This is a genomic window from Pseudoalteromonas sp. Z1A8, from assembly GCF_011378855.1.
Lineage (GTDB): Bacteria > Pseudomonadota > Gammaproteobacteria > Enterobacterales > Alteromonadaceae > Pseudoalteromonas.
The window spans coordinates 1-57,359 of sequence record NZ_WTLB01000029.1; the positions used below are offsets into that span (position 1 = coordinate 1).

A 57,359-nucleotide genomic window follows, 5' to 3' on the forward strand; every position below is an offset into this window, starting at 1 on the left:
AATCAAAAGATGATAAGGGTATTGTGAAGCAACCAAAAGATCGGTCAACCGATCAAAAATACCTTAACTGATCGGTGTTAGCTTAATTGCGGTTTTTTTGTTTTTAATCTAATCGATAATTTATACCAATTCGCTTAATTAAGTGATCTATTTTGAGGCCGGAAAAACGTGTTGATAGCTAGGCAAAAAATTCGCTATTTAGTTGTTCTAAATGAGAATTTTTTAACGCAGGTAGCGACACGTTTAGCCCCGCAGAATGATTAAGTATTATTGCGGATTGGTATTAGTACTTACGTCGCTCTAAGTCAGTCTCTGTCAGGATTTTTGCAGATATCTCTTCTACCGAATGATGCGTAGAGTTAAAGTAAGCAATTTTATGGCGCTTATAAAGCATTTCTACTTCACGCACTTCAATACGACATTGTTTAATAGATGCATATTTAGAATTAGCCATACGTCTATGCCTTATAGCTGCAAGTCTTTCAGGGTCAATCGTAAGCCCAAATAACTTATGTTTATAAGGAACTAAGCACTTAGGTAAACCTTCGTTATCTAAGTCTTCTTCTGTAATAGGATAGTTAGCCGCTTTAATTCCATATTGCAGTGCTAGGTATAAGCTGGTTGGTGTTTTACCACTTCGGCTAACACCAATTAAAATAATGTCAGCCTCAGAAAAGTTTTTAATATTGCCGCCATCATCATTCATAAGTGCATAGTTAACAGCATCGATTCTAAAGTCATAACTTTTTTCATGAATAGAATGCGTACGGTGCATTTTTGGAACTGGGGCTACATTGAGTTCTTTTTCTATTTTTTCGCTGTATGTAGTTAAAAAATCATAGGTAACCGCATCAGCCGATTTTATAATTTCACTCAAACTATGATTTACAAAAGTAAAAAACACGAATGGTTTTTCGCCTGTTCTGGCAGCAGTTGCATTAATTAATGCTTTAATTTCGTGCGCTTTTTCTTCAGTTTCTACAAATGGAATTGTTTTATGATTAAAATCGATAGGAAACAACGACAAAGTTGCATGCCCAAACACCTCTGAAGTTATAGCTGTTCCGTCTGATATATAAAAAGCAGTTCTCATAATTAACCTTTTTATTGCGTTTAAATCCCTAAAATGGGTTTCTCACGGTTTACGTGAGGACTGTTGCCAGTGTAGAATGATGGTGACCTTTATAAAAGGTTTTCTTTCTTAACTCTCACAGTTAGACCTACAATTAGTTTTTTTTGGAGAAAGATCCGTGCAAGAATACGTTCTCTGGTATCAAGAGCTTGGTATGCAAGATGTTCCTCGAGTTGGCGGTAAAAACGCATCACTTGGCGAAATGATTTCAAACCTAGCAAACGCTGGTGTACAAGTACCGGGTGGTTTCGCAACTACCGCAGATGCTTTTAATGAGTTTTTAGATCAATCAGGACTCACAGCAAAAATTCACGACATTCTAGATACACTTGATGTTGATGATGTAAATACACTCGCTAAAGTCGGTGCAGACATCCGCCAATGGATAATCGACACACCATTCCAACCAAACCTAGATCAAGCCATTCGCGACGCATATAGCCAACTCCACGGCGACACTACAGCAGATGTTTCATTCGCAGTACGTTCATCAGCTACCGCTGAAGATATGCCAGATGCATCATTCGCAGGCCAGCAAGAAACTTTCCTAAACGTAGTTGGTATCGATTCAGTAATGGTCGCTATTAAACACGTATTTGCTTCATTATTTAACGACCGTGCAATCTCGTATCGTGTTCACCAAGGTTACGATCACCGTGGTGTAGCGTTATCAGCGGGTATTCAGCGCATGGTACGTTCAGATAAATCAGCATCTGGCGTAATGTTTAGTATTGATACAGAGTCTGGTTTTGAAGACGTTGTATTTATTACATCAAGCTACGGCTTAGGTGAAATGGTTGTACAGGGCGCAGTTAACCCTGATGAGTTTTATGTTCATAAACCAACACTCCTAAAAAACAAACCTTCAGTAGTACGTCGTAACATTGGCTCTAAAGCCATTCAAATGATTTACTCAGAAGACAAAGCACACGGTAAGCAAGTGGACATCGTTGATGTTGCCCCTGAGCTTTCAAATAAATTTTCGATTACAGATGAAGAAGTGCAAGAACTTGCCAAGCAAGCTGTAATCATTGAAAAACATTACGGTCGTCCAATGGACATCGAATGGGCAAAAGACGGTAACGACGGCAAACTATATATAGTTCAAGCTCGTCCAGAAACTGTACGCTCAAACGAAGACTCTAACGTAATGGAACGTTTTCAATTAAATGGTACAAGCAACGTTGTTGTTGAAGGCCGTGCAATTGGTCATAAAATTGGTAGTGGTGTTGTACGTGTTCTTGATTCAATCAAAGAAATGGATCAAGTACAAGTTGGCGACATTTTAGTTACCGATATGACCGACCCTGATTGGGAACCAATCATGAAACGAGCTGCAGCGATTGTTACAAATCGTGGTGGCCGTACATGTCATGCTGCAATCATTGCGCGTGAATTAGGTATTCCAGCAGTAGTTGGTTGTGGTAATGCAACTGATTTAATTAAAGCGGGCCAAGAAGTAACCGTATCGTGCGCCGAAGGCGATACCGGCTTTATTTACGAAGGTATTTTAGGTTTTGAAATACTAACGTCACGCGTTGATAAAATGCCAGAACTACCAATGAAAGTTATGATGAACGTGGGTAACCCCGATCGTGCATTTGACTTTGCACGCTTACCACATGCAGGTGTTGGCCTTGCACGCGTTGAATTTATTATCAACCGTATGATTGGCGTTCATCCAAAAGCGTTATTAAATTTTGATGCTCAAACAGATGCATTAAAAGCTGAAATCACAGACATGATTGCCGGTTACGAATCACCAGTAGAGTTTTACATAACAAAACTGGTTGAAGGTATTTCTACTCTAGGTTGTGCATTTTCACCAGAGCGTGTAATTGTTCGTATGTCTGATTTTAAATCAAACGAATACGCAAACCTAGTTGGCGGGCAGCAATACGAGCCAGAAGAAGAAAACCCAATGATTGGTTTTCGTGGTGCCGCACGTTATATCTCTGAAGACTTCCGCGATTGTTTTGCACTAGAATGTGAAGCTATAAAACGCGTAAGAAACGACATGGATATGGCTAACATAGAAATCATGATCCCATTCGTACGTACCCTTGAAGAAGGCAAACGCGTAATTGAATTACTAGAAGAGCATGGCCTTAAACGCGGCGATAATGGTCTTAAAGTAATCATGATGTGTGAGCTACCTTCAAATGCATTACTTGCAGATGAATTTTTAGAAATGTTTGATGGTTTTTCTATCGGCTCTAACGATTTAACACAGTTAACGCTTGGTCTTGACCGTGATTCTGGTTTAATCGCACATTTATTCGATGAGCGTGACCCTGCAATTAAAAAGCTACTTTCTATGGCAATTAAAACAGCTAAAGCAAAAGGAAAGTACGTAGGTATTTGTGGACAAGGTCCTTCTGATCACGAAGACTTTGCAGCATGGTTAGTAGAGCAGGGTATTGACTCTGTTTCACTAAATCCAGATACAGTAATAGAAACATGGTTATACCTAGCTAAAAAATTAGCGAAGTAATAAATAAGTAAGCTATAAAAATGCCAGCAATGTATTGCTGGCATTTTTTTATACTCAATTAAAAGTAAATTAACGGGCTAATTTTTTATCTAAATAGGCACATGATTTAGTTAACGCCTTTTGACAAAATGATAAGTAATGTCGCGCTTTTGGGTAGTAAAACGAAAAACACAATAAACCCGCTATAAAAAAAATCAACGAAGGGCCAGGTATAACCGCAAAAAATAACCCTAACAAAATAAATAACACACCGATGATCTGTAATAGTAATTTTTTCATATAACACGCCTCGCTAATGGTTAACTTGAGTATAATTTAAGCTGCATTAAAATCGACTAAAAGAGTGTTACAAACTGTAAAATCTTCAATTTCTATTCGCCATCACCATGATATAATTAGTCAAATGCCCTAAAATATCGCCGTCATGATAGCAACAATTACACAGCAAGATGCCGCGACAGAACTTGTCGCAAACTACCTAAATACCATTGCAAACCAAGGTTTTACCGGAGATACCGACGCAAGTTATGCAACGCGTATTACTGCTTCAACCGATAACAGTGTGTATCAGGAAATACCGCAAGGTGTTATTTTTCCAAAAAATGAAAAAGATATTCAGCTCGCATTGCAAACTGCATCTCGCGACCCGTTTTTATCATTAACTTTTGGTCCTCGTGGCGGTGGAACAGGCACTAACGGTCAGTCGTTAACACCTGGTATTGTTGTAGATTTGTCTCGCTATATGCGCGAAATCCTCGAAATAGATGTAGAAGAAGGCTGGGTACGCGTTCAAACCGGCGTAATAAAAGATCAACTTAATGACTTTTTAAAACCTTATGGTTTTTTCTTCTCACCCGATTTATCTACCAGTAACAGGGCAACTATTGGTGGCATGATAAGTACTGACGCTTCAGGGCAAGGTTCGTTAGTTTACGGCAAAACAAGCGACCATGTTTTAGGGTTAACAACTTATTTAGTTGACGGCACACCTATGTGCACTTCACCAATCGACATCGACAAAGCAAAAATTATAGCTGACCAAAACTCACTCATTGGCAATTTATATAAAACAGTTTTAGATATTTCACTTAATGAACGTGAAGCTATTTTAGCTAAGTTTCCACGGTTAAACCGTTTTTTAACTGGGTATGACTTAGAGCATGTGCTAAGTGATGACTTACTTACTTTTGACATGAGCCGACTAATAACGGGTTCTGAAGGGTCATTAGGTATAGTAACTGAAGCTAAATTGAACCTAACGCCTATTGCCGAATTTAAAACACTTATTAATATTAAATACGATAGTTTTGACTCAGCACTTCGCCATTCACCATTTTTAGTAGATGCACGTGCAACATCGGTAGAAACCGTTGATAGCAAAGTTTTAAACTTAGCGCGTGAAGATATCATTTGGAATTTAGTATCGGACTTAATAACCGACGTACCAAATAAAGATATGCAAGGCCTTAACATGGTCGAGTTTAATGCAGTATCAAACGATGATATAAAAGACAAAGTAGACACACTTTGTAAGCTTCTAGATGAATGCGTAGCAAATCAAACTAATGGCGTTATTGGTTATCAGTTAACCAGTGATAAAAGCGATATACTAAAAATTTACGCAATGCGTAAAAAGTCAGTGGGTTTATTAGGTAATGTAAAAGGGAGTCAAAAACCACTCGCTTTTGCGGAAGACACCGCAGTACCACCTGAAAATTTAGCGGATTATATTGTCGAATTTAGAGCATTACTCGACAGCCACAATTTACAATATGGTATGTTTGGTCATGTTGATGCAGGCGTTTTACATGTCCGTCCTGCGCTTGATATGTGCGACCCAGAACAAGAAAAACTACTACGCACAATTTCAGATCAAGTCGTAAAACTAACCGCTAAGTACGGCGGTTTAATGTGGGGCGAACACGGTAAAGGTTATCGAAGTGAATATAGCCCTGAGTTTTTTGGTGAGCATTTATATACTCAACTTCGTAAAATAAAAACTGCTTTCGATCCTAGCAACCGTATTAACCCAGGTAAAATATGCACACCTATTGATAGTGAAGACTCACTAGTGAGTGTGGACGGACAAAAGAGATCGCACTTCGATAAGCAAATATCAATAGACGTTAAAACTAGTTTTAACAATGCAATGACCTGTAATGGTAATGGCATATGTTTTAATTACGACGAAAACTCACCCATGTGCCCATCGTATAAAGTGACTGGCGATCGCCGTAATTCACCAAAAGGGCGAGCAAGTTTAATGCGTGAATGGTTACGCCTGCAAGAGTCAAAAGATGTAGATTTACTCGAAGTAGAAAAGCAGCTTAACAAAGGTGAAGTCATTACCTGGTGGGAACGATTTGTTCATAGCCGCGAAAAACGAAAAGGTATCTACGACTTTTCACACGAAGTAAAAGCATCAATGGATGAATGTTTAGCGTGTAAAGCATGTACAACTGCCTGCCCAATAAAAGTAGATGTGCCTACTTTTCGTTCACGCTTTTTAAATTATTATCATAGTTATTATGCACGCCCACTAAAAGATTACCTTGTTGGCAATATAGAAAATAGCGCGCCATTAATGGCAAAGTTTGCAAAAGTAATAAACCCAATAGTTAAAACATCGCTAGTCAGCAACGTTATTAAAAAAACAGTTGGTTATGTTGATACACCACAGTTAAGTATTCCTGCACTTTCAAAACGTGTTAATAAAGCACAAAAATTTGATTTTGATTTATTAAATAAATTAAATGCAGAACAACAAAGCGAATACGTATTAATAGTACAAGACCCATTTACGAGTTTTTACGAAGCCGAACTAGTAGAAAGTTTTATTACGTTAATAACCCAGCTTGGTAAAAAACCAATGCTATTACCTTTTAAACCAAATGGTAAACCTCAGCACGTAAAAGGTTTTTTGCATGAGTTTAAAGTTACAGCAAAAAATGCCGCAGAGTTTTTAAATAAATTAAATGATATTAATGCGCCATTAGTTGGTTTAGATGCCTCACTGGTTATGTGTTATCGCGATGAATACAATACAATTTTAGAAAATAACCGTGGTAAATTTAATGTGCAACTTGCCCATGAATGGTTAGAGTCGCAATCGTTTACAGGGTTAACTGCGAACCAAAATACAGATACCGAATTTACATTATTAAGTCACTGTACCGAAACAACTGCATTACCGAAAGCTGCAAATGTATGGCAAACAATTTTTAATGATATTGGGTTAACATTAAAAACAACAAATACAGGTTGTTGTGGAATGGCGGGAACTTATGGCCACGAAGCACAAAATCAAGATAACTCACGTGCACTTTACGAAATGAGCTGGAAACCAATTGTAGATAAAAATAAACCAGAGCAACTTTTATCTACTGGCTTTTCGTGTCGTAGCCAAGTTAAACGTTTTGAGAAGTTTAAACCAAAACACCCAATTGAATTACTAGCACACGTTCTTAAATAACTTATTAAATTAGTTCTTAAGAAAAAAAGGCGTAACGATTAACTTCATCTATGATGAAATAATCGTTACGCCTTTTTTAAATCTTTTATTTTAATTATCTAATTTAAATAGCCACTTTAAATAACTATTTTTTAGCAAAGCTGTCAGCAATAGGTTTAGTACTAATGCCATGTATAAATACACTAAATAGAATAGTCGTCATTGCTATAGTCGCAATTTGATATTTATTTTCTATTTGTGTATCTATCACCATCAATGTAAAAACAATAGATGCTAATCCTCTTGGTCCAAACCACGCAAATGTAAAACGCTCTTTAATATTCAACGCTGTAAACTGTAGTGACAACATAACCGGAATTATTCTAATTAATGTTGTGCTCAATAAAGCGTAAATTATTATTTCAGTATTTAATTTAGGAATAACTAAGTAAGCGCAAACAAACCCGAACAAGCACCAAATCATTAGCGATGTAAAGTCGGCAATGTGTTCTGAGTCCTCAATTAATTCTGTTCTTACTTCATCAGTCGAAAATTTATCAAACAATAAACCTGCAACAAACACTGCAATAAAACCACTACCGTGAAAATACTGAGTGATCGAAAAAACAGCCATCGCAAATCCCAGTAATAAAAACGGGCTGGTGTTTTGTGCAAAGTAATGACGTTTCATTGCAAAATTTAAACACGGTATAAAAATAGCGATACTTGTAATTGCTATTAATAAAGCAAGCCCAAGCTCTCGGCCAAATACACTTAATGTTTGCGTAGCTGTAATAGCTGAATCAGGATTTTTAGCGAGTAATATAAATATTAAAAATACAGGTACACATAAACCATCATTCAAACCACTTTCAGTATTTATTCCTTCACGAATTTTTTCGGGCACTTGTGTACTTGCTAATAGCCCTTTGCTTAATGCGGCATCGGTAGGTGTTAAAATAATAGCGAGCAATGCCGCTTGAATAAGTGAAAGCTCAGCAAATAAAAATAAAGCTATGGCAATACCTAGCAATAAAGTTAAGGGCAGGGCAACAAACAATAATAAACTAGGATACTGAAAACTATGCCTTAAAACACTTAACTTTGATTTGGCTGCATCTGAAAATAAAAATATACTCAGCGTGAGTTCTATAAAAGGGAGTAAGAGATCAACGTCTTCTTTTATTTTATGCCCTTCATTGGGTAGCAACATTGCTAAGCATATTCCGCCAATAACAAAAAACATTGGCCCCGTTACTTCTGTTTTTTCTAATTGGCGAAGTGTTAAAGAATAAATTAAAAATAATCCGCCTATAAATGCAATTACTAAGTACTCCATTAAATTTTCCTCTTTAATCCTGATTTAGCTCGCTCTTTTATATTTGTTTGGATATAAATTTGGTCGGTAGTCGCAATTTTAGAATGCCCTAAATCTTCTGATAAATGTTTAAGCGGTCTAGTTTGCGCATCATGTGTGGCACCAGTATGACGAAGCCAATGGGCAGTTGCAGCACCGAGTTGTTCAGCGTCATCTTTAAAACCATCATCAAGTAATGACTGCTGTGCATAATCAAAACTTTGTTGAACTAAACGCCTAATTTGCCTTACGGTCATACCACCTTGCCCGCGAATTTTATGAACCAAAGGATCTGATTCATCAACACGGGGAAGGGCAGGTAAACCTCTGTATAGTCTATAACGTTTTAAATATTCAACAAAATCATCGCTTAAGGTTACATCTCGTAATTTATTTCCCTTACCCATAATACGTAAAAACCAAAAACCATCGTTATCTTGCCAAAAATGAGACATTACTGGTGACCATTGCGGGCGCTCAGATAATTCAGATATTCGTAAATATAAACCTTTTAAACACGCGAGCGTAAATAGATTTCGCTCTAGCTCTGGGTTCTGTTCGCATAAATCGCGCGTTACACCAAAAACATATTCCCACTGTATATCGCTTAACGTATCAGGAATTTGAATTTGAGATTGCACTACTAAGTACGGGCTATTTTTTTTAACTACAGGCACAAAGTTAGCAAAGGTTTTTTCTTCGAGTAGGGCAAACTTATAAAATACATTTAAAGCAGTAAACATAGACGATAAAGTTTGTTGGCTAGCAATAGATTCTTTGAGCATAAAAGGGCGCCAATTTTGGTTTAATCGGCGAATACCTTGCTCATCTTTATATCGCCATTGCACTGAAGTGGCAGCCCAAGTTTTATCGGGTTCGACCATAAAATCAACATAGGCTTCAATATCTTCGCGTTTTAAATCAAATACTGATTTTTTTGCGATTAACCAAGACCATAAATAAAAGCGTTCAAGCTCATTTCGAAAACGACTATAAGTGGCTTCTGATTTTCGGCCATAAACATACAAAAACTGATATAAGAATATCAGATCGGCCTTTGATTCAGTTACAGTCAAGCCAACTTCCTGTATAAAGGATGCAAGTTCTGGGTATTCTGAATTTAGAGTACAGTCATCTAGATGGGCAATTTGATATCTTAATTGTTTTAACGTATCAACCAAAGCAACAAGCATAATGTATAAATATTCAATTAAATAATAGACTTACAGAATAACGTTAAAGTCCGATACTGTCTAGTATTGGACATAGTGAAACTCTAATTATTTTAATATCGTGATTATTCTATGGTTGTTGGTTGCTATATCTTATTAAGGAAAAGTTATGAAAAAACTAATTATACTAAGCGTGCTTGCTTTCACTGTAGCATTAACAGGTTGTGCGACTACAGGCAGTGCATCACCAAGTGAAAAACGTTCTTTGGTTCAAAGTATGAAATCAAATACACTTGATAAATTATACGCAAAAAAGCCTGATGTTAAACAGCAAATTGCTAATTCAGCTGGTTTTGCTGTTTTTGATAACGCTAATGTAAATGTAGTTTTAGCCAGTTTTGGCGGCGGGTACGGTGTTGTTAAAAATAACCTTACTGGTAAATCGACTTACATGAATATGGGTGAAGCCGGTTTAGGCCTTGGTTTAGGCGTTAAAGATTTTAACGTTGTTATGGTTTTTCATACCCAAGCCGCGTTAAATAGATTTATTGAACATGGTTGGGCATTTGGCGGAAATGCAGATGCTGCAGCTAAATATGGTGATAAAGGTGGCGCTGTAGTTGCCGAAGATATTGCAGATCAAGTTACTGTATATTCTGTAACCGAAAATGGCCTTGCGCTACAAGCAGTATTAAAAGGTACTAAGTTTTGGGTAGATTCAGAGCTTAATTAACCCCTAAATTACTCTCCTAAAAGCGAGCTGGTTTGTATAATCACGCTCGCTTTATTAAAACCCAGCCAATTTAACATAACGTAATTTATGGGTTGTTATATCGCTTTATTTTCCATGTCATCCGTATCAATTGTATTTTAAACAAAATATAAAATGTTATTTTATATTTTCGATAATTCGATTTACAAATATTCCATGGCTGCTACTTAAGTCGTTCAAGTGATCTGTAATATCTTTGACCTCGAAATGAGATAAACCTACATCTATTTTTGTTATTTTATTAATAATATCTAGGCATTTAGTTATTAGCCAATCATTGTTATTACTAGTATTTAACTTATTATCCTCATTGCATAATTTAGAGAGCTTAATCGCTTGTGCTATAGTATTACGTTTAACGTCTAAGATTTCACTAATTTTGAGATTGATAAATTCGATATCTATTTTTGCGGATCGAACTTTATTGTTAGTATACTCTTCAAGTTTGTCACTTTCAGTTTTGATACTTTCATTATTGACTAATATCTTTTTATTCAATTCTTCATACTTAGCTTTGGTTGAGTCATTAACCTCCAATAGCCTTTCAGTAATTAATTTATTAAATTCATTATTCTTATTTTTTATCTCATGTATTTCATTTTTAATTATTTCAATATTTTGCAAATGATGTTCTTCAATTATTTTATTTATTGTTAAGATCTCGTTTTCTATTTTATTGTTTAACATTGTTTCAAAGTTGTTCTTTTCATCATCAAATCTTCTATTTGCAGAATAAAGATTTATCCCTAGGAAGACTAATAAAAATGTTGCTGAAAACCCTAATGCCCAGTAGTAAGAATTCCTAAGGTCGCTGGAAGAACTTTTTAGTATTTTATTTTGTTCTTCTAATTTGATTATTTTTATCTTTAAATCACTACTTATATTTTCACTAACTTTTTCATCAATATTTCTACTATGAATGCTAGGAGCTTTATACTCTTTCTCTCTCTGTTCAGCTCCTATAGAAGTGAAAGATAAAAAAATACAAATAATTACAGTCAATCGTTTCATTTATTTTCCTTTTTATAAATAATTTTTCGTTTAAGTATTTACTTTAAATAGTTATCAAATGCCTCTGCTAATTTCTCAGTTTCACTAAAAACGGTATTCCAATATTTAATTCGCGTATCGGCATCGAGATCGGTAAAGTCGGTTCTGTCTGGAATTTTTCCGTAAGGTAGGCTTGCTACAAATTCTTTTGATGGGGTGATCATCACTACATTATCGTAATTGAGAGGTGACACTTTGCGTTTTAAATTTTTATCGAACCACCCTGCTTTTGGCTCTGAATTAAAATGAGGATATAAAATAAGTCCTGGGTTATTAATTTTTAAATCAAAGTGGTAATCAATAATTCCGCCGTCGCGATATATTCCAGGTGGTGAGCCTGCAATATTTTTTATGCCTTGCATAACAAGTGGTATAGAACCCGATGCAAGTAATGCATCTTTTAAGTTTGTTTGTGTGAGTGCTATGTTTTGTGTTTTAAAATTGTAGCTGTCGGTAATTAATAAGTCACTTGTTGCTGGGCCAAATATAAAACGCTCATATTGCGAGCCTAATAATTTTCGGTTAACGCGGTTGAGCATGTAACTTTTTGATAAACCCAGTAGCTGTATTAATTTATTTTCGCTGGCAATAAATCCATTTGATTTAGCCACTATAAAATGCGCTTTAAATACGGGGTTATTTATAATTTCGTTTACGCCGTTATCGCCAAAAACATCTTCAAGTAATGCGCGCGCTTTTATTGTGATTTCACTTGGTGTTGGTTTGTTGCTTGAGTATCGGGTTTGCGAATACGATTTTGCTAAGCGCTCAATGGCAGCAACGGGATCGTTTTGTGCAAAACATGCAGAGCGAAAAGCGCCAGCAGATGAGCCAATTAAATTAAGTGGCTTAATTCTGTTTTTAAAAAACTCACCAAAAATGTATTTATCTAAACCAAATAACGTAAACCATTTAGGCCCACCACTTGCGCCTAAAAATGAGGTGAAAAGCTCTGGTTTAAAACCCTGTTCGTTTATTATTTTTGCTGCGGTTTTACCTGCGTGAATCTCGATCATCTAAAAAATTGTGCCTTTAGTATTGGTTATTTTAGGTATTTACCTAAAACTAAAAGTGAATAATTATTCAAAACAAAAGCGGCTTTATGTTGCCATAAAACCGCTTTTTATCGTTAAAAGTGCTTATAGTACGTTAATCAGTCCCAAATACCGTCTTCGCATTTGCCCTGTACTTTTACATCTTTTACTTTAAATTCTGGCTCTAAACCTTTGTCTCTTTGTGCGTGGTAATCACTGGTAACAGACAAAATAGTCGGCGTTAACAGTATAATAGCTATAACGTTAACCACTGTCATTAGCCCTAAGGCAATATCGGCTAAATCCCACACTTCTTTTAACGTGGCTGATGCGCCCCACAGCATCATTGATAAATAAAGCAAAGTGTAAATGCCGCGCCCTACTTTGTTATCGAGCTTAAAGAGGTGCAAGTTACTCTCTGCATAGGCGTAATTTGCAACCACTGATGTAAAAGCAAATAGTGTAATAGCAGCTGCTACAAAGTAAACACCACCTTGTGCTAAATGAGCAGTCATCGCGCTTTGTGTTAAACGAATACCTTCCATTTCGCCGCTAATGTCTATATCGGCTAATAAAATGATCACTGCGGTACAGCTACATAGCACTATTGTATCGAAAAATACACCTAGCATTTGTATGTAACCTTGCGTTACAGGGTGATTAGGAATTGGGCTGGCACTTGCTGATGCGTGCGGCACACTACCCGCGCCCGCCTCATTAGAATATAAACCACGTTGAATACCGTTTTTAATAGCTGCGCCCATTGCACCGGCGCCTGCTTCTTGTAAACCAAACGCTGATAAAAATATATCTTTAAGCATGGCAGGTACTTGCGTGAAATTTATAATCGTAATAATAACGGCGGCAAGTACAAACACAACGCCCATTATTGGCACAACACGCTCGGCGAATCGGGCAATTGCTTTAAAGCCGCCCAATATAATTGAGCCCGCAAGTACTGTAATAACCAAGCCTGAGTAAAAGGTTGGTACTTCAAACGCGTAGTTTAGCGCGTCTGTAATTGTGTTGGTTTGCATGGCGCTAAAGGTAAAGCCGTAACCTAAAAACAAACATGCAGCGAACACAATGGCAAATGCGCGACTGCCTAAACCTTGTTGAATATAATACGCGGGGCCGCCTCTAAAATCGCCGCTGCTATCACGCACTTTGTATACTTGCCCAAGTACGCTTTCGGCAAAGCCTGTTGCCATGCCGAGTATGGCTATTACCCACATCCAAAATATTGCGCCGCTACCGCCAAGCGAAATTGCTACCGCTACTCCGGCTAAATTACCGGTACCTACACGGGCGCAAAGCCCTGTACACAATGCTTGGAATGATGAAATATCGTCTTTTTTACATTTGCTACTGCCTTTTAATAGGCTAAACATATGTTTAAATTTAAGTATTTGAATTGCTTTTAAGCGTACTGAAAACCATATTCCTGCAAATAGGAGTATGTAAATAAGGACTTGCCCCTCTCCCCATAAAAGGTTGTTTACGCTTTTGACGACGGTATCGAACATTGCTAATTCCTTCTTATATTTTTTATATTAGGCCTGTTGCGGTATAGCGGTATTTACTTTTAACTAAATGCAAATAAGGCAGCTTAGGCTGCCTTAAAACTATACATTATTTAGTTTGCAAATGAACTCCTGCAATCATGCATCTAACCGAGCCGCCTGCCGACTCAATAGTGGGTATAGGTAAAGGCACAAGCTTAGCCGTTTTTTGTATGGCTTTAATTTGTGCGGCTGTAAGCGCATTAAATGCAGTTTGCGACAAGGCTAAAATACGGTCATTTTTACCTTGTAACTCAATGGCATTTCCACAAAAGTGATTAATTTGATCGTGTGTTAAATCAATAACTTCGTGATGGCTTTTCAAAAAGTGACTGGCTAACTGTGCACGTTGACTACTTGGCACCATATTTAAACTGATCATGGCAAACTCGGTGGCCACACACATTAAAACGTTAGTATGATAAACAGCTGTGCTTTGCTCGTCATATGCGTTAAACACCACGGGTGTTAGTTTTAATTGCTCGCATATTGTATTAACTACTGATGCGTTAGTGCGTTTTGATTCTACCGCGTAAGCCAGTTTATATTGATGATCGATAACCAGTGAACCAGTGCCTTCTAAAAATGCATTTTCTTTCGATAAAAATGAATAATCAGTCACAGAAGACACTTTATAGTGATCCGTTAAAAAATCAATAATATCTTTTCGATATTCTAACCGTCTGTTTTCTACAAACATTGGGTAGATTATTAATTGGCCACTTTGATGAGTTGAAAACCAATTATTAGGAAAAACAGAATCGGGCGTATGTGTGTGTTCGTCTTCAAATAAATGAACAGTAATCCCTTCGTTTTTTAATAATTGCACTGCATTTGTGACTTCTTTATATGCTTGCTCACTTTGGTTATGCGCTAAACACTCACTTTGAAATGCGTTGTCGAGCATAGTTTGCGGGTTAGACTTAAAGTGATGCGGGCGCACCATAACAACAGCACTCGGCGCTTGATTTACGTGGCTCATGCTAGTTGCTCATGTGCTGATGTTTGATCTGTATTAAGTACCGAAAACAAATTACGCGGATCGGCTTGCTGGGTAATTAAGTCAAGCAATGTAAATTCGCCGCTTTTAATGAGTTGATCGCGTATAAATACAAGCGCAGTAAAGTCTTCGCTTGCAAAACCTACACCATCAAAAATAGTTAACTCGTCTTGGCTAGTACGCCCAAGCGATTGCTTATTAACAACTTTATGAAACTCAGTAACTGCAAAGCTTTCGCTCATTTGTTGAATTTCGCCCTCTATTCTGGTTTGTGGCTCGTACTCTACAAATACATTAGCGCGCTCAAGTAATTTAGAATCTAACTCTGTTTTACCAGGGCAGTCGCCACCTATGGCATTAATGTGCACACCTTTTGGGATCATGTCATTTGTTAAAATGGTGGCATTGGTTTTATCGGCGGTGCAGGTTGTAATAATGTGCGCACCTTGCACAGCTTCCTGCGCGCTATTACAAATAGTTACGTTTAATCCGCAGGCACTTAAATTAGTAAATGCTTTTTTAGACGCGTTTGCATCTATATCGTATAAACGAATATGTGTAATGCCCAATACCGCTTTAAATGCCAGCGCTTGGAACTCAGACTGCGCACCATTACCTATTAATGTAAGTGTTGTTGCGTGTTTTGGTGCTAAATATTTAGCCACCAGCGCCGATGTAGCGGCTGTACGCAGCGCTGTTAGTAGGCACATTTCGCTGATCATTACCGGGTAACCACTATCTACATCAGCCAAAATGCCAAATGCAGCCACAGTTTGCAGATCTCGAAACGTATTTTTTGGGTGACCGTTTACATATTTACAGCTAAACATTTGACCATCGCTCACGGGCATTAATTCTATTACCCCCTCCGGTGAATGAGCGGCATAGCGAGGTGATTTATCAAACTCTTTCCAACGTGCAAAGTCGGCTTCTAACTTATGAGTAAGCTGTTGTAACACATTTTCAATACCCAATTTATTTATAAGCTTAGCCATTGCCCCAACGCTAACAAATGGAACACCTTGTTTTGGCTGTGCTATAAAATGACTCATGTAAAAACCTCTGTAATAAATGTATTAATTAATTTAAAACAAGTTTAGCGAGGCTACATGCTATTTAATATGGCAATTAATTACACAAATAGTGTTGTTTTTTATCATTTTGCTAGGCAGTAATATACAAATTTAGTATTTTAATAAGTAATATAACCCTAGGCCTATTTTATGACTCCTTATATTTACGACTCACTCGACAATGCATTAATAGCTGAATTACGTAAAGACGGACGCGCGTCTATTTCAGCCCTTGCCAATACATTAAAAGTTTCGCGCGGGACAATACAAAATAGACTCGACCGATTAGTAAGCTCAGGCGCTATTTTAGGGTTTACCGTAAGAGTGCATGAACACATAGAAACCGAAGCTGTTCGTGCAATTATGATGGTTGAAGTAGTGGGTAAATCGACCTCTCAAGTTATTAAAACTATGCGAGGTATACCCGAACTAACAAAGCTGCACACCACTAATGGCGCATGGGATTTGGTAGCAGAAATACAAGCCGCAAATTTAAGCGAGTTTGATGGAGTACTTAGGCAAGTAAGGGAAATAGACGGTATTTTAAATAGCGAAACAAGCATATTACTTTCATCAACTTAATCTTTTATTTATATTTGAAGTGATTCTAAGAAGTTTTAAGGAATTTAAGTGATAAGGAATTTAAGTGACACCCACTTATATATTGTCTAACTGAGCTTAAGTGCCCTTAACATAGCTAAATATATTTTTACTTTAGATAATATTTGAATGACACCCATTTAAAATTACCAGTAAGTTAATTTTTCTTTTGTATTTAACACGACCAATTACTCTTTTATTGGTAATTATTGCTTTAAATTTTATTTATCTGTCGTAAATAACATTATTTTTTTGGTCAGCTAAATAGCAGACAAGCTAAAGCCATCAAACCGATTGATTTAAATTTACGACATTTGAGTGTTAGATTAAGCGATTAGTACTTGGCTATTTTTAATGTTAGGTCGTCGTTTGAAGTGTTGATTATTGCAGTAAGTTTCTATATTTTCAGCTTTACCAACAGCACCATGAAATACCTTAGTAAACCGAGTTGTAAGTTTAAGCCAGTTTTTTTCAGTTATGTTTAATGCTTTTAAAATAGGCATTGTGTTTTGATTTATGTAACCTGGCTTATCTAATCTTATGCATTTTCCTGTTTGCTCAACAAGTTGTAAGTAGTTTTTAAAATTAAAGGGCAAACCTTTACTTATCTTTTGTGACAATTGCCCTACAAACTTAGCCAATACTTTAGGTTGTCGACCAGTTTTAGCATACTCAATACGCTTTTTAATACTTGTGAATGATGATGTTTGAATTGTATCTGCTACTTTCGCTCTAATAGGGTTTAAGTCAACGTATGCCATACATGCCAATAATGCTGGCTCATCTAACAAAGCTTGTGATTTAAAGCGCCCCTCCCAAAATCGGCCTGTGCAGTCATCTTCTTTATTTGCTTGTCTTGCTATATTTTCGTTTAGTGAGCGCATAAACCAGCTTATATCTTTTAAGCGCTCTCTAAATTTAGCAATAGTATGTTTTAAAAGTGTTTTTTCAACGTTACTTAGCTGCTCACCTTCTAAGTAACGCTTTGATATATAGGTTCTTTTGAATGCTTTATGCCATCTAATACATATGGCTTTATCTGTAAGCCTATTTGCTTTTTTATCATCTATATAAAGTACTAAATGTGTATGATTACTCATCACCGCGTAAGCACAAACATCAATACAAAATACCTTCGCCAAAAATAATAAACGCTCCTCCACCCAATCTCTACGATGCTCATAGCTTTTGCCTGTTTGCGTATCAATTCCGCATAAGTAAGCTCGTCTCACACACCGAGAAATACAGTGATAGTAACGAGTATTAGAAAGGCTTATTTGTCTTTTTCGTGCAGTAGCCACAGGTATATTACTCACTTTAAAATTTTATAAAGTGTAGCTTAGTATGATTAACATACAAATTTAGATGGGTGTCATTTAAAATATTTTTTAAATAAATGCATAAACAGGTGCTACAACATTCGCTGTAGCACCTGTTTTTACTTTTATATCATTAGCTTAGTTGTAGCGGTACTCGCTTACTGCGTAGTCGTGTGTACTATTACTCGCATTTAGGCTTTGTTGTACTAAATAACTTCTGCCCGCTTCAAGGCCTAATTTATGATCAAAGCGTAAATCGTTATTAGAACTACCTAATAATTTACTGTGTAGTTTTTCGTTTGCAAAAATTTGGATTATTTCTACATCATCAGGTGGGTTTGCAATAAACTCAAGTTCATCTAAATACGCTTGCTCGTGCTGTAGTAAATAGTCTAGCGTTTTTGGGCAGTAACCAGATACTATTGCAAGCGATTTCAACTTTTGAACCCAAGCAGATTGAGCTTGAAAATTAGCATCAACTGTTCTTATTACCACAATTTTACGTGCACCTCGGTTATAAGCTTCACGTACTGGGAGTGGTGCTGCTAAACCGCCATCAAGATAAAAATCAGCTTGTGTTTGCTCTTCAACTAAGTGGGTTTCGCTCGCTGCTTTTGCACTTGACCATGGTGTTAATTTTACACCCTCTTTGTACAAAAATGGCAGTGCGCTTGATGCTTTTAAAAGATCGCGCCATTGATTATCTTCACCTGTTGGTGATAAGTAATATGGCTTTCTGTCTCGCGCATTAGTCGCTGTAATAAGTAGCTCACGTTCGCCTAAACTTGTTTTTGCTGTTTTAAAGTCTATCGCTCTTTTTACTTCAGTGGTTTTGTCAAAGTACCAATCTAGGTCAACTATGTGTTTACCCATTAACCCTCTACCAAGCTGAAAAAAACGTTTATTGCGAGAAAGCCCTCTTATTAAGCGTTTAGCATAGCCTTTTTGGCGCGCTAAATAGCTAGTCAGGTTTTGTGAACCTGCAGAAGTGCCGATAAATAAATCAAATGGGTCGTAGCTTTGCTCCAACCATGCATCCAGTACACCGGCTGTGAATATCCCTCGCTGCCCGCCACCTTCAGCAATCAGAGCAACTTTTGGCTGCGCTGTTTGATTAACTGAATTAGCTGTTGCGATATTTAAAGAATTCACGGTGTACCTACCTTTAATTTAATGATGTTTGGTTTAATACCTACATTATAAAAAATAAAAGCAACATCTTAAAATAGATTATTTAAATCAGTTCGATTGAAAAAATAGAACGGTATGTAAAGCAAAATATATACTAAAAATAGTAATCAAATTTACTTTGAATATTTAAATAACAAATACAGACATCACTTAAAGTTAATAAAATGAGTTAAAAAAGTTTAACTTTTGATGATGTCTGTATGTTAACAAGCCCAGAGTGTACGCTTGCTTAACTAACTATATTTTAGTGCTTTATTTCCATTAAAATTTCGAGTGCACGATGACGTTTTTCACTATCAAATACATCGTTGGTAAATATAAACTCATCAACTTCTAGCTGCTTCGCTATCATCTCTAACTTGTGTTTAATACTTACATGCCCGCCTACTACGCTTAGGCTTAAAAAGTTTTCAACATGCGCGCGCTCTTGTTCGCTCCATAATCCGTCCATACTTTCAACAGGTGGTTTTAACCACAGCTCGTTACCGCGTATGAGTTCGAGCACACGTTGTTTAGAAGTAGTCGACAAATACTGAGCTTCTTCGTCGGTATCTGCTGCAACTAAAGGCAGTGCAAGCATGACGTATGGCTTATCAAGGTCGCTTGATGCTTTAAATTCGCGCTTATACAACGCTATTGCGTCGTGCACAAAGCGCGGTGCAAAATGCCCTGCAAATACATACGGTAAGCCTTTTTGCGCTGCAAGTTGCGCGCTAAATAAACTCGAGCCTAATAACCAAATAGGAACGTTTGTGTTCTCACCCGGTATCGCGCGTATTGGGTGCGTACCGTTGTATGGGCCCAATAACGTTTGCAGCTCAGTTACTTCTCCCGGGAAGTTTTCAGCACGGCTCATATCGCTATTTAGTGCACGACTAGTTACTTGGTCACTGCCGGGGGCTCGTCCTAGTCCTAAATCTATTCGCCCAGGGTATAAGCTCTCTAGCGTACCAAATTGTTCAGCAACAACTAATGGTGAGTGGTTTGGTAGCATTATTCCGCCAGAGCCAACACGAATACGTTTAGTATTTCCCGCTATGTGGCCAACCAAAATTGAAGTAGCGGCACAAATAATACCTGGCATATTATGATGCTCAGCAAGCCAAAAGCGATTAAAGCTAAGCTCATCTGCTCGCTGTGCGTATTTAGTACTTTTATGAAGAGTGTTGGCAACACTGTCCCCTTTGATCATGGGGGCAAGTTCGAGTAACGAAAAAGGAATGGAAGTTAACAAAATAGCAGCTCCTAAAAAGGCATACTAATAATGGGTTTCATCATTAGCATAAAACACTTAAATGGGTCTGCTATTAAGTCAATTCAAGTTACGTAGTGGTATTAGAGCAAAATAAGCCTATGTTATTTTGCTCTAAGGTATTCAGGCAAGCTGTGCATCACGTTGACGCTGCTTTTTATAGCCTTCTGAGTCTACACCTTTTTTCCAATAACCTGAGGATACAATATTACCGCGCGGTATATTAAGTTGCTCAGTTAGCAAGGTTTTTACTGTACGTACAAGGCCTGCTTCCAATGCCATAAACACAATAGGTGGCTGCTCTGTAATGTGCAAATTTTTAAGTGTACTTAGCATTGCTGTATCGGCATTATTGGTAATTACCCAGTTTATATCGCGATTTGTTTCTAAATCTATAATGTCTTGCTCAGTAGGGGCATGTACAAAAGCATCAATTTTTGCAGCTTCAGGTAACTGCTGCACATAGCCTTTTATAGCATTTACTGAGGTTAAATCGCCCAGCAATATATAATGAGGGTGCGCGTAATTATCTAACTTTTTAGGGCCTGGTCCTGCAATACCTAGCGCATCGCCTACTTTTGCAATTTTAGCCCAATCGGTTGCCGGGCCTTGGTGCATATTTATAACAAAATCAAGCGTTAGTGCGCCGGTTTGCGCATCCACATGCCTTATTGTGTATGATCGCATACACGCTGTTTTTAAGTTAAAATCTACTTCACCATTTTTTGGGAACAGTACTTTTACATAATTACCAATGTGCGCGGAGGTTATATCTGAAAAATCGTCTGAGCCTACAACAATGCGCTGTAAGTGCGGTGTAATTTGCTCAGTGCTTAATACTGTTGCTTTGCGAACTTGTTTACCCATTTTAAATCACCTCGTTTACAAAACTTAGGTTTAAATAATTAACTGCTATAAAAGCAATCATTGCACAACGCCCCATTGGTTGATAAAATCAACTATAGCAATTTAATTGACTTTGTCAACCATATTGAGAGTTCTATGAATACACCTTTATCAAATACCTTGTTTGAACTAATGCAAAATTACCGTGTAACAATTCGCGAAGCTATAAATGCAGGCGAACTGGGTATTAATGCTATGCACGTACGCTGCATACATATTATCGCGAACATAAATAACTGCACGGCTAACGATATTGTTACTAAAACGCAGCGCGACAAAGCACAAATAGCACGGCTAATTAAAGATCTTATTGGCTTAGACCTTATTGATAAACAAGCAAGTGAGCACGATAAGCGCTGTTTTATTTTGTCGCTTACAGAGGAAGGTAAAGTTCTTTTTGATAAGCTATTAGCCTCAGAGCAAAAAATAAATAATCAAATGTGTAAAAATTTAAACCCTCAGCAAATCAAAGACTTTTTAAATACCGCACAACAAATGATCAAAAATATGGATTGATCCGCTATTCATTACTTGGCATAACTTACACCAAACGCATATACTGTACACTTATACAGCATATGCGTTTTAGGTTGTGTTATGTTTGTCATTCCCATTTATATAGAAGCTGGCGTGTGTGGTTTTGAATCCCCCGCAGCGCAGTACACCGAGCTAGGTGTATCTCTTGATGAGCTATTAATAAAGCACCCAGATGCCACGTTTATTGGTATCGCGTCGGGGTCCTCTATGCAAGAGGTCGGAATTTTTCAAGGTGACTTATTAGTTATCGACCGTGCAGAGCCTGCCGAAAACGGTGATGTTATTGTTGCGAACTTAAATGGCCTTTTTGTATGCAAACTGCTTGATAAAACCAATGCGCGGCTACTTTCTGCGTCTTCTTTACATAAGCCTGTACAACTAACCTCTGCAGATGAGTTTCAGCTAGAAGGCGTAGTAACGTTATCAATAAGAATGCACAGGCAAAGCCCTGACTTACTTAAATGAAACTTGCTCAAATGAGAGTTACTTAAATGTACGCCTTAGTTGATGCTGTGTCATTTTATGCCAGTGCCGAAAAAGTATTCGACCCGGCTATTCGCTCCAAGCCTGTGGTTGTACTTACCAATAACGATGGCTGTGTATGTGCTATTTGCCCTATTGCTCGGCGCTTAAATATTCCTAAATTTGGCCCATACTTTAAAGTTAAGCATTTACTTGAGCAAAACAACGTAGTTATTCGATCTAGCAATTACGAGCTTTACGCTGATTTAAGCGACAAGATGATGAATGTTATTGGCCGCTTTTGCGATACACAACACATATACAGTATTGATGAATCCTTTTTGCACTTTAACGGCTACACACCACTGATTAAGGATTGGCATGAGTACGGCCATGTTATAAGGCGTACAGTATGGCGAGAAACAAAGTTGCCCGTAGGCGTAGGCTTTGGCCCTACCCCAACGTTAGCAAAAGCTGCTAATCACGCTGCTAAAAAACTCAGTGGTTTTAATGGTGTAGCCGTAATAAATAACGAGCAAACGCGCCAAGCTATTTTACAAAGAATGAGCTGCGAAGATGTGTGGGGAATAGGCCGTCGATTAGCTAAAAAACTTAAAATAATGAATATAAACACAGCATGGGAGCTTGCTCAGCAAAATCCTAAAACTATGCGCCGTGCATTTAGTGTGGTGGTTGAGCGCACGGTAAGCGAGCTTAACGGCGTAACGTGTTTAAATTGGGACGATGTACGACAAGATAAGCGCGAGATATTTTCGACCCGTAGCTTTGGTGAACGAATATGTGAGCCAACCGCGCTTAAAACAGCTTTAATTAACCATGTAACTACAGTGGCTAATAAACTACGCGCCCAGCGTTCACTCACTCACCAGCTTTATATTTTTGCAGCCAGCGGCGCGCACGAAAACAGATATTATAAAAAGTCATTTGTTTATAAATTTGCCAGCCCTACTAACGACACCTGCGTGATGGCAAATGCTGTATCTGAGGTATTTAATCAAATTTATCAACCGGGAGTTCGGTTTTATAAGTGTGGTGTGGGCGCGGTGGAGTTAACGTCGGTGCAGTTTCAGCAAAGTGACTTATTTAGTAAAAGCCCTGATAACCCAAAGCTTATGCAATGCCTAGACACAATCAATAATCGCTATGGAAAAGGGATGCTAAGCCTTGCTAGCAGTAAGTTAAATGACCGGTGGCACATGAACCGTGATTTTTTGTCGCCGCAGTACACCACGCGTTGGCGTGATATCCCTAAAATATACTGCGAATAATTACATGTTACTAAGTACTTTATTTACTCTCGTCTGCTTTTTTAAATGTGCACTCTACACTAGGTTCGCTCAATGTATATTTTAGTGTGTTATCAGCTAAAAATTTAATGCTTTGGCTAATTGTTTTCTCGTTTGCGGGATTTTCACAACGGCTCATTCGTAAACCGTTTTCAAGACCATCACTTTTATATTTTAATGAGCTGGTAATAAAACAAAAGCCAGGTTTTTTTACTGTTTGTGTACCGTTATGAAGCGGACCAAATATAATTTGTTCTCCTAACTTAAAGCCGCTATTTGGGTTGTTTTCTTCTGTTAGGCTTAAGTTACTATTAACGCATAATCCTGAATTAGTTGAGACAACGTCGTACGCACCCAATTTTGACTTTAAAAGCGGTATAAATCGCGTTTTATTACTTGGCTCACTAAAGGCATAAGCACTTGTAAATGTAATTGCTAACAAAGCAAATGTTATATATTTCATTGCGTGTGTGTATCCTTCGAGAGTTAATGTGTTAGATAAGCTAAAAATGCTTATCTACTTAACTTTTTACAACTATAACAGAGATTTACTATAAAAGGAGAGAAGTCGTGCTACAGCACTTAGATACAACAACTAATACCAATCTGCTTATATATAGAGTCTATTTAACGAATTAAATAGACTCTATATATAAGCAGGTTGGTATAATCACTTTGTTGTAAAGTACGCTGTTAAATACGTACCGAAACAACAAAACGATTAAATACACATTACTGCCAATATTTTGCAAATAATAGTGGGTAGTTTTGCTTTAAAAACTTAGGTTTGTCTTTGAAGCGTTTACCTTTAGGCTCGTCGCTGCCAGATGGGATAAACGGTAATTCGTCTTCACTGCGTTCTTCAAATAATAAACCGGCTATTAAATCATACTCATCAATGTACGGATAAGGCTGCTCGTTTAAGTAATAAACAGGTGTACATTGTGCAATTGAGTCAGCATTTTCTAAGGCGTTTTCGAATACTGTTTTACCGCGCGAAATTAACCAACATCTAAATTCGCTAAAACCGTAATCGTCGTTACATCCAGCCATAACAAAGGCGGCGCCAAACAAATCCCAGGTAAAGCATTTGCGCATATGTATGCCAAAGTGCTTATCAAAATCAATAAGGTGCTGATCGCTTAAATCATTAAGTTTAGTTTTTAGGTTATCGCTGACACTTTGCGGATCGAGCCCTAAATCAGGCGTTGTTACTAATTCCCAAAAAGCCTGTTCTGTTAACGCTGCCATTATAAAATCTCTTTTACTCGGCCAACTTGACCATCTTCTAAACGCACTTTAATGCCGTGTGGGTGATTAGGTGACTTTGTTAAAAGACGCTCAACAACACCTTCGGTTAACGTACCGCTGCGTTGATCTTCTTTTAATACAATATTTACTGTGATACCTGGTGAAATTTGCGAACGCGAAGGAACAGCCATAATTTAAACCCTAAAAATAATTTATCTAATTATAACGTCCATGTGCTATCAAACCAACAAAAGCCCTGTTAATTAGCTGAAAATGAAATGTGTGCTGGTTTTGCGTTCAACTTAATACTCGTAAGCTCTTTGAGTATAATAGCTGTTAATTCGTTAAGTTGCGGTTTTGCACTTTCAAGGGCTATATCATCATTAAAATAGCACTGTACTTTTAACGTATTGGCCTCGTTATTTAAATCAATGGTATGCGTTAGATAATCAAAACCAATTACGCTTTCTTTTATTGCCTCGCATGCATTAGTGAGTGCTAAACGAATTTGCTTATCGCGTTGCTTTTGAGTTTTAGTCATAAATATAAAGGTTACTTATTTAGTTTCTGCTTGTTGCTGTTTTTTAAACTCTTCGTAGTTAGAGTCTTGTTTATCTAAGCATTCGTAATATTCTTTGTCGGCTTTATAGTTACACTCATCAAGGCGCGCCGATTGAACTTCATGAAAACGCGCGTCAGAGCTGCAACCAGCTAAAACACATAATCCAACAATAAGTAATGCGCTACTTTTTAGTTTATTGATAAACATTAAATTTCCTTACACTTTCTATATCGAAAAAGCGTTAAATTATTACAATATTATTGTATATTAGCGTCCTAAAAATCTTAATCCCCACAGGACCCATTACTATGATGTCGCAGTTGCAAAAGTTGTTTCAGCGTATAGACAAAAGCAAGATATTTCAATCATTTGTTATAGCTGTAATTATTGTTTCTGCCCTGACAGTAGGTGCACACACTTACTCACTACATCCTAACGTAGAGCTTGCTCTAAATTGGATGGACGTTGGTATTACCGCATTCTTTTTAATTGAGCTAGTAATCCGCTTTATTGCAAGCAAAGGCATAAAAAACTTCTTTTCGAAGGGGTGGAATATATTCGACACAATCATAGTATTGGGCAGTTTATATCCTGCTGCTGGCTCTACTATGTTAATTGCTCGTCTACTTCGCATATTTAGAGTACTGCGATTGGTATCGATGATCCCAGAGCTGCGCTTATTGGTTAATTCACTCCTTAAAGCAATTCCGCAAATGGGTTATATAGCCCTGTTAATGTTTGTTATTTTTTATATATACGCTGCAATGGGTAGCATGATGTTTGCTGAAATAAACCCCGTACTTTGGCAAGACGTTTCAATCTCTATGCTCACCCTATTTAGGGTGGCAACATTTGAAGATTGGACCGACATAATGTACGAAACAATGGCGGTGTACGAACTAAGCTGGATTTATTACCTTACGTTTATATTTTTAACCGCATTTGTATTTTTAAATATGATGGTAGGTGCCATTTTAGAAGTTATGAGTGAGGAGCACCGTAAAGCGCGAGAAGAGCTCGCAGATAATAGCTCATTACCTGCAACGCAAGGGCAAGTAAACGAGCTGCAATCACAAATTGCTGAGCTTAAAGAGCTATTGAGTAACCGCAAAAACTAATCTGTTCAGAGTACTAAAGCACCCACTTAAAGTTTAAACAAAGTGGGTGCCGTTTAAAATTCTAATAAAAGTAGAATTACCAAAGCGCTTTAATTTCCCTCGTTATCAGGTTTGTTATCTGTATCTTCAAAAGAAATAACGTTATCGACTTTCATTTTAAAGGCATCAAAAAAAGCATTTTTTAGCACCGAAATAACTGCTTGGAAAGTCGACACATCTGCATTATCTAATTGCCCCTCTATGGGAATACGTGCAGCTACAAGCTTAGATTCATCGTTTTCAAGTATAGAGCTGAGCAAATCAACACTGCCTTCAAATATGGCCGTAAATATTCCATCGTCATCTTTTTTTATATCTTCGCGCCACGAAAAAACACGCAAGTTTTGAACGCCCGCTTTTACATAACCATTTAAGTTATTATCTTTAGCTACAAGCTCCATTGCTCCATCAATGCCACCGGCTTCAATATCAAACGGTGTATACACTTTAAATACAGTGTCTAAATTTTTAACTGAAAAGCGCTGTACCTCTGCATTAAAATCAAAATTAGCCTGTTTGCTAAAAGGGTCAAGCTTGCCATTAAGCTTTAATGCAGCCTCCCCCATTAATGCACCTTCTACATTTAGAGTAGTCACGAGTGTTTTTGATAGGTTTTGTGCGTTAGTTATGTTTTCAATCTTGGCATTAATATTTGATATAAAAGTAGGCTTTTCACCGCTATTCGTTGTATTAACTAAAGATAGCTTTCCTTTCTCAATGGTTAAGGTATCAATAGAAAAAAGTACTAAATTATTAGCGAGCCCTACCCAGGTAGTTTCATCTTTTACTTGTTGATTTTGCTCAGAAGCATTGGGGTCTTTATCATATATAACTATTTCAGGGCGCGTAAAGGCCATATTTGTTACTAAGTTGCCCTTTAAAAGGGCTGACCACGCAAGTGAAAAATCAAGCGTTTGAATACTCAATAAAGGCTTAGGAGCTGAAGTTTCATCAACAGCGTAAATTTCAACGTCGTCAATTGCGTAAGCGCCACGATATAAAAATAAATCTACATCGCCCACATGCCCTGTAACACCTTGTGTATGTTTTAGCTGATAATTTACGTAGTACTGAAGCGCAAAAGGCGCGGCTATTCTGGCAATAATAAGGACTAATAAGATAGCCGCCAATGAGTTAAACCATTTGCTATGAAATACATTATAAATCGAACCCATTATAATTTCCTTTACCTAATACCTTAAAAATGAGTATTTTAAACATGTAAAAATTACGCAAAATTGTAATAACACTACGTATAAAACATCTAAAATACATCGTTATACCAATTCCATTAAGTATGTGATCTAAATTTTACGCCGAAAAAATAATTCAGTTCTAGGCGTAAATTGATGTAAATGGTTGTTCCCTTTACGAAATTTACAACAAAGAAATGGGTTGTTTTAGCAAGTAAAATAGATCAGCTATTTATTGGAATTGGTATTAATAGCCTAAATGTAGCTAAAGGCGCTAATGTACGTATTAATAGCAAAGGCTGTACCAATTCAAAAATAAAATATGCCTATGAAAATTAAAAAGTGTAGGTAGGGAAATATACTGCGGTAGAGAAAATCTGTTATGGCTTACAATTTATCTAAAACTAGCTTAAATCTGGTATTTCAAATAGAACATTACTGCACAATCTTAATTTATGCAGCAATGCTTAATTGAATATATAGTGGATACGTATCTTTAGTTTATCAGTGCTAATGCTTTATCAAACCTAACCGGTTTACTGAATATAAAGCCTTGGTATTTATCAATTTGTAAACTTTGTAATAACGTTAACTGAGCTGTGTTTTCTACGCCCTCCGCTATTACTTGGCAACCAATCATATGCGACATGTTAGTTACCGCAGATACAATACTTTTATCTTTTGAGCATTCACAAATATTATCAATGTAAGATTTATCTATTTTAATATAATCAACTGATAGCTCTTTTAAAACCGATATAGAAGAAAACCCAGTACCAAAGTCGTCAATAGAGATACGTACACCGGTATTTTTTATGGCCGTAATCACTTTTGACAAATACGGTAAATTTTTAATCATCACTGTTTCTGTTATTTCTAAATGGACATTGTATGGTTTAACTGCGTATCTATTTAAAAGCCCAACCAAAAATTCTAAAAAGTTATGGTTTTCTAGTTGCAACACAGACACATTAATAGACAATCCAATCTTACTATTTACCGCATTTAACTTACTTAGGCTCGCAATAGCTTGCTCAAGTACAAACTCACCTAATATATTAATTTTTCCATATCGCTCAGCAATATCTATAAATTCTGAAGGCGGAATAAATTCATCATTAAATTGCCAACGAAGCAGTACTTCAAACGTGGTTATTTCGTTTGTAGCTATATCAACAATAGGTTGATAGCAAAGATGAAAATCACCTTTTTCTAGACATTCTTTAATAGAACTACGAAGTACTTCTTCTCTTTTAAGCGATTCATGCATCCGCTCGTCAAATACCGATATTTCGTTACGGCTTTTCTTACCTTCATACATAGCCACATCAGCATATTTAATCGCGTCTTCAAGAACAAAATTTTCGCGCGTAAAATACAGCCCAACCTTAAAAGAAGGATTTACTTGATAGTTATCCATACTCACTGTTTTCGTTAAAGTTTTAACTAATCTAAAAACACAGTCAAAAAGTTCATCTTCGGTGTTACTACGAGAATAAAAAATAAACTCATCCCCTCCCCACCTACACGCAATAAAGTCGCCTTGGGTTTGTGTTTCAACTAAGCGTTTACCTGTTTGGGCTAATACAAAGTCACCAAAATCATGGCCATATTTATCGTTGATGATTTTAAAGTCATCCATATCTAAAAATAAAACAGCTTTAATATCATCGTTTTGATCGGCTAAATCTAGTTCAACATTAGAAACAAAACTCCCCCTGTTAAACAATTTAGTTAGATTGTCTTTTTGCTCTAAAAGGATTATTTGTTCAGTACGAACTTGCACTTCATTTTCTAAGTTTTCAATGAATTGATCTAACTTAAGTTCGTTATTAATAGATGACTTTACATCTTTTGCACTGCGTATAGCCGTTACAAAACACAATATAAACCATAAAACGAGTCCTAAAACACCTAATACATTTTCATCTTCTATTGGCTGTAAAAGTAATAAAATACTAAATGGAACCAACAAGCAGGTTATGTACGACAGTGATGAGCGAATATCAGAGGCTAAAACATTAACACCGCCACCAGCTAGGGAGCTAAAAACAACCAGAGAGACAAATTTCTCCTGTATTCCCATGTTTTCATAAAACAAAATCGGGAAAGCAGCCCATGTTAAAGCTGTTAATAATAAACCAATAAAATACAACTGATATTTAAAAGGGTGTGTTTTGTTAACAAATACATGACTAACTATTCGAAGTAACGAAATAAGCGTTAGCGTAAAAAACCAGTAAAGTTTTTCTTGAGAGGCACTGTGATTAATACTGCTAAAAATAAGAAAACAAGAAACAACCGTATTTATAGCGATTGCAGAAATAAAATAAGAGCTAACAAATGCTAACCGCTTATTGGCAAAATTATTTATGTGAGAAGTCATTAATGTTACTTGAATAGGCTGTTGCACAGTGTAAACAGTTTACTTAAGTTCAATAATAAACAACAGTGAACATTCATAAAAAAGTATTGTTTAAGCCTCTTAAGCGGTTTTATAAGCCATTAAACGAAAAAGGGTTAGCAATTTGCCAACCCTTTTTGTTAATACTGATTATATATTATACCAACTCGCTTAATTAAGAGATCTATTTTGAGAGAAGAAAATCGTGTCGATAACAAAGCAAAAATTTCGTTATTTAGTTGTTCAAAATCAGAAATTTTTAACGTAGTTAGTGTCAGTTAACCCCTCAAATTGATCAAGTATTATTGCGAATTGGTATTACTCACCATCAACAATAATGCGTAGCATACGACGAAGTGGCTCTGCCGCTCCCCATAAAAGCTGATCGCCTACTGTAAATGCACTAATGTACTTTGGCCCCATCGCTAATTTACGAATACGGCCAACAGGAATGCTTAAAGTGCCTGTTACTTTAACGGGTGTTAAATCAGTCGCACTAATATCGCGCTCGTTCGGAATAACTTTAACCCACTCGTTGTGAGACGCTAAAATTTCTTCAATTTTTTCTACGCTTATATCTTCACGTAATTTAATGGTCATTGCTTGAGAGTGACAACGCATAGCGCCAATACGCACACATAAACCGTCAATTGGCACTGGTTGCTTTGAAGAACCTAAAATTTTATTGGCTTCTACTTGCGCTTTCCATTCTTCTTTAGATTGACCACTTGGCATAGGCACGTCAATCCACGGGATCAAGCTACCGGCAAGTGGCACACCAAATTGGTCTTGTGGTAAATCTTTTGATGCCATTGTTTCGCTTACTATTTTATCAATTTCTAAAATAGCAGAGCTTGGGTTATCTAGTTTATCTGCAACACTTGCATGAATAGCACCCATTTGTGCAATAAGCTCTTTCATATTACGCGCACCGGCGCCCGATGCTGCTTGGTAAGTCATTGGGCTTACCCATTCAATTAGGTCTTGCTCAAATAAACCGCCTAATGCAAGTAGCATTAGCGATACTGTACAGTTACCGCCCACAAATGTTTTAACGCCTTGCGCTAAGCCTTGTTCAATTACATCTTTGTTTACAGGATCAAGCACTATTATGCTGTCCTCACTCATACGCAGTGCTGAAGCTGCATCAATCCAGTAACCATCCCAACCCGACTCTCGAAGTTTTGGATATACCGCATTGGTGTAGTCACCGCCTTGGCAAGTAACAATAATATCCATTTTAGCAAGTTCGCTAATGTCACTTGCATCTAGTAATGGTTTTGCGTCGCCTGCTATATCTGGGCCTAGTTGACCCGCTTGTGAGGTGGTGAAAAAGGTGGTGTCGATATGGGCAAAATCACTTTGCTGCTGCATACGTTCTAATAACACTGAGCCAACCATGCCTCGCCAACCGACTAATCCTACTTTTTTCATTGTTTGTTCCACTGTTTGATTCATAAAAGATGCCTTAATACATTAAAAATTAAAATTCATTGCGTGAGATTTAATTTTTATTAACGTCAAAATAACACCACCAGCGCGCTAAAACTAGTGAATAAAGTAGAACTCAAATTTTTTTCATAGTCATAAAAAAACCCTGTATTAAATACAGGGTTAGCGGTGGATTTATTCACCCCCTTACGAGGGGGATAACAATAAAATAAACGCTTAAAACTCGTAGCTGTAACTTAAGTCAAAGGTAATGCCCTGCTCTTTAGAGCGAACAATAATATCTGATTGGGTTACTTCTTGATCTTCATCGAGTAAGTTTTTAACTTTAAATTTAACTTTAGAATTAAAATCAGGGTAGTACGTGTAAACTAAATCAAGTGAATGAAATGGTTGCTCGTAAGCATCGTCACGATTAGCCACACCTGCTGCTAAAATACGCTCACCAAACACGTTATAAACAAGTGAGCTACTGTGCATACCATCAAGTGAATCGTAATTAAGTTGTAAGTTAACGACATATTGAGAGTGACCTGTCATACGCTTTTTAGGGTTAGTTAACGTACCAGCAAGTGCAGGATCGATAGACGCCTCAGAATCACTTATCGTAATGTTACCACTGGTAAATAAACCTTCTGCAGCAAACGTTAGGTCCTGAAGCCATTCAGCCTCAATACCGTAAACCTCGGCAGTTTCACCATTAATAAATGACGCAGAGTAATCTTCATCACCAATATTTAGCACAGTTTCGATAGGCGCAGTTATGTCTTTATAAAAGGCAGCTACACTAAATGAATTACCTGCTTGCCCGTAATATTCATAACGCAGGTCATAGTTTTTAATGGGACTACTTTTTATACCTGTACGGCCAAATGTTCTGATATCAGTTAACGGGTCATAATAAGTTACCGGTACAACTTCACGAAAGTCAGGTCGAACAACCGTTTCGCCATAACCTAAACGAATTTGATAATCGTCACTGCCTACGTAAGTAACTGACAATGCAGGATACCAATCATCTGTGACGATAGAGCCCGCTTCAATTTTTTCAGGATCGTAAAAAGTATTTAAGTCTTGCTGATCAAAAATAAGGCTAGATGTACCAATGGATGTTTGCTTAAACTCTTCATAACGAATACCACCACTGACTCTTATCCATTGATCGTAAAAAACATCAAACGACGCATAGCCGGCATCAACTTTTTGAGCGGCAATGTAATCGTCGGCGTCAGGCGCTGTAGGCTCATTAAAATCAACTAAAATGGCGTTATTATTAATGAAGTCGTCAGTTAAAAAGCCACTGTTATTAAGTGGATCAGCACTTCCATCATTAATTGAAATACCCGAGCCACCACTGTTATTAATAGCAAAACTTGAGGTATTAAATAGTCGTGCCCTATCAGAGAAATCGTAACCAAACTTAAACTCAACTTCCATCGCGTCAAAAGACAGTGGTAATGTAAGGTTACCGCCGTAGGACTTAACGCGCTCTTGCATATTTGTGTACGACATAATTACGCGGTTATCATCGCCGGTTATAGTAGAACCCGCATAGCTGCCATCGTTATTATAACTATCACGAAATTCAAAATCCGCACTGGTAGGAATATCTGTCGTTGCTTTAGCTTCAGTGTATTGCCAATCAGCGCCTATTCCCATGTAATCTAAAAAGGTATGTTGACCAATAAATTGAGTAATATTTAACTGGCGCTCTTCGTAATTAAACGCATGGTTACGATTTGCAACGCCATCGCCTGCAATACTAAACGTAGAGCTACCTGCAGGGCTTTGCGAAATAGCAATTTCTGATTCGTCTTCATTATCGATAATATAAAGCTGTTGAGCTGAAATACTATGTGTACCAAGCCTATAAGAAAGGCTAAGCGATCCGTTATAACTTTGCGTCTCAGTGGTTACCTGTGAATTTTTGACTGTGTTGTAGCACGAGTTAGATACATCATCTGCTGTGGCAAGCGATGTTGTACAATCAATTGAACCATCCTGGTTTTTAAGATCTTGAGTGATTACAGAGCTAAAACGCTCTTCAAAATCCCACTCATTTTTATATGCACCAGCCAGTAAAAAGCCAAATTTCCCGCCAAAGTAAGACTCTTCAAAGCTATCGCCATAATGCGCTTTAACATTATAACGAGGGTCTAACGACTCATCTTTTAGCTCATACCCACGTGGCAGTGACTTTAACAATGTATTGTTAATCGCTGTCGCTTGCTCAGCGCGGGTTTGCTCAGCATCAACAAAACCTTCACGACTTACTATATTACCAATACCAAAGTTACCACGGTATTGTGAAATCGCATTGTTTAAAGCCTCTGGGATACCCTCTTCATTACGATTATACGTAAATCCATCGCCTGATGCCGTATCGTATCCTACGCCTACTTCAAATCCTGCTGTAAATTCACTAGGCGCTGTTTTAGTTCTTATATCAATATTACCGCCACCAAACGCAGCGGGCATATCTGGCGAATACGCTTTTTGAACAGCCATACTCTCAATAATACTGGCAGGAAATATATCTAATGGAATTACATTACGTGTTAAATCAGGGCTTGGAATATAAGCCCCATTTAATCGAGCACTTGAATAACGCTCGCCTAAACCGCGTACGTAAATAAACTTACCATCTACTAACGTCAAGCCTGTTACTCGCCTAAGTGCAGATGCAGCATCGCTATCGCCTGTACGTGCTAATTGTTCAGAACCTAAAATATCGGCAACAAACGCTTGGTTTTTACGCTCTTCAACAACAGCGGCTGCGCTGCCTTGTAAGCGCGTACCTACAGCAACAACTTCTTCTATTTCTTGTGAATTAGTAAACTGTTCATCCGATTGGGCGGCAATAAGACTTGTAGACTGTGCAGCTAAGCCTAAGCCAATTGCCCAAGTAATTTGATTGAGTCTATGTTTTTTAGACATGAGATAATCCTAATCAGGTTATACAAAAGAGGCGCCTTACGCTTAATATACAAGCCACAAAGCGCCTTTAATTAGAGGTTATAAATGCAATACTTAGTTAGTCAGCATTGGCTGCTGTAACAGCCGCTTGAACCCATTTATACCAGCTAGAATCTGTATCCTGATCCGATACTGCACCAATATAGTTAACGTTTTCAAAGAATGAATCTGTTGCACTTAAATCAGTGGCCGTAACCGTTACTTCGCTAGCTGCTGTGTTAGTTGCAAAACCATTATCAGCAAGAAGCACTACGTCATCAGTTAGAATTTGATTAGCAGCGCCATTTTCAAACCATGCTGTTTTGGTTTGACCTTCTAATGGTCCACTTGCAAAGGTATCTGTATCAGTAAAGTTTGCAGAGCACGCCATTACAGAACTTGTAAATGAAATTTTGTCAGCTTGCTTTTCGCCGTCACCAGAGAATTGAATACACTGTGTATTTGTCGCGTTTTTCTTAATAATAACGGCGTTGTAAATACTTGAATTGAACTGATCATCAAACTTGTATGCTTGTGAAGGGTCATCATCGCGCACAGAGTTGCCATCAGTCGTAATTACAGTAACGTTTGCAACCGTCGGGTTAGAGGGAGATACTTGCTCAGAAGATGCACCTTTAACGCCATCAGATTCAAAGCCATTGTTACCCATGTTTACAACTGTGCCGTCGTTTAACGTTACAGTACCGTGCTGGATAAATAAGTATTGAGCTTTACCCTGCCAACCAGCATCAAAGTCAAATGAATCATCTTGTGTATCTGTTACTGCAACATGTTTAAGCGTTGTAGCACCACCAAAAATTTCGATACCATCATCAAAACCTTGGTGAATATGTAAATAATCAAACTCAGAACCAGAACCTACAGCATTAAGTGTTAAAGAGTTTAAATCGTCGCCTTCACCACCAACACGTGGACCCGAACCCGCATACCAAATTTTAGCCCATTTAATATTGCCACTAGAATCTGCATTATTGTTACCACCAAAGTAACTTGTAATACCTTCTGAAGCGACGTTACATGTAGCGCCACCGCGTTCTGCATCGGTACATTGGTCAGTAATGCCGTTACCATTAATAATAATACCGCCCCAGTCAGCGTAACGTGCACCTTCGCCAGCGGTATCAAAGCGGTCAAACGCATTCGCTGATGTAAATACAACAGGCTTGTCTTGCGTACCTACAGCTTGAATTTTTGCACCGCGTGCAACGCGTAAAATAGCTTCACCTGAACCAAAAGCTAACACCGCACCAGGCTCAACGGTCATCGTTGGACCATTCGCTGGAATTTCAAAACCATCAACCGTGCTGCCGTCTTCGCCAATTTGCAGGGCGTCATCAAAAACGTGAACACCGCCGCCTGGCAATTCTTTAAACGTAATGTTATTTGTAATAGAAATTGTTTTGCTAGCAAATGAGTCATTATATAAACAGTCAATTCCGCTAACGACACCCGTTACCGTACCTGCATCTGATTCATAGCTTGCACATTCAGCGTCTTCATCAGCCGTTGAACCCGCTGTATTATTTGAATTATTAACACTGTTATCTGTTGTAGAGCTGTTATCGTTTACAGTGGGTGTAATTTCGATATCGCCGCCACAGCCAGCTAGAGTCATTGCAGTTGCTACTAGGCTGACCTTGAATAAATCAGATAATTTCATTGTTCACTCCGTTAAAGTATTTAATTATTTTGTTAGCGTATTAAGTAAAAACTTAAGTCACTTTAAAGCACGATACTCATGCATTAAGGTGACTTGAGTTATCGAATGCAGGTAAGATACTGTAGTGATATGACAAAGTAGTTACAGTTTGATAACCGTAAGATGACAATGTTAACTTTCATAAAATCAATTGGTTACTTTTTATAGCAACAAAAAAACCGCCATGAGGCGGTTTGGTATTGCGATTATGAAATGGCTTTATAATTCCTACTTATACGTGGCAGGAATTATTGAAATTTACAGTAAGGCTGTTCTAAGTGTTTCTGCATGCACTTTCTCGCGCTTTACATATTTAATCCATTGCTGCGCTAAACGCTGTGATTTTTTATGTTTTTCGGCTTGTTCAAACGCTAAAATAGAGGCATCAAAATTTTGTAAGTTGTACTGAGCCATACCTAAGGCAACAAATGCATTTGATTCAAAATCAAGTGAACCTTTATTAAGTGCTTTACGCGCTGAATCGGCCGCTTCCTCGTATTGCTCGGTGTTAACATACACTTCAGCTAAGCGTTGGTCATACTTACCACTGGGTGATAAATCGGCTGCTTTTACAAAGTATTTTATTGATTTTTCGTCTTCTTTTGCTTGGATCATCGCCTCAGCTACAAAGGCATAGTTTTTAGCGTTTTGTTCTGCGATACCTTTTTCAATCGCATCGCTCATAACGACTGCGGCTTTAAATGCTAAGCCGTTATATAAATACACTTGCGCTAATTGGCGCAAATCAGACTTTGAGGTTAAATACCCTTGCTGATAAGCGGCTTCTATTACGGCAAGTTGTTGCTTTTCTTGCCCTGTTTCACCATACATACCCGATAACTGCACCCAATACTCAGGCTTGTTATAAAGTTTTACTAAGCGCTCAAGTACTTCAACAACTTTATCTGTTTGATTAAGTGAGTAATACATTGCACGCTGTAGTACTAACCAATTCTCTTTAGGCGCTTTGCCTTCGCTATCACTTAAAGCAATCACTTGAGATATATACTCAAGCCCTTTCTCATAATCTTTTAACTGATAAAAAGTTTGGGCTCTTAACAAGTAATAAGCTTCTGTTTTAGGCTTAGTGTTAATAGTGTCCCAGTCATCTAAAAATGCGATAACTTTAGTGTAATCACTATTAGCCATAGCCAGTTGAGCCAAGCTAAATGTAGTGCTTAAACGAAGTGACTCAGGAATGGCTTCCTCTGCTACGACCTTTTCAAACGAAGCTATCGCTTTTGGTAAATCGTTTTCGTTGTAATAAATAAAGCCATAAAAGTTATACATCATTGCCACTTCATATGAGTTCATGCTTGAAGCTCGATCTTTAATACTATCAAGTGCTTCCAGTCCAGCTTTTGTATCGCCATCGTCAGCTAATTTTTGAGCGCGTGCTAACTGGCTATACACTTTTTCGCGAAGCGCTGGCACACGTTTAGTTTTTTGTTCTGGCTCTGCATATACACTTGCCAAATTAACGCCAGGTAACATATTTAGAGCACTTGGAGTTACAATGCTTGTACTTACTGCAGCAGTACAAAATAGTGTAACTTTTAAAATTTTAGTTGTTGGGTTTAATTTCATAACTGATTTAATAAATGGTTTCATAATCGCCTCGCATTTCTGTCCGTTTACTTGTGGTTAGTTACTAGTTAACCACTAATTTGGAAAGATATTTTGTTCTGAACACCCGCTACTTCAACGGCATCACCGTTAACTACACGTGGTTTATATTTAAATTTAAGTGCTGCATCCATGGCCGCTCTGTCAAAGAGTGACTCAGGCTCTGCTTTAATCACTTGCGGGTCGCGTACAGTGCCTTGTTTAGTTACTATGAATTCAACAATAACGTAGCCTTCTATGCCACGAGATAACGCACGACGCGGATAAACAGGGGCCACTTTTACTATCGGTAAATATTCACCGTCACTTGTCTCTAGTGCTAACCCTCCGGCTAAATTTACATCCGCATCAACGTTTGCAGCAAAATCAAAGTTATTAGCATTTGCTGTTGCATCGCTACTTTGCATTTGCGGCGACTCCATAGGCGGTGGCGGCTCTTTTGGTGTTGGTGGTTTTTGAGGTTTACGCTCTTTTTTTTGTACGGTTTCTTCTTTTTTCAAGCGAACAAAATCAAGTACGTTACCCTTTACCGGGTCTGTCATAGCGCCTTCACCACCAGTAATAAGTGCCTGCATGCCTAAAAACAGCATAAAGGTCACTACACCGGCTATCACTAATGCAACTAAATATCGCAACATAACTAGCCCTTACGACGCATCTTGTGCGGCAATTGATACATCAAATGCACCCGCCGCGCGCGAGGCATCCATTACCTTAATTAACATCTCGGTAGTCGCTTTTTTATCCGCTTGAATAACAACGCTACCTTGTGGATTCTCCGCTTTTAATCGCTCTATATTTGCTTGTACTGCGCGTACATCAATTTGGCGTTTATTAATCCAAATTTCGCCTGTATCAGAAATCGCTACAAGGATATTAGCGCGCTCTTTTTTAACCGCTGTTGCGGCTTCTGGGCGGTTTACATCAATACCGGCTTCTTTAACAAAAGAGGCAGTTACAATAAAGAAAATAAGCATGATAAATACAACGTCTAGCATTGGAGTCATGTTTATTTCTTCAGCTTCGTCTTCTTGAAATAGGTTTCCTAACGGGGCTCTCATTTTTATTCTCCTAGGATGAGCGGCTTTATAATTAGCCGCTTATCAAAAATTTACTTAATGGTCTAAAACCATGCTGTCTTGTAGTAGTTCTACTTCGCGCTTAGCTTTTCGTTGTAAATACGTTGAGGCAAATACCCCAGATAACGCACCAACCATGCCTGCCATTGTCGGAATAGTTGCTTTAGATACCCCTGATGCCATTGAGCGCGCACTGCCTGTACCTGTTATTGCCATCACATCGAATACTTCTATCATTCCTGTTACGGTGCCTAACAAACCAAGTAACGGGCACAAGGCAACCATTACGTTAATCAAAGAAAGGTTTGTATTTAAGCGCATACCTGCTCGCGATATTATTGCTTCGCGGATTTGCTCTGCGTTCCAACTATTACGTTCTGCGCGGTTAATCCAATCGGTTTTCACACCCTGTTTATAGCTTCGAAAACCGTTGAAAAAATAAATAAATCGCTCGAGTATCAATAACCACATCGCGAAGATTAACACCCCGATGACCAAGAGAACCTGGCCACCAGTGTCGAGAAAATCACGGATAGCATTGATTGAGTCAATCAATAGCACCATGGTTTATGCTCCCTTCTCGCTACGCTCTGCGATAATACCGGCGCTCTGCTCTTGAATAGTTAGCAAGATATTTTTAGCGCGCGTATTAAGTAAGGTGTATAAAAATACCGTCGGAATTGCCACAACTAAGCCCAATACCGTTGTTACTAGTGCTTGCGAAATACCACCCGCCATAAGCTTAGGATCCCCAGTACCAAACAAGGTGATTGCTTGGAATGTATTGATCATCCCGGTTACCGTACCCAATAAACCAAGTAGCGGCGCAACAACCGATATGATTTTGATAAGTGTTAGGTTACGTGTCACTTTTGGCATTTCACGTAAAATAGCTTCACTTAGTTTAAGCTCAAGTGTGTCGTGTGAAACACTTGGGAATTGATCTTTTACTTTCATCACACGTCCAAGCGGATTGTCATCACGTGCAACACTATCTTTAAGTTGACGACGAATTTTACCGCCCATAATCAATAATGAGAAAAAGCGCTCTAGTGATATAAGAAGTGCAATAACACCCACGCCTAAAATCACATAACCAACAGTCCCACCTTGATGAACACGCTCTTGCGTATCTGGTGCTTGTACTAATAAACCAAGAATAGAGCCGCCTGTTGGGTCAAGTGCAAATTGCACTACACCGCTTTTAGTGTTTTGTAGCTCTTCGGCTGTTGCAGTAAAGCGCGATACAGGTTGGCGTGTTAATTCACTCAAAGAATTAGTCGATGGATTAAATTCTAAGTATTTGCCGTTTGATATAAGGTTGAATGCACCCACTCGAACCACTTCTTGCTGTGCTTTAGTGCCACCTTCAACAATAACGCTTGCGTTAAAGCGGCTTACCTTGCCTTGCTCGGTCATTTCACGTTGTAGTTCAAACCATACTTTTTCAATATCTTCTATTGAAGCAAGTTTTGACGTTGAACCCATTTTTTGAGCAAGTTCATCCATAAACGTACTGCGGCCGTCTATTTGAGCCGACACAATCGATGTCGCAAATTTATTACTAGAATCACCCGCTACTTGCTGTAACACACCAAATAACTCTTTTAGCGAGCCCATACGTTTAGAAAGCGTGTCTGTTAGGTTAGCTAGTTTTACTTCGTTTTCTTCAAACTGTGTTTCTAAACGCTCAGATTCCACCAGCATTTGATTACGCTTAGCTTGGGTATTTTTAAGCATTTGTACTTGTTCGTTTTGACGAGCAGCAAACTCTTGTTCACGTTGCTTGTTTTGCTCGCTTTGTGCTGATTGACCATTTTCGAGCGTTTTAAGTAATGAATCTAGGTTCATTGGCTCTGCCGCTACACTTGCGCCAGTAATGCTTAGGCTTGCAGCAAAAAGAGCTATTTTTGTCATTTGAGTAAACAATTTCATTTTCAACCTCTTATTCTGCTGCATGTACTGGCAGAGTTAACATATCTGGGGCTAGTTGCTTACGTGCAATACGTAAGCCTTTATTTATTTGGCTTATTGTAGAATCTGGTAATGCTTCGAATGATTTTGTATCTGCATTCCAACTACCGGCTTTTTTGCCATCGCGTGTTAAGTAAATAAGCTCTAAACGGCCAATGCGTAAAAAGTCGACTTCACGCTCTTTATCATCCACATTTAAAAGTGCGGTATAAGCTTCGATAGTACGTCCGTAGTCAACTTCAACTTGGTAGGCTTCAAGCACACGGCGAAACTTTTCGCTTGAGTTGATATCTGCACGATTCATCATTTCATTTAAAGACGTAACGCGCTTAGTGCGCTCATCTGCTAAAAATGGAATGTCTAAAGATACAAACTGCTCAAGACCTGTGATCATTCTAAGCATTAGCGGCGTAATTTGACGTTCAATAATAGAAACCTGATCCATTGATAGGTTTAAAGATTCCATCTCTTCTATTTGATTATTTAACTGTTTAGTTAGCTGAGCGTTGTAAACAGCTAAACCGTCAATTTCTTTATTGAGGGTTTTAAACTGTTGTAAACGTCCTTGCATTGAATCTGCAATCTTGTCTATTGTTGTTTGTGATTGCGCAGCTGATTTATTAATTTCACTGCTTTTATCAATAACCTTATCTAAATCATTTGCGTGTACTGCTGCACTTGCGGCCACAATACCAGCTAAGATTAATGGTTTAACGCCTTTCATCGCATACACCTTTACTCGTTAGTTAGCGGATTTGCTAGTTTGTTTTTTAAGGTAATAAATTAAGTTCTATAAATAATTTATGACTTTAGAATTTCAATGAGCAGGAGTTTATAGATGAAACATGACAAGGATGTTGCGCAAAAAAGTCGCTTTTATGACAGTGGTAATAATTAAGACTTACGAGGGGATTTTTAAGATGATAAAAGCATTTGTTAACCAAATGCCTTATAAACAGGCCGGGTTATTTTAAAATTGAATTAATTTGATTAAGGGAATAGTGCCAATCGGTGTAATTTATTTCAATTGGGTATGCTTTATTACCTTTAATAAGCACGAGTGAGGGAAAACCTTGGATTGGTAGTGTACGAACAAATGATAACTCAGCATTAAATTCATCATTAAGCTCGCTTGACGTTAGCTGCGCGGTAAACTCATTTTTATCTAAGCCAATCTTTTCAGCCAAACTAATTAATGTACTTTCATCAGACGGGTTTTGCGCATTTAGGTAGTAAGCATGTTGAATTGCAGCGACCATGTCGGCTTCTTTATCCGCTTTACGTGCTATAAGTGCAGCTCTACAGGCGGGATACGTTGAGCGCCTTGGCTGGCAGTTACGCCAAAAGTCATAATTAAATTGCGTACCTAACTGCGCTGAAATTTTATGCCAAGTACCTTCAAGCATCTCTTTCATATTTTGCGGCATTGGGTCTTGGCTATCAGGTGCTAATCCACCTACTTTATATTCAATTGCTACTTTACCAGCAAGCTCTGATTTTAGCTTAAGCCAGGTTGGTGAGTAACCCCAACACCAGCTACACATTGGGTCATGAACATATATTAATTTACTTTGAGACATATTAATCCTCCAACTAGTTCGAGACGACACTATTACGACCAGCAGCCTTTGCACTATAAAGAGCTTCATCAGCTTGTTTTAACGAATCATCATAATCAGTTACTTTATTTACTTGTGCAATACCTATGCTACAAGTGATTGAAATGCGTTGTTTATCATCAGTCAACATAACATGCCCTGCAACAGCTTCACGAAATTTATTAGCTAATACTGTTGCTTGAGCGATGAGCATTTGTGGCAAGATAACAACAAATTCTTCGCCACCATAACGCGCCTTTAGGGACGTTGCCAAAAACTGAGATTCCAAAAGCTTGGTAAATTCAATCAATACCGTATCACCAAAATCGTGACCATGCGTATCGTTTAAAGATTTGAAGTTATCTAAATCTATTAACAAAATTGAAAAAGGTAAGTACTGATCTGGGCGTGTTTGTGCAAGCTTTAAAAAATGAGAGGTAATAAAACGTCTGTTTGCTATACCAGTAAGGGGGTCGGTATAAGCATCTTGTTTTTGCTCTAGCGTAATATCAGCAATAGCCATGTGGCTTTTATGCCTAAAATACTCACCAATAAATGAGAATAAAAACACCATAGAAAAGGACGCTATAAATCGTGTTTTTTCTACGTCGCCATAAGTAACTTGGCCAAAGTCAGGGCCGTATAAAATAACAATACAAGAAAACAGTAAAGTAAAACCTAACCAAGCACCTAATCTGACCCCTAAAGATGCAAACGTCACTACAGGATAAAACATAAGCCAATATAGCGCGGTGTTATCTTTACCACCGGTATAAACAAGTGCAACAAACATCATGCACACAATGCTCATACTTATTAATGCCACTACTTGAAGATTACCCGTTCTTATAAAGTAGATAGAACAGCTTATATTTGTAATGTTAACGATAATTAATGAAACAGTGAGTATCGGTGAGTAAAGCTTATAATTCAAAAACACTAATACAGCAATCACCACAATTGATATCCCAATCATGGTAAATAAAGAAAACGCTTTGCGCTGTTTGTCTGAGCTATAAACACTGTCGATATTTATTAGACTGAGCCAGTTTGGTTTATTTACATTTTTTTTAGTCATTAATTTTATACTTTAAACTTTTGAACCATATTTTCTAAGGCACTAAACTGCTGTTTTAGTTTGGTACATTCGTTAAGCGTGTCATTTAAGTTAGCCTTGCCTTGTATAGAAAGCGCGCTAATTGTTTGAATATCGGTATCTAATAACTTAACAACTTGGTTTTGCTCATCGGTTGCACTGGCCACAGAATGATTTGCATCGTTAATTTGCTTAATAGCTTGTATAACATGACTCATTAAATTGCCGACGGCATCTGCTTGTTGTACGCTTTTTTCACTGTCTTGAAGGCTTGTTTTCATAAGCTCTACAGCAAGGTTTGAGCCTTTTTGTAACTGGCTCACCGTGTCTTCAATTTCTTGCGTTGATTGTTGAGTGCGGTGTGCTAATTGGCGTACTTCATCTGCTACAACAGCAAAACCGCGTCCTGCCTCTCCTGCTCTAGCGGCTTCTATTGCTGCATTTAATGCCAATAGATTAGTTTGCTCGCTTACACCTTTAATAACTTCAAGCACTTGCCCAATACTGGCTGTGTGCGTATTTAAACTGTTTATAGTTTGCTGAGCTTTCTCCATATTAGCCGAAAGCTGATGGATGGTTGCAACGCTGTGGCTTAATGCTTCTTGATTTTGTGTTGAGTGCTCATCTGCATTTTTAGCAAGCTGCGATGCACTCTCTGCATTATTTGAAATATCCATAGATGTAGCTGAAAACTGATTAATAGCCGCTGCCACGCTATCGGTACGCTTGCTTTGGTCATCATACATAGACAATGATGAATGTGTTTGTGATACCAAGCTCTCAATAGCTGTATCTAATTGCTCTGTGGACTCTTTAACTTGTTCTATTGAATGCTGAATTTTTTCGATGAAAATATTAAATGAATGACTTAAGTCGCCAAATTCATCATCATTTTCAACGGTTAAACGGCTTGTTAAATCGCCTTCGCCTTGTGCTATATCTTTAATGGCATCGTTTAAACGGTTCATGGGCTGCATTAAATAGCGTAATAATAGCTGCATCATAATAATGATAGTAATGATCCCTATCACCATAAAAACAGCCGCAGTTTGACCAAAAGTCGATACACTGGCATATGCTTTATTTTTATCTATAACAACACCTAGGTACCAATCTACGTTTTCAATACCGCTAATTTTTGTAAACGAGATAAGCTTAGACTCTCCGTTTATCTCGTATTGGGTAAACTCACTTTGCAAGGGCGTATTAGTACCAAAAATATCTGATGTATTTTTTAAATTTAACTTAGCATTAGGATGGCTTAACACTTGGCCTTTGTTATCGAGTAAAAAACCATAACCAAGACCTAAAAAATCAATATCGTTAATAATTTTAGTCACAGTTTGCATATCAATATCGGCACCTGCAACGCCGCTAAACTGGCCATTTTGTAGCATGGGTACTACCGCTGAAATTGTAAGCTCGTTAGTTGTTACATCAATATAGGGAGTTGTAAAAGCGGTATTTGATTTGTTTTCGACTAATTTGTACCAAGGACGAGAAGTCGCATCAAAGTCAGCAGGTAAAACGACTGATTGATCGTTTAATATAAACGTGCCGCTAGATTTTCCTATGTAAGTATTTTTAAAGCTTCCAGCAAGCTCTGCAGTATTTAATTGTGAAAGGGTGAGGGCTTTAGAATCATTAGCTTTATGCGTTTTAGCAATTGATATAACAATTGCCAGCTTTGCATTTAACCAACTCGCTATATTTTGCGAAACAGATTCAGAATTTTGTTGTAATACTAGGCTTAACTGCTGCTCGGTTTGCTTGCGCATCGCAATATAGTTATTAAAAGTAAATAACCCTAGTACCAAAACTAAAATTAAAGAGGCTGCAATAGTCACTTTGGAAGTAAATTTTAACGAGTTAAGCATATAAGCCCTTTTATTATTTTTTCGTTATTATCCATACAGTTTTAGCAAAAATTTAGCTAAATGTCCTAGTAAAAGAGACTTATAGTAGGTTATTGATGAAAAATAAGAATAAAGGATTGTAAAACAAAAGGTTTTTGTGGGTAACTGACTAATAGTGAAATAGATTATGACTAGTATCAATTATTTTTGGAACGTTCCTGTAAAATATAGTTTTATAAGTGACTGAATACGTATTCAGTCACTTAATATTAAGCGGTTATTGCCACTTATTTGCTAATCGTACAACGTTTAAACCGTACCATGCTATAAATACGTAACACACCATTGGTACAAAAAAGCTTTGTTGTATATTTACTGTGTCAGCTATAAAACCTTGGAGTAATGGCACAAGTGCACCACCTACAATAGCTAAGCATAACCAACCAGAGCCTTTACTGGTCAACGATCCTAGTCGCTCAATAGCAACCGAGAATATAGTCGGGAACATAATTGAGTTAAATAAACCAATTGCCAATACTGAGTATAAAGCGACGTCACCTTGAGTAAAAATAGTGATCAATAAGAGCGCAATAATACTAAATGCATTAAACGCGATGGCTTTTGAAGGTGCTATTTTTTGTAATAATACAGAACCAATAAAACGCCCTACCATTGCCCCGCCCCAGTAATAACTAATAAGCGCTGCTGCAGTGTGCTCTTCAAGTCCTGCTATGTGTGCCTCACCAAAGTAATTAACTAAAAAGCTACCAATGGCCACTTCCCCGCCTACATAACAAAATATAGCAAGTACACCCATAGTTAAGTGAGGTGCTTGAGTTAATGAACGAGACTCTATTGCGGTATTGTTTTCTTCTTTATGGGCTTCGATTTCTGGAAGCTTTATAAAGGCAAATATAATAGCTATAAGCAATAAGGCGCCAGCAAGCATTAAGTAAGGTACTTTTACCGATTCAGCAGTTGCTGCAGAGGCGGCTAAACTACCTGCGGTTCCAAAAAATAATAAACCACCAACGTATGGTCCAACGGTAGTACCAAGTGCATTAAGAGCTTGTGCTAAATTTAACCGAGACGAAGCTGTTTTTTCAGGCCCAAGAGCTGCAACATAAGGGTTTGCAGAAACCTGAAGTACTGTTACACCTGCAGCAAGTACAAATAAAGCACCTAAAAATAGCCAATACTCATGTACCACTACTGCAGGGTAGAACAACATACACCCAATTGAAGCCACAATTAAACCGGTTAAAATCCCTTTTTTGTAACCAAACTGCTTAACTAAAGTACCCGCAGGGATAGAAACAATAAAATAAGCACCAAAAAAGCAAAACTGTACTAACATCGCTTCAAAAAAGCTTAAGTCAAATACGCCTTTTAATCGTGGTATTAGTACATCGTTTAAAACAGTAATAAAACCCCATAAAAAAAATAGGGTCGTCATTGCAGTCAGTGGAAACAGATAATTTTTATTTGGCTGTTCGTTGACCGCGAATGATTGATTTGTATTTATTTCACTCACGTCGTTTTCACTCCATTAACAAGTTGAAAACGATTCTACATGTTTATATATAAATTAGTCAGCGCAACAAAGGAACGTTCCAATTTTATGGCTTGCATTGAGTATTTGTCGTATTGATAATACGCTCTATCTCGCCACTATTATGAAACTGATAAAGCCCTGCGTTTATATCCTCTAAGACTAAAAGCCATTTAGGTGTAAGCTTACTAATAGCAAAATATAAAGGGTTGTATTGCAGAGGAATGCTTTCTTGCTCAATAGAAGAAAGCAAAGATTGTTTTTCAGGTTTAGTTAAAGAAGAATAAGTTACTGGGAATTTAAGAACTTGAGGGTCGCCTATAATCAAATCAACACGTTTAGCAACTAGAAGCTGAACAAGCTGTAAATCATCAACAGAGGTAATAATTTCAAACTCAGCATTATCCATCATGGCATCAAACTCAGGCGTATTTTGATACCCACGAACAACACCAATTTTTTGCCCTTTGAGCGATTTTAAGTTTCCAGTGAAACGGTCTGTATCGCCTTTCCTTTTTAAAAATGCAATTTCGCCACCTTTAAACGAATTAGATAAACCGAGCAATTCTCGACGTGTTATACCATTAACATAATCGGAGGGGGCTGTATCTTCTATAAAGTATTCAGGCATTAATATATCAGCTTTGCCTAGTTCTACATTTCGTACAGCTCTTGCCCAAGGCAAAAATTCAATATATACGCTGTAGCCCTTACTATTTAACAAGGCAATTGAAAATTGATAAACCCAGCCTTTATTACATAAATTATTACCAATATAAGGAGGCCAGTCGAGAGTAGCTAGATGAAGTATTTGCTTGGGAGTTTTCGCTGCATAGAGCACTCCTGATTTATGGTAATGCCCATTTAAAACATGTTGAATATCATTTTGATAATATTCAACTGACGTTTCTGCAAAACAATTACTACTTGTCAGTAATAATATAAAATAAAACCAGCGCATGTAAAAATCTATTTATGATTAATCATGTTTTTAAGTTTAGTTACAACTAAACCTTTTGCACTGATAAACCTTAATCGGATGCTTTTTCCCATTTCATTTTATTATTTGTATCGCGCGAGCTTATAATTGTTGTGTCGCTACTCTCAACACCGCCTAATTTAGCTAAGCGGTCATACAAAACTACATTACAGGTTGCCGCTAGGTTCATACAGCCAATAGTGGGAATATAAACAACCTCATCGCACCACTTTAAAACATCTTTTGGGATTGAGCCGTCTTCAGGACCAAATATATAAAATGCGTTTTCAGGGTGTTTAAACTCAGGTAAAGGCGTTGCACCTTCAATAAGTTCAATAACAACAACGGTAGCACCTTCAGGTTTTACTACTTCTAAACTATCAGTTTCGGTAAGCGGGATACGCTCAAGTACATTTTTTGTGTCGGTATGAAATTTCTTGGCGTTTAAATAACGATTACCAGTAAAAAAAACCTGTTTAGCGTCATAACACCCTGCAGCACGCAATACGCCACCAACATTAGTCGGGCTTTTAGGATTAATTAAACCAATTACCGCTTGTTGTTTGCTCATTAATCAGCGTCCTTTGTTGGCCACTCTGCAATGTATAAATCAAAGTCGTCTAGTTTCACATCACAATCTTTTACTGTTTTATCTTTTACAGAAATCCCTAACTCGTGCATTTTTGTTTTATCGCCATTGTTTAATAACGGATGCCAAGAAGCCAAGCCACGCCCTTCGTGTAAACGGCGGTAACTGCAACTTTGCGGCATAAAAAAGATGTCTTTGAGGTTTTCTTTTGTGAGTTTTACACAAGAAGGAACAAGCGTTTGGCGGTTTTCGTACTCGCTACAACCACAGGTGTTGTTATCAAGATACTGACACACAATATTAGTAAATATTAACTGCTCACCTTCACGTAACTGATCGGTGGCGGTAAATTCGTCTTCATCTTCGCTATCAATAAACGTATTTAAACAACATTTTCCGCATCCATCACAAATGGCCTCCCATTCGTTTTGACTCATGTCGCTTAAGCTTTTTTTAAGCCAAAATTGTGTATTTGCTAATTGTTGATCAAACATAGTTTACTCGTGCCCCCTAAAGAGCGCGCATTCTACCGTATTGCTGTAAATGGCGCAAAGCCAATACCCTTTCAAAGTACTGGCTTTGCGCTAAAAATTAGCTTTGAGATTTAACCCAACGCTTAATTTTTTCCTCTAAAATTGGCATTGGTAATGCACCATCAATTAATATTTGCGTGTGGAACGCTTTAATATCAAATTTATCGCCGAGTTCTTTTTTAGAATAATCACGTAGTTCCTGGATTTTAAACTGCCCTAACTTGTAAGAAAGCGCCTGCCCCGGCCATGCAATATAACGCTCAACTTCAGCTATTACGTCACTTTTAGCCATAGATGAGTTAGCAAGCATGTAATCAATACCCTGCTGACGCGTCCACCCTTTTGCATGAAAACCAGTATCAAGCACTAAACGCATTGCACGTAATTGCTCGTCTGATAAACGCCCGTACCACATGTAGGGGTCGGTAAATAAGCCTAGCTCTTTGCCTAAACTTTCTGCGTAAAGTGCCCAACCTTCTGCAAATACGGTGTAACCACCAAATTTGCGAAAGTCAGGTAAGCCCTCTATTTCTTGTTGTAAGGCTATTTGAAAGTGATGACCTGGCGCTGCTTCATGAATAGATAAGGTTTCGAGTAAAAATTTCGGCTGTGCTTTTAAGTTATAGGTATTGATATAAAAAATGCCTGGGCGAGAGCCATCAGGCGCAGGAGATGCATACGACGCACCTGCAGCCGACTGCGCTCTGTATGCTTCAACCGCTTTTACAACGTAAGGTGCTTTTGGTGCTATGTTAAAAAGCAGAGGCAAACGCGCATCTATTTTTTTCTTAACGTTTTCATATGCCGCAATTAGCTCCTGTGGCGTATTGTAGTAAAACTCGTCTGAATTACGTAAGTGGTCAAAAAACTCAGATAATTCGCCTTTAAAATCTACGGTTTCTTTTACTTTTTTCATTTCGCTTAAAATGCGCGACACTTCACTTAAACCAATCTCATGAATTTCGTCTGCAGATAAGCTAAGCGTCGTGTTTTTCTTAATTTGGTATTCGTACCATGCTTTACCGTTTGGTAAATCACTATAACCAACGCTTTCTCGGCTATTAGGAATATACTGATTAGCTAAAAAGTCACTCATGCTTTTATAAGCTGGTACTAGGTGCTGCATAATCAGTTCGCGATACTGCGCTGTAATTTTTTGCTTTTGCTGTGCGCTAAACGATTCTGGTAATTTTTTAATTGGTCCCCAAAATAGTGAGTCTTCAGCATTTTTAACTACATGAGCTGCAAATTGTGGTTGCAGTTTTTCAGCCAGAGGCTTTGGCAAGGTAATACCTAGTTTAATACCTTGAGCCATTGAGCGCTCTACACTAGTAAGCCACTTAACAAAACCTTCACTGCGCGACATAAAAGCAGTGTAATCTTCAACTGTATTAAACGGCTGAGCGCTTTGACCTGAGCCAAAACCTGCAAACGTGTTATGCGCACCCGCCATTTGGTTAATTGGTAATAAATAATCAGGAAACTGCATGCCCTCTAATTTTAGTGCAAGGTCGCGCTCTAATATTTCAAAGCTTAAAAGCGACTGCCCTGTTAACTGTGCTTCATCTATAAAGTTTAATCGCTGTTGATATTTTTTATAAAAAGCCGCTTTTTTTGCTCTATTTTCTTTTGAGATAGCTGGCGTAAATTGATCGTTAAACTCGTTACGGCCACTATACGTTGCGCTTATAGGGCTATATGTAAGCGATTCATCGTAATACTGTGCAACAAGTACATCAAGCTGTTGCTCTGCCGAAAGCTCTGAAACAATACCTGCCGATGCGTTAACTGTGTTTAGCTGCGCACTGGTGTTAGTGCTTGTATTAAGCCCAGTATTCATACAGCCACTTAAAGCAAACATAACGCCACTGGCAACTAATGCTAATTTAATTGATTTCATGATAATCCTTTTTAATATCGTTTTTTGATTATGCGCATTTAACAACGCTTAATAAAGAAATTACGACAGATTGCGTTTATCGCTATTTATTTGCACTTTAAATTTACCTTGGTAGAGTCAAGAAAGACACAAACTACTCTAAAAGAAGAATAAAATGAAAAAACAATTGCTCAGTGCTTCTATTGCGCTGCTGTCCCTAAACAGCTTCAATGCACAAGCTGTTACTTACATATCAGCTAAAGCAATGTTAGATGTAGAAAACGGCACGTTAATACGTTCACCGTTAATTGCAATTGATAACGGAGTTATCGTATCAATTGAACAAAACAAAAAACCTAAGCTTTCTAAAAATGATGAGCATATCGCGTTGCCGGAGCTAACACTTATGCCTGGTTTAATGGATATGCACGTGCATTTAACAAGTGATCCAACTGTTTCTCGTAGTGAGCGTTTAGGACAATCTGTTCCGCGTATGGCAATTAAAGCGGCTTATTTTGCTAAAAAAACATTAGAAGCCGGTTTTACTACACTTCGTAATGTGGGCGCAGACGGTTATAGCGTTATCGCTGTGCGTGATGGAATTAACGCTGGTGATATTGTTGGTCCTCGTATTTGGGCTGCGGGTCCATCACTCGGAATTACTGGCGGGCACTGTGACAACAACCGCCTACCGCCTGAGCTTAAATATACTTCAAGTGGCGTCGCAGACGGTCCATGGGCTGCGCGTATAAAGGTGCGCGAAAACATTAAATATGGGGCAAACGCAATTAAGTTTTGCGCCACCGGTGGCGTATTTTCAAAAGGCACTAAAGTAGGTGCACAGCAGTATTCTTTTGAAGAAATGAAAGCCATTGTTGATGAAGCTCATATGCGAGATTTACCGGTTGCAGCTCATGCACACGGTACAAGCGGGATTAAAACAGCCATTAAAGCAGGTGTTGATAGCGTAGAGCACGCCAGCTTTTTAGATGACGAGGCCATAGCCCTTGCTAAAGAGCATGGAACTTGGCTTTCTATGGATATTTATAATACCGAGTACACGCTAACTTATGGTGAGCAAAACGGCGTAGACGAAGAAAATCTCAATAAAGAACGCCAAGTATCAAAAAGGCAGCGTGATAGCTTTAGCCGTGCTGTAAAAGCGGGTGTTAAAATGGTGTTCGGGACCGATGCAGCAATTTACCCGCACGGGGATAATGCAAAACAGTTTAGCCGCATGGTTGAATTTGGCATGACAGAACTACAAGCTATTCAAGCATCCACTATTAATAGCGCTAAGTTATTAAAAATGGATACTCAGTTAGGACAAATTAAAACCGGATTTGCAGCTGATATAATTGCTGTAAAAGAAAATCCGCTTAAAAATATTGAAACCTTAGAGTCTGTACCCTTTGTAATGAAAGACGGTGTTGTTTATAAAAACCAATTGTAAAAACACGTTATTAAGGCTGAGTTTACTTAGCCTTAATAAACCCCTCACCCATCTCAAACATCCTATAAAAGGTACAACGTACCTTTTATAGGCTTAACTTTGTTTATTAATTATCCGAACAGTTTTATTTAATCAAATAAAATGAACTTTCTATTCACTTTAAAAACAATAACCATTATCATTCGCGCAAATTCAATAACGCGAATAGTTATCACTCTATGAAAACGTTTAAGTACTCTCTTATTACTCTTGCTTGTTTAAATGCAAATATGGCATTTGCCCAAAATACACAAGTTGATGCTGATATTGAACGCATCAGCGTATACGAAAAACAAAACCGCGTGGTGATGAGTTCTGGTCTTGCGACTAAATCAGACATGTCTTTAATGGAAACACCTGCACCGGTTGTTATTATTGACCGTGAACTTATTGAATCTCAAGGTGTAGATAGTCTACAAGATTTAGTTAGAAACGTAAGTGGTTTAACACAAGCAGGTAATAACTACGGTATTGGTGATAACCTAGTAATTCGTGGTTTAGATGCAAACTACACCTACGATGGTATGTATGGTGGTGCAGGCCTGGGTAATACATTTAACCCAACTCGTTCACTTACAAATGTTGAATCTGTTGAGGTTTTAAAAGGCCCAGCAACAGGTTTATATGGCATTGGTAGCGCAGGTGGCGTAATTAACCTAATTGAGAAAAAGCCAGAGTTTGAAGAAAAACACAAAGTATCGGTTGAGCTTGGCCAGTGGGACAGCTACTCGTTATCGTTTGATAGCACTAACGCGATAACAGATGATTTAGCATATCGTGTAATGGCTAAAACAGCGTCAAGTGACGGCTTTCGTGATTTAAAAGAAGATCGCGACGAAATTTACACCTCGCTTAAGTACGTGCTTAACGATAGACAAAATATCATGCTTTCTGCAGCCTATATAAAAGATGAAATAGCGGTTGATTCTATTGGTCACCCTATTCGTATTTACAATGCAGAAACTGCAAACGGTTTAAGCGCGGGTGAAGTAACCGGTGCCGATTTAGTAAACGACCCTACAGGAAGCGGCGTACAGTTAAGCGACGCGCAACGCGACCAACTTGCTAATTCGCTATCTGCATCTGATGGCTTAACACCTTATAGCTTTGGCACAAACGGTATTATTTCGCCAATGGCTGATGATAACGAAGGTGAAGAGCTGCGATTTAAATTAACGCATAACTATTACATTACTGACGATTTATTTTTAAACCAGCAGCTACAGTACCGTAACTACACATCGAGCTTTGCACGTCAAACAGGTGCTTATAACTACGTGTATTCCACTCGCGATTCAATTATAAATAACGACCCTCGTGCACCTTTAGTTGAAGATGGCGTACTTTACCCGTATGCAGCACGCCGACAAGAATATCGCCAAGTAGAAGCCGATGAAAAGTCGTGGCAGTACTTTTTAGATTTACGTTATGACTTTATGTTAGGCGACGTAGATAACGAATTACTTGTAAACGCAAACTACGAAGATAGAGATATTCGTTTTAAACAATACTCTATTTATGACGCTGATAAAGTAATTAACGACAGTGATGGTAACTTACTTTACCAAGGCACATTGCCATACATTTACGATATCAGAGAGCCAAATTGGCCAAGCGGTGGCTTTGATGACTACGATCCGCTTAAAACCAGCGACTACAATAAAAAAGTACAAGCATGGGGATTAGGCATTCAACATGTAGGTTATATAACTGAAGAACTTACAACACGCGTAGGTGTAGCTTATAATCGTATTGAGCAAACTTACGAGCACTTTGGAGTAGATGTACGCTATAGCTCAAGCCGCGCTGAACCAACTCCTGAAGCGAATACTTCAGATAGCGGTTTAACATATAATCTTGGTGCAACGTATCAGCCAACTGAAGATTTATCTGTATTTGTAAATCACTCTAAAGGGCGTACTGCTTATAGTGTTTTAGGCTCTGTTGCAGGTAACGAAGCCGACCGAGAAGACTCAGAATCAATGAGTAACGATTTAGGTTTTAGATTTAAAGCATTTGACGATCAGCTACTTGCCTCAATTGTTGTATTTGAAAGCTCGCGTACTAATTTAGAGTATAGCAATCCATTATATGAAGCAGGTGTTTCTGCCGACAACGTAGTTGAGAGCTTTTATGACGGTAAAGAAGAAACCAAAGGTATAGAACTTGATTTAAATGCTTACCTAAATGATAAGTGGAAAGTAAACATAAACGGTATTTATCAAGATGCACGTGACAAAAGTAATCCTAATAGCAGCAGTTACGACACACGCCAAAAAGGCGTACCTTACGTAACAGCAAGCACGTGGGTAACTTACTATGCTGATATGTTTAACTTACCTGAAGCTGTAAATATAAGTGGTGGTATTACGTTTGTAGATAACAGAAGTACTAATTCAAGTTCATTCTCGATTCCTGATGGTTATGTACCAAGTTACACGATTTACGATACAGCGGTATCGTATACAACTGATAAATGGCATATGCAGTTAAACTTAAATAACTTATTCAACAAAAAATATTACTCTAAAGCAATGTTTTTAGGTGGTATGCCAGGGGAAGAGCGTAATGCAAAACTAAGTTTTAGTTACACACTTTAACTAGTTAACCTGAACTCTGGATAATAAATCTATCTCAAGCAGCTATTTTCAGCGCTCACTACGTTGAATTTACTTGCAATAGGCCAGCTATTGACGCGTAAATTCGCCTTGTTTTCACTGAAAATCTCTAGCTAGAGAGAATAAATTTAAATATCACTATAATTCAATACGTTGTTAAATCTCTTAACCAAAGCTCAGGTTAATTAAATACTTAAAAAGCACGGTTTTCTAATTTAGAAGCCGTGCTTTTTTTGTGTTTTATAAACGCTGAATTTAGATTAGATAGTAACGACTATGCGACCGTTAATTTCACCTTTGAGCATATCATCAAAAATTTCGCTAATATCCTCTAAACGTTTTTCTTCAATAATTGCTTTTACCTTACCTTGCGCGGCAAACTCTAAGCATTCTTGTAAATCTTTACGTGTACCAACAATAGAGCCCACTACTGACACGCCATTAAGCACAGTATCAAAAATAGGCAGTGGCATATCCTCTGGAGGTAACCCCACTAGTACACATTTACCGCCGCGGCGTACACTTTTATAAGCTTGCTCAAACCCAGCTTTAGACACCGCAGTACACACTACAGCATGCGCACCACCAACTTGTTCAAAAATAGCTTCGCTTGGAACAACTTCTTTAAAGTCGAGGGTTATATCTGCGCCAAGCTCTTTAGCAAGCGCGAGTTTTTCTTTACCTGTATCAACAGCTATTACATTAAAACCCATTGCTTTAGCGTACTGTACTGCTAAATGACCAAGCCCGCCTACACCAACAATAGCAACCCACTGCCCCGGTTTAGCACCGGATACTTTTAATGCTTTATAGGTTGTAACACCTGCACAAAATAATGGAGCAGCTTCAGAAAAGCCTAATCCCTCAGGTATTTTTACAACGTAATCACCGTGAGCCAAACAATATTCTGCATAACTACCATCAATAGAATAGCCAGTATTGTTCTGCGATAAACACAGTGTTTCTTTGCCGTCTAGGCAAAACTCACAGTGCCCGCATGCACTATAAAGCCAAGGAACACCCACTCTGTCGCCAACTTTTAAATGCTTAATGTTGCTGCCAACTTTATCAATAACACCAACACCTTCATGCCCTGGTACTAATGGCATTTTTGGTTTTACTGGCCAATCACCATGGCAAGCATGTAAATCAGTATGGCAAACACCACAGGCCGCTATTTTAACTAAAACATCATTTATTCCAACCTCAGGGATTGGTAAGTCTGTTATTTGTAATTTACCTTTGTATTCATTATTAATTGCAGCTTTCATAGTCATTCCATCGTATGTGAAAAAATTAAAAAAAAGGATTTATTTACGTATTGTTGTGTGTACAACATATCCTAATATAGATGTATGAATATTAATCTAAATCATACTTTAGTCGTTTAAATTGATTTATAAAGTGGCTAAGAACTTGCTATCCAAAATGAGCGTGCTAGCATTTAGTTTCTGAAATTACTGAAAGTTATTAAGCAATGAGTTTATCCGAAAAGAATTTTGCCTTCGTAATGCATTGTGGTGAGATGGGCAGCCGCTGGGGATTTAATCGTACAATTGGGCAAATGTGTGGCTTGCTGATTATTACTAAAAACCCGATGACAGCCAACGAGATTGCTGATGCGCTTAGTATTTCTCGCGGTAATGTAAGTATGGGTATTAAAGAACTGCAATCGTGGCAATTAATTAGAGTACAACATATTCCAGGCGATCGAAAAGAGTACTACGCCCCTGCTGGCGATATTTGGGATATGGCTAATCGTGTATTTGAAGAACGTAAAAAACGCGAAATTGAGCCCACCCTAACATTGCTGCGCGATAACTTATTAGACGAAGCCAGTAACGACGACGAACTATACGCGCAAAAACAAATGGGTGAAATTCATAACCTACTTGAAACCGTAACAAAATGGTCTTCAGAGTTACAGCGTTTAACGCCAGAACAACTCAATAAGCTGATGAAGCTAGGCTCTGGTATTGGTAAAGTTATTGACCTAAAAGATAAGATTTTTAAAAAAGAATAAAGCCGCAATTGCGGCTTTATTTATCTTGAATTCAAGTATTAAGTGCAATCATTATGCAGCCACCAGAACTTCTGATTGCCCCGTAAATAATTCATGAGGGGTT

General features: G+C 37.9%; 49 protein-coding genes. 11 read left to right on the top strand and 38 right to left on the bottom strand.

Going from position 1 to position 57,359, the window contains the following annotated elements; genetic code table 11:
• Positions 1-283: 283 nt before the first annotated feature.
• A complete protein-coding gene (locus tag GQR55_RS12320) occupies positions 284-1,093 on the bottom strand; it encodes a pyruvate, water dikinase regulatory protein (RefSeq protein WP_166420827.1) in 810 nt (269 codons plus the stop codon).
• Between the two features lie 157 nt (positions 1,094-1,250).
• On the opposite strand from GQR55_RS12320, the gene ppsA reads away from it, so the two are divergent.
• Positions 1,251-3,626 (top strand): phosphoenolpyruvate synthase, encoded by a 2,376-nt coding sequence (ppsA, locus tag GQR55_RS12325; protein WP_166420828.1) that lies wholly within the window; start codon positions 1,251-1,253, stop codon positions 3,624-3,626.
• 69 nt (positions 3,627-3,695) lie between these two features.
• Here the strand turns inward: ppsA and GQR55_RS12330 are convergent, their stop codons facing one another.
• Entirely contained in the window at positions 3,696-3,905 is a 210-nt protein-coding gene (locus GQR55_RS12330; protein WP_166420829.1) for a PGPGW domain-containing protein, read from the bottom strand.
• Between the two features lie 145 nt (positions 3,906-4,050).
• Between GQR55_RS12330 and GQR55_RS12335 the strand changes: the two genes are divergently transcribed.
• Positions 4,051-7,098: an FAD-binding and (Fe-S)-binding domain-containing protein gene (locus GQR55_RS12335; protein WP_166420830.1), complete on the top strand. Its 3,048-nt coding sequence runs from the start codon at positions 4,051-4,053 to the stop codon at positions 7,096-7,098.
• A gap of 124 nt (positions 7,099-7,222) precedes the next feature.
• Here GQR55_RS12335 and GQR55_RS12340 read toward each other — a convergent pair whose 3' ends face one another.
• Together GQR55_RS12340 and GQR55_RS12345 are read right to left on the bottom strand one after the other, a co-directional pair.
• Positions 7,223-8,416 (bottom strand): cation:proton antiporter, encoded by a 1,194-nt coding sequence (locus GQR55_RS12340; protein WP_166420831.1) that lies wholly within the window; start codon positions 8,414-8,416, stop codon positions 7,223-7,225.
• Entirely contained in the window at positions 8,416-9,627 is a 1,212-nt protein-coding gene (locus GQR55_RS12345; protein WP_166420832.1) for a tyrosine-type recombinase/integrase, read from the bottom strand. The genes GQR55_RS12340 and GQR55_RS12345 overlap by 1 nt, the downstream gene beginning before the upstream one ends.
• Before the next feature lie 148 nt (positions 9,628-9,775).
• On the opposite strand from GQR55_RS12345, the gene GQR55_RS12350 reads away from it, so the two are divergent.
• Positions 9,776-10,339 (top strand): YSC84-related protein, encoded by a 564-nt coding sequence (locus GQR55_RS12350; protein ID WP_166420833.1) that lies wholly within the window; start codon positions 9,776-9,778, stop codon positions 10,337-10,339.
• 156 nt (positions 10,340-10,495) lie between these two features.
• Here the strand turns inward: GQR55_RS12350 and GQR55_RS12355 are convergent, their stop codons facing one another.
• From GQR55_RS12355 to GQR55_RS12375, 5 genes are all read right to left on the bottom strand, one after another.
• Positions 10,496-11,389, bottom strand: coding sequence for a hypothetical protein (locus tag GQR55_RS12355; RefSeq protein WP_166420834.1), 894 nt, complete (start codon positions 11,387-11,389; stop codon positions 10,496-10,498).
• A 38-nt stretch (positions 11,390-11,427) separates the two neighbouring features.
• Positions 11,428-12,444: a patatin-like phospholipase family protein gene (locus tag GQR55_RS12360; RefSeq protein WP_166420835.1), complete on the bottom strand. Its 1,017-nt coding sequence runs from the start codon at positions 12,442-12,444 to the stop codon at positions 11,428-11,430.
• 137 nt (positions 12,445-12,581) lie between these two features.
• A complete protein-coding gene (locus GQR55_RS12365) occupies positions 12,582-13,988 on the bottom strand; it encodes an alanine/glycine:cation symporter family protein (protein WP_166420836.1) in 1,407 nt (468 codons plus the stop codon).
• 106 nt (positions 13,989-14,094) lie between these two features.
• Positions 14,095-15,006, bottom strand: coding sequence for an arginine deiminase-related protein (locus tag GQR55_RS12370; RefSeq protein WP_166420837.1), 912 nt, complete (start codon positions 15,004-15,006; stop codon positions 14,095-14,097).
• Complete coding sequence (locus tag GQR55_RS12375; protein ID WP_166420838.1) at positions 15,003-16,076, bottom strand: ornithine cyclodeaminase; 1,074 nt, start codon at positions 16,074-16,076, stop codon at positions 15,003-15,005. The genes GQR55_RS12370 and GQR55_RS12375 overlap by 4 nt, the downstream gene beginning before the upstream one ends.
• A 171-nt stretch (positions 16,077-16,247) precedes the next feature.
• Here GQR55_RS12375 and GQR55_RS12380 point away from each other — a divergent pair, with 171 nt between their 5' ends.
• Positions 16,248-16,679 (top strand): Lrp/AsnC family transcriptional regulator, encoded by a 432-nt coding sequence (locus GQR55_RS12380; protein WP_166420839.1) that lies wholly within the window; start codon positions 16,248-16,250, stop codon positions 16,677-16,679.
• A 344-nt stretch (positions 16,680-17,023) separates the two neighbouring features.
• On the opposite strand, the gene GQR55_RS12385 is transcribed toward GQR55_RS12380, so the two are convergent.
• The 4 genes from GQR55_RS12385 to GQR55_RS12400 all read right to left on the bottom strand — a co-directional run bounded on the left by GQR55_RS12385 (position 17,024) and on the right by GQR55_RS12400 (position 21,326).
• Complete coding sequence (locus GQR55_RS12385; protein WP_166420840.1) at positions 17,024-17,998, bottom strand: transposase; 975 nt, start codon at positions 17,996-17,998, stop codon at positions 17,024-17,026.
• A gap of 156 nt (positions 17,999-18,154) precedes the next feature.
• On the bottom strand, positions 18,155-19,168 hold the full coding sequence (locus GQR55_RS12390; RefSeq protein ID WP_166420841.1) for a patatin family protein: 1,014 nt from the start codon (positions 19,166-19,168) through the stop codon (positions 18,155-18,157).
• Positions 19,169-19,451: 283 nt separating this feature from the next.
• Positions 19,452-20,441 carry an LLM class flavin-dependent oxidoreductase gene (locus GQR55_RS12395; protein ID WP_166420842.1) on the bottom strand — a complete coding sequence of 330 codons (990 nt, stop codon included), beginning with the start codon at positions 20,439-20,441 and terminating at the stop codon, positions 19,452-19,454.
• Between the two features lie 141 nt (positions 20,442-20,582).
• Entirely contained in the window at positions 20,583-21,326 is a 744-nt protein-coding gene (locus GQR55_RS12400; RefSeq protein WP_166420843.1) for a siderophore-interacting protein, read from the bottom strand.
• Positions 21,327-21,461: 135 nt separating this feature from the next.
• Between GQR55_RS12400 and GQR55_RS12405 the strand changes: the two genes are divergently transcribed.
• The 3 genes from GQR55_RS12405 (at position 21,462) to GQR55_RS12415 (ending at position 23,653) form a co-directional block, all read left to right on the top strand.
• Positions 21,462-21,881, top strand: a complete 420-nt coding sequence (locus GQR55_RS12405; RefSeq protein ID WP_166420844.1) for a MarR family transcriptional regulator — start codon at positions 21,462-21,464, stop codon at positions 21,879-21,881.
• Positions 21,882-21,962: 81 nt separating this feature from the next.
• Entirely contained in the window at positions 21,963-22,367 is a 405-nt protein-coding gene (locus GQR55_RS12410) for a S24 family peptidase (protein ID WP_166420845.1), read from the top strand.
• 26 nt (positions 22,368-22,393) lie between these two features.
• Positions 22,394-23,653, top strand: a complete 1,260-nt coding sequence (locus GQR55_RS12415) for a Y-family DNA polymerase (protein WP_166420846.1) — start codon at positions 22,394-22,396, stop codon at positions 23,651-23,653.
• Positions 23,654-23,672: 19 nt separating this feature from the next.
• Here the strand turns inward: GQR55_RS12415 and GQR55_RS12420 are convergent, their stop codons facing one another.
• From GQR55_RS12420 to GQR55_RS12440, 5 genes are all read right to left on the bottom strand, one after another.
• Positions 23,673-24,134, bottom strand: a complete 462-nt coding sequence (locus GQR55_RS12420) for a hypothetical protein (RefSeq protein ID WP_149592880.1) — start codon at positions 24,132-24,134, stop codon at positions 23,673-23,675.
• Positions 24,135-24,403: 269 nt separating this feature from the next.
• On the bottom strand, positions 24,404-24,922 hold the full coding sequence (locus GQR55_RS12425; protein ID WP_166420847.1) for a DUF4240 domain-containing protein: 519 nt from the start codon (positions 24,920-24,922) through the stop codon (positions 24,404-24,406).
• Complete coding sequence (locus GQR55_RS12430; protein WP_166420848.1) at positions 24,922-25,113, bottom strand: YwbE family protein; 192 nt, start codon at positions 25,111-25,113, stop codon at positions 24,922-24,924. Before GQR55_RS12430 ends, GQR55_RS12425 begins: the two co-directional genes overlap by 1 nt.
• 68 nt (positions 25,114-25,181) lie before the next feature.
• Positions 25,182-25,463, bottom strand: coding sequence for a hypothetical protein (locus GQR55_RS12435; protein ID WP_166420849.1), 282 nt, complete (start codon positions 25,461-25,463; stop codon positions 25,182-25,184).
• 15 nt (positions 25,464-25,478) lie between these two features.
• Positions 25,479-25,691 (bottom strand): hypothetical protein, encoded by a 213-nt coding sequence (locus GQR55_RS12440; protein ID WP_007583226.1) that lies wholly within the window; start codon positions 25,689-25,691, stop codon positions 25,479-25,481.
• Positions 25,692-25,792: 101 nt separating this feature from the next.
• Between GQR55_RS12440 and GQR55_RS12445 the strand changes: the two genes are divergently transcribed.
• Positions 25,793-26,602, top strand: a complete 810-nt coding sequence (locus GQR55_RS12445; protein ID WP_166420850.1) for an ion transporter — start codon at positions 25,793-25,795, stop codon at positions 26,600-26,602.
• Positions 26,603-26,691: 89 nt separating this feature from the next.
• Here GQR55_RS12445 and GQR55_RS12450 read toward each other — a convergent pair whose 3' ends face one another.
• From GQR55_RS12450 to GQR55_RS12540, 19 genes are all read right to left on the bottom strand, one after another.
• Positions 26,692-27,816 (bottom strand): DUF748 domain-containing protein, encoded by a 1,125-nt coding sequence (locus GQR55_RS12450; RefSeq protein ID WP_166420851.1) that lies wholly within the window; start codon positions 27,814-27,816, stop codon positions 26,692-26,694.
• A gap of 514 nt (positions 27,817-28,330) precedes the next feature.
• Positions 28,331-30,220: a bifunctional diguanylate cyclase/phosphodiesterase gene (locus GQR55_RS12455; protein ID WP_206012086.1), complete on the bottom strand. Its 1,890-nt coding sequence runs from the start codon at positions 30,218-30,220 to the stop codon at positions 28,331-28,333.
• Positions 30,221-30,556: 336 nt separating this feature from the next.
• Positions 30,557-31,696, bottom strand: coding sequence for an aspartate-semialdehyde dehydrogenase (gene asd, locus GQR55_RS12460; protein WP_166420853.1), 1,140 nt, complete (start codon positions 31,694-31,696; stop codon positions 30,557-30,559).
• A 210-nt stretch (positions 31,697-31,906) separates the two neighbouring features.
• The gene (locus GQR55_RS12465) at positions 31,907-34,624 is read right to left on the bottom strand and encodes a TonB-dependent receptor plug domain-containing protein (RefSeq protein WP_166420854.1); all 2,718 of its coding nucleotides are present in this window, start codon (positions 34,622-34,624) and stop codon (positions 31,907-31,909) included.
• 97 nt (positions 34,625-34,721) lie between these two features.
• Complete coding sequence (locus GQR55_RS12470; RefSeq protein WP_166420855.1) at positions 34,722-36,323, bottom strand: hypothetical protein; 1,602 nt, start codon at positions 36,321-36,323, stop codon at positions 34,722-34,724.
• Positions 36,324-36,620: 297 nt separating this feature from the next.
• Positions 36,621-37,949 (bottom strand): hypothetical protein, encoded by a 1,329-nt coding sequence (locus GQR55_RS12475; protein WP_166420869.1) that lies wholly within the window; start codon positions 37,947-37,949, stop codon positions 36,621-36,623.
• Positions 37,950-38,017: 68 nt separating this feature from the next.
• Positions 38,018-38,623 (bottom strand): energy transducer TonB, encoded by a 606-nt coding sequence (locus tag GQR55_RS12480; RefSeq protein WP_206012088.1) that lies wholly within the window; start codon positions 38,621-38,623, stop codon positions 38,018-38,020.
• A gap of 12 nt (positions 38,624-38,635) precedes the next feature.
• On the bottom strand, positions 38,636-39,049 hold the full coding sequence (locus GQR55_RS12485) for a biopolymer transporter ExbD (RefSeq protein ID WP_004334764.1): 414 nt from the start codon (positions 39,047-39,049) through the stop codon (positions 38,636-38,638).
• A 54-nt stretch (positions 39,050-39,103) separates the two neighbouring features.
• The gene (locus GQR55_RS12490; RefSeq protein ID WP_166420857.1) at positions 39,104-39,631 is read right to left on the bottom strand and encodes a MotA/TolQ/ExbB proton channel family protein; all 528 of its coding nucleotides are present in this window, start codon (positions 39,629-39,631) and stop codon (positions 39,104-39,106) included.
• Between the two features lie 3 nt (positions 39,632-39,634).
• Positions 39,635-41,002, bottom strand: a complete 1,368-nt coding sequence (locus tag GQR55_RS12495; protein ID WP_166420858.1) for a MotA/TolQ/ExbB proton channel family protein — start codon at positions 41,000-41,002, stop codon at positions 39,635-39,637.
• 10 nt (positions 41,003-41,012) lie between these two features.
• Positions 41,013-41,765, bottom strand: a complete 753-nt coding sequence (locus GQR55_RS12500) for a DUF3450 domain-containing protein (protein ID WP_166420859.1) — start codon at positions 41,763-41,765, stop codon at positions 41,013-41,015.
• Positions 41,766-42,006: 241 nt separating this feature from the next.
• Complete coding sequence (locus GQR55_RS12505) at positions 42,007-42,621, bottom strand: DsbA family protein (RefSeq protein ID WP_166420860.1); 615 nt, start codon at positions 42,619-42,621, stop codon at positions 42,007-42,009.
• Between the two features lie 13 nt (positions 42,622-42,634).
• Complete coding sequence (locus GQR55_RS12510) at positions 42,635-43,717, bottom strand: GGDEF domain-containing protein (RefSeq protein WP_166420861.1); 1,083 nt, start codon at positions 43,715-43,717, stop codon at positions 42,635-42,637.
• Positions 43,718-43,722: 5 nt separating this feature from the next.
• Entirely contained in the window at positions 43,723-45,612 is a 1,890-nt protein-coding gene (locus tag GQR55_RS12515) for a methyl-accepting chemotaxis protein (RefSeq protein WP_166420862.1), read from the bottom strand.
• A 256-nt stretch (positions 45,613-45,868) separates the two neighbouring features.
• Complete coding sequence (locus tag GQR55_RS12520) at positions 45,869-47,125, bottom strand: sugar MFS transporter (protein WP_166420863.1); 1,257 nt, start codon at positions 47,123-47,125, stop codon at positions 45,869-45,871.
• An 85-nt stretch (positions 47,126-47,210) separates the two neighbouring features.
• On the bottom strand, positions 47,211-48,104 hold the full coding sequence (locus tag GQR55_RS12525; RefSeq protein ID WP_166420864.1) for a transporter substrate-binding domain-containing protein: 894 nt from the start codon (positions 48,102-48,104) through the stop codon (positions 47,211-47,213).
• Between the two features lie 70 nt (positions 48,105-48,174).
• Positions 48,175-48,693 carry an RNA methyltransferase gene (locus tag GQR55_RS12530; RefSeq protein ID WP_165727973.1) on the bottom strand — a complete coding sequence of 173 codons (519 nt, stop codon included), beginning with the start codon at positions 48,691-48,693 and terminating at the stop codon, positions 48,175-48,177.
• Positions 48,693-49,205 carry a YcgN family cysteine cluster protein gene (locus GQR55_RS12535; RefSeq protein ID WP_165727974.1) on the bottom strand — a complete coding sequence of 171 codons (513 nt, stop codon included), beginning with the start codon at positions 49,203-49,205 and terminating at the stop codon, positions 48,693-48,695. Before GQR55_RS12535 ends, GQR55_RS12530 begins: the two co-directional genes overlap by 1 nt.
• A 97-nt stretch (positions 49,206-49,302) precedes the next feature.
• Positions 49,303-51,144, bottom strand: coding sequence for a DUF885 domain-containing protein (locus GQR55_RS12540; protein WP_166420865.1), 1,842 nt, complete (start codon positions 51,142-51,144; stop codon positions 49,303-49,305).
• A 154-nt stretch (positions 51,145-51,298) separates the two neighbouring features.
• On the opposite strand from GQR55_RS12540, the gene GQR55_RS12545 reads away from it, so the two are divergent.
• The gene (locus tag GQR55_RS12545; protein ID WP_166420866.1) at positions 51,299-52,576 is read left to right on the top strand and encodes an amidohydrolase family protein; all 1,278 of its coding nucleotides are present in this window, start codon (positions 51,299-51,301) and stop codon (positions 52,574-52,576) included.
• 218 nt (positions 52,577-52,794) lie between these two features.
• Positions 52,795-55,215, top strand: a complete 2,421-nt coding sequence (locus GQR55_RS12550) for a TonB-dependent receptor (protein WP_166420867.1) — start codon at positions 52,795-52,797, stop codon at positions 55,213-55,215.
• A 278-nt stretch (positions 55,216-55,493) separates the two neighbouring features.
• Here GQR55_RS12550 and adhP read toward each other — a convergent pair whose 3' ends face one another.
• Positions 55,494-56,504 (bottom strand): alcohol dehydrogenase AdhP, encoded by a 1,011-nt coding sequence (adhP, locus tag GQR55_RS12555; RefSeq protein ID WP_166420868.1) that lies wholly within the window; start codon positions 56,502-56,504, stop codon positions 55,494-55,496.
• Between the two features lie 206 nt (positions 56,505-56,710).
• On the opposite strand from adhP, the gene GQR55_RS12560 reads away from it, so the two are divergent.
• The gene (locus GQR55_RS12560; protein ID WP_024611107.1) at positions 56,711-57,256 is read left to right on the top strand and encodes a MarR family transcriptional regulator; all 546 of its coding nucleotides are present in this window, start codon (positions 56,711-56,713) and stop codon (positions 57,254-57,256) included.
• Positions 57,257-57,359 lie beyond the last annotated feature (103 nt).

What these genes read in the sequence shown, in the direction of transcription:
- GQR55_RS12415 (WP_166420846.1), top strand. Translation starts at nt 22,394, where the DNA reads ATGTACGCCTTAGTTGATGCTGTGTCATTTTATGCCAGTGCCGAAAAA.
- GQR55_RS12545 (WP_166420866.1), top strand. Translation starts at nt 51,299, where the DNA reads ATGAAAAAACAATTGCTCAGTGCTTCTATTGCGCTGCTGTCCCTAAAC.
- GQR55_RS12475 (WP_166420869.1), bottom strand. Translation starts at nt 37,949, where the DNA reads ATGAAATTAAACCCAACAACTAAAATTTTAAAAGTTACACTATTTTGT.
- GQR55_RS12425 (WP_166420847.1), bottom strand. Translation starts at nt 24,922, where the DNA reads ATGGCAGCGTTAACAGAACAGGCTTTTTGGGAATTAGTAACAACGCCT.
- GQR55_RS12525 (WP_166420864.1), bottom strand. Translation starts at nt 48,104, where the DNA reads ATGCGCTGGTTTTATTTTATATTATTACTGACAAGTAGTAATTGTTTT.
- GQR55_RS12500 (WP_166420859.1), bottom strand. Translation starts at nt 41,765, where the DNA reads ATGAAAGGCGTTAAACCATTAATCTTAGCTGGTATTGTGGCCGCAAGT.
- asd (WP_166420853.1), bottom strand. Translation starts at nt 31,696, where the DNA reads ATGAATCAAACAGTGGAACAAACAATGAAAAAAGTAGGATTAGTCGGT.
- GQR55_RS12370 (WP_166420837.1), bottom strand. Translation starts at nt 15,006, where the DNA reads ATGAGCCACGTAAATCAAGCGCCGAGTGCTGTTGTTATGGTGCGCCCG.
- GQR55_RS12515 (WP_166420862.1), bottom strand. Translation starts at nt 45,612, where the DNA reads ATGCTTAACTCGTTAAAATTTACTTCCAAAGTGACTATTGCAGCCTCT.
- GQR55_RS12560 (WP_024611107.1), top strand. Translation starts at nt 56,711, where the DNA reads ATGAGTTTATCCGAAAAGAATTTTGCCTTCGTAATGCATTGTGGTGAG.
- GQR55_RS12380 (WP_166420839.1), top strand. Translation starts at nt 16,248, where the DNA reads ATGACTCCTTATATTTACGACTCACTCGACAATGCATTAATAGCTGAA.
- GQR55_RS12400 (WP_166420843.1), bottom strand. Translation starts at nt 21,326, where the DNA reads ATGGGTAAACAAGTTCGCAAAGCAACAGTATTAAGCACTGAGCAAATT.
- GQR55_RS12320 (WP_166420827.1), bottom strand. Translation starts at nt 1,093, where the DNA reads ATGAGAACTGCTTTTTATATATCAGACGGAACAGCTATAACTTCAGAG.
- GQR55_RS12420 (WP_149592880.1), bottom strand. Translation starts at nt 24,134, where the DNA reads ATGAAATATATAACATTTGCTTTGTTAGCAATTACATTTACAAGTGCT.
- GQR55_RS12510 (WP_166420861.1), bottom strand. Translation starts at nt 43,717, where the DNA reads ATGACTAAAAAAAATGTAAATAAACCAAACTGGCTCAGTCTAATAAAT.
- GQR55_RS12430 (WP_166420848.1), bottom strand. Translation starts at nt 25,113, where the DNA reads ATGGCTGTTCCTTCGCGTTCGCAAATTTCACCAGGTATCACAGTAAAT.
- GQR55_RS12330 (WP_166420829.1), bottom strand. Translation starts at nt 3,905, where the DNA reads ATGAAAAAATTACTATTACAGATCATCGGTGTGTTATTTATTTTGTTA.
- GQR55_RS12445 (WP_166420850.1), top strand. Translation starts at nt 25,793, where the DNA reads ATGATGTCGCAGTTGCAAAAGTTGTTTCAGCGTATAGACAAAAGCAAG.
- GQR55_RS12345 (WP_166420832.1), bottom strand. Translation starts at nt 9,627, where the DNA reads ATGCTTGTTGCTTTGGTTGATACGTTAAAACAATTAAGATATCAAATT.
- GQR55_RS12485 (WP_004334764.1), bottom strand. Translation starts at nt 39,049, where the DNA reads ATGAGAGCCCCGTTAGGAAACCTATTTCAAGAAGACGAAGCTGAAGAA.
- GQR55_RS12470 (WP_166420855.1), bottom strand. Translation starts at nt 36,323, where the DNA reads ATGAAATTATCTGATTTATTCAAGGTCAGCCTAGTAGCAACTGCAATG.
- GQR55_RS12450 (WP_166420851.1), bottom strand. Translation starts at nt 27,816, where the DNA reads ATGGGTTCGATTTATAATGTATTTCATAGCAAATGGTTTAACTCATTG.
- GQR55_RS12435 (WP_166420849.1), bottom strand. Translation starts at nt 25,463, where the DNA reads ATGACTAAAACTCAAAAGCAACGCGATAAGCAAATTCGTTTAGCACTC.
- GQR55_RS12410 (WP_166420845.1), top strand. Translation starts at nt 21,963, where the DNA reads ATGTTTGTCATTCCCATTTATATAGAAGCTGGCGTGTGTGGTTTTGAA.
- GQR55_RS12365 (WP_166420836.1), bottom strand. Translation starts at nt 13,988, where the DNA reads ATGTTCGATACCGTCGTCAAAAGCGTAAACAACCTTTTATGGGGAGAG.
- GQR55_RS12360 (WP_166420835.1), bottom strand. Translation starts at nt 12,444, where the DNA reads ATGATCGAGATTCACGCAGGTAAAACCGCAGCAAAAATAATAAACGAA.
- GQR55_RS12335 (WP_166420830.1), top strand. Translation starts at nt 4,051, where the DNA reads ATGATAGCAACAATTACACAGCAAGATGCCGCGACAGAACTTGTCGCA.
- adhP (WP_166420868.1), bottom strand. Translation starts at nt 56,504, where the DNA reads ATGAAAGCTGCAATTAATAATGAATACAAAGGTAAATTACAAATAACA.
- GQR55_RS12405 (WP_166420844.1), top strand. Translation starts at nt 21,462, where the DNA reads ATGAATACACCTTTATCAAATACCTTGTTTGAACTAATGCAAAATTAC.
- GQR55_RS12455 (WP_206012086.1), bottom strand. Translation starts at nt 30,220, where the DNA reads ATGACTTCTCACATAAATAATTTTGCCAATAAGCGGTTAGCATTTGTT.
- GQR55_RS12550 (WP_166420867.1), top strand. Translation starts at nt 52,795, where the DNA reads ATGAAAACGTTTAAGTACTCTCTTATTACTCTTGCTTGTTTAAATGCA.
- GQR55_RS12375 (WP_166420838.1), bottom strand. Translation starts at nt 16,076, where the DNA reads ATGAGTCATTTTATAGCACAGCCAAAACAAGGTGTTCCATTTGTTAGC.
- GQR55_RS12495 (WP_166420858.1), bottom strand. Translation starts at nt 41,002, where the DNA reads ATGAAATTGTTTACTCAAATGACAAAAATAGCTCTTTTTGCTGCAAGC.
- GQR55_RS12355 (WP_166420834.1), bottom strand. Translation starts at nt 11,389, where the DNA reads ATGAAACGATTGACTGTAATTATTTGTATTTTTTTATCTTTCACTTCT.
- GQR55_RS12505 (WP_166420860.1), bottom strand. Translation starts at nt 42,621, where the DNA reads ATGTCTCAAAGTAAATTAATATATGTTCATGACCCAATGTGTAGCTGG.
- GQR55_RS12490 (WP_166420857.1), bottom strand. Translation starts at nt 39,631, where the DNA reads ATGGTGCTATTGATTGACTCAATCAATGCTATCCGTGATTTTCTCGAC.
- GQR55_RS12340 (WP_166420831.1), bottom strand. Translation starts at nt 8,416, where the DNA reads ATGGAGTACTTAGTAATTGCATTTATAGGCGGATTATTTTTAATTTAT.
- GQR55_RS12440 (WP_007583226.1), bottom strand. Translation starts at nt 25,691, where the DNA reads ATGTTTATCAATAAACTAAAAAGTAGCGCATTACTTATTGTTGGATTA.
- GQR55_RS12540 (WP_166420865.1), bottom strand. Translation starts at nt 51,144, where the DNA reads ATGAAATCAATTAAATTAGCATTAGTTGCCAGTGGCGTTATGTTTGCT.
- GQR55_RS12535 (WP_165727974.1), bottom strand. Translation starts at nt 49,205, where the DNA reads ATGTTTGATCAACAATTAGCAAATACACAATTTTGGCTTAAAAAAAGC.
- GQR55_RS12465 (WP_166420854.1), bottom strand. Translation starts at nt 34,624, where the DNA reads ATGTCTAAAAAACATAGACTCAATCAAATTACTTGGGCAATTGGCTTA.
- GQR55_RS12350 (WP_166420833.1), top strand. Translation starts at nt 9,776, where the DNA reads ATGAAAAAACTAATTATACTAAGCGTGCTTGCTTTCACTGTAGCATTA.
- GQR55_RS12530 (WP_165727973.1), bottom strand. Translation starts at nt 48,693, where the DNA reads ATGAGCAAACAACAAGCGGTAATTGGTTTAATTAATCCTAAAAGCCCG.